This is a genomic window from Streptomyces sp. NPDC048565 (assembly GCF_040650935.1).
Lineage (GTDB): Bacteria > Actinomycetota > Actinomycetes > Streptomycetales > Streptomycetaceae > Streptomyces.
On record NZ_JBEZIH010000040.1, the window covers coordinates 1 to 53,322 of the forward strand.

The window sequence follows — 53,322 nt, forward strand, 5'->3', positions numbered from 1 at the left end:
AGGGAACGACGCCCCCGGTTGATCGAACGGTCCCGGACCTCGAAGTCCATCGCACTCCCCGAGCTGGGGTGTTGCGACGACCACTAGAACCCAAGAGGAAAGGCCGCAGGGCCGGCGCCGGCGGCTCAGGCCTGGACGGCGCGGGGGCGGTCGGGCGCGAGGAGATAGGCGAGCGCCATGTCGCCGAGTTCGTCCGCGTACCGGATTCGGGCCACCTCGCCGGTGACGGGGTCGGGCCGCAGGGAGTTGTGGAAGCAGGCACCGAGGATGGCACGGGCCACGGTGTCCAGCGCCGCTGCGGGATCGGAGCGCCTTACCTGGTGGGCGTAGGGGGCCGCGGCTTCGAGCAGGAGCCGGTGGATCTCGGTGATGGTGCGGGCCCCACGGCCCAACGCACTGGTTCCTCGTGCGCGCAGCAGCTCGGGGAAGAGGTTGTCGCCGTCGGCGAAGGACTGCAGCAACGCATACGCATAGGCGTCAATGACTCCGGAGAGTGACGAATCAGCTGCGCTCAGCTGCTCGGCGACGTACTCCTCACGACGTTCCAGCATTCGCTCGGTCAGGGCGGCGACGAGCTGTTCCTTGCCTTCGAAGCGGCGATAGATCGAGCCGACCGAGACGCCGGCGCGCTTCGCGACACCGGCGATCGTCATCTCCTCCAGGCCCGCCGAGGAGGCGATCTCCTCGGCCGCCCCCAGCACCCGAGCCAAGGTCTCAGCACTGCGCGCCTGCCGGGGTTCCCGATAGTGCGCGCGACGGTTCGGCTCATCGATCATGCCCCGCATCGTATCGGCGGCGGTCTCGGCAGAGGCCCTTGACAAGGAATGCACCTCGCTGGGTAATCTCGTTACGCGAATGTGAATTCACGTTCGCATTATACGGAGGTTCGAGAATGACCGACAACCAGACTTCGCCGCCCGTCGCCGTCACCCTCGCCTCGGGACCCACCGGCCCCGGGAGTATCGACGACTTCGAGCTGTTCTACGCACGCCGCGTCCTGCACCGCTTCAGGACACGGCTGGGACGCCAGGGCCTGCTCGATCTCCTGGCCGCGGACATCGAAGAGGGCAATGCCTTCCTGCGGGAGAGCGCGCGCACCTCCGGCGGCAGCTTCACGGGTGGTACGACGGTGCTGACGGCACAGGGGCTGACATCCGGTGAGTTCCTGGCCTGGATGGACAAGGCATTCGCTGCCGACGAGAGCGAGCTCCTCGCGGCGCACCCCGAGCACTACGTGATGGCCCCCGAGGCCGACGGATCGTTCAACGTGGTGGAGAACATCGGCCCCCACGTCTGTTCCTTCTTCATGGGCGGCTGGGGCACGGACGCGATGGCCTGGGCCTCGGAGGCGGAGGAACTCCTGCCGGAGTCCGACTTTCCGCACAAGATGTCCTCGAACCTCTTCCTCGCCGACGGCACGGTCGTCGGGCGGGCGCTGACCCAGTTCGGTGACACCGCTGACGGCTTCACAGCGAGCCTCACGGTCTATGTGCCCACCTCCTGCCCGGAGGATGTCCTGGAGCACCATCTCCGGCACTACGCCGTCGAGTTCCGGAACTGGATCCTCGCCGCCGCCGCGGCTCGCGCCTGAGGATCCGGGGACTCCGGTGGCCCGGGTAGCGCGGGCGATGCTACCCGGGGCGCCGGCCGATGACTACGCCGCCGGGTGACGCGGCACGATCGGTAGCTGCACGTAGGAGACATGGCTCGGTCCGGTGTGAACAGTATTGGTGGCGCCTGCGTGGTAGGTCACGTCATAGGCATGGTGCATCCCGTGCGCGACGCCGTCGTACGGCTGGATGTCGATGCGGAGACGCTGGCCCTTCCGGATCAGTCCCGTGCTGGGGATGAGCTCGATCTCCACCGGCACCACCTCACCTCCGCGAAGAGGTGCGTGGTCGTCCTTGAGGTGAGTGTGCTTGGGCGTACAGGCGGTGGAGCGTTCGGTGTCGAGCTTGCGGTGCGACGCCTTGAGCCATCCCTTGACGAACGGCGCGATGCGGTCCGGGTAGTTCATCGTGGTGATGCCGGTGAAGTCGACCTCGCGATCCTGCTCGTCGATGACGCGCACCGAGACATAGATGTCCATGTCCTCGCTCGTGGACGACACCCACAGCGCGGCTCTGCCGTATCCGGCGACGACGGAGTCCTCCGCCAGGCGCTCGCTGATGAACGAGACACCGGTCGTGCGGGGGTCCGCCGACTCGACGTCGGCGGAGTAGCCCGCGTCCTGCTCAGCCGTCGGCTCCGACGTCAGGAGTCGCAGGAAGCCGGGGCGCGTGGCGTCCCCGGCCCAGCCCGCCGGGCTCGCGTCGAGGAACCACTTGGTGTAGTTCGTCCTGGCGATCGGCCACTCGTTCTCCTCCTGGATGTAGGAGGCCCCGTTGCCGGTGCGGATCTCCAGACGCACCGGCGGGGTGTCCATGATCCCGTTGTCGATGCCCTTGAGCCAGTGGTCGAAGAACGCCTTGTGCCGGACGACGGTATCGGCGGCGTACGACTTCTGGAACCAGTCCTCCCAGAAGTCGAGCTTCTTGTCGGCGGTCGGAGTGCCGAGGTATGCCTCGCTGCTGCCGAGCTGGTGGAAGTGGGCGACGTGAGTCGTGGCGGCGACCGACCACAGCGGCACCGTGACCTGGCTCAGGTCCGGACTCATGAACATTTCGGCGCGCGGCCCGAATATGAGATCCGGATTGGAGTCCTTGAAGGGGCTGTCCTTCATGATGCGGGTGAAGTCGGCGATGTCAGGTTCACCGCAGATGGCCGGCACGAACCCGGCTTGCTTCCAGATCGGAAAGAACTGCTCGTTGAGGATGCCGCCGTTGTAGGCGACCTCCTCGTACAGGTCGACGTCCGTTCCGATGGCGATCATCGCCTTGAGGTGCGAGGGGCGGAGGCTCGCGGCGGCGTGCTGGCTGACCGCGAGATACGACATGCCCCAGAGCCCGACCGCGCCGTTCGACCAGGGCTGGACCCCGGCCCACTCGATCGCGTCGTGGAACGCCTCGGCCCCGGCGATACCCCAGGGGGCCAGCTGGCCAGGACTCCTGCCGGAGCCCGGCATGTCCACGCGCACGACCGCGTAGCCATCGGGTACCCACGTCGCGGTGTTGACGGTCTCGTGGTTCTCGAATTGCAGGCCATCCGCGTTGCCGGAGAAGTAGTCCTCCTCCATCTGTTCGTGGTGCTCGAGTTCGGCATCGCTGGAGATGGAATGGTGGTTGAAGGCTTTTCCGTAGGGACCGCAGCTGACGATGACCGGGTAGGTCCCGGGCTCCGCCGGACGGAACACGTCGGCGAACACATGGCCGCCGTTCTGCAGCGGGATCATCACGTCGCGGAAACGAAGGATGCCCATGGCGTTGCGGCGGAGCTCGTTGCGGGCGTTCGCGGGGGTGCACAACTCCCGTGGCGTCGTGTCGGTGAAGACGCCGGACCGGTTGAGGTCGTCGAGGAGCCCGACGATGACCTGGTCGTCGGTGAATGCCTGGATCTTGTCGGTCACGCTGGTGCCCGCGTAGTCGGCGTCGTGGCGGAAGTCGATTTTCCGGTCGCCGATGATGTCGTGCACCTCAGGAGCGATGACGGTTCCGCTGTCCCGGACGCCGCTGCGGCCGAGGGTGAAGACCAGGCGGGCGATGTTGGTCACGCCCGGATCCTTGAGCTTGCTGATGTCGCCGTCGACGCGCGCGACGATCTGCGCGAGATGAAGCCGAGGCGCTGCGGAGGCGTGCCCGATCGCGGTGTTCCCGACGAGGAACGCGATACGTTCCCCGTCCTCGTACCGGAACGCGCCGCTCTCGTCGGTGAGGCCGCGGCAGGTGGGGGTCTCATACTTCAGACCGGCGATGGGCCCGGCCAGTACGCCTGTGAGAGTCATCGTTTCCTTCTTGCCTTCAGTCGACGGGGCCGGCGTGCTTCGCAGTCGGTGGTACGGCGAGCCGCATCAACCAACGCTGATATCAACGAGACGCCCCGTGTGCACTGTACGGAAACTCGATTACACACTACATTCACTAGCGTGTCATGCCTCGCGTCGTCGCGAAGCTGGGCAGGGCGTGGTCCCTGCGTCACACAGGGAGACCCGAGCACTTGAGGGAGAACGAGTAGACATGCCTGCATCACAGGACGGTCGAGCATCCGGTGAAGGGCCGTCGATCGCCGGCCTCGCGAAGGAGGAGCGGCGCTTCGCTCCCCCGGCCGGCATCACTCGGGTGCCAACGTCACAGCCGAGGCATACGTGCAGGCCAAGGGCGACCGGCCGGGCCTTCTGGGCGGAGCAGCCCCGGCGGCCGAGCTGGGCCACCGAGCCCTCCCAGACCCTGGACCGGTCGAACCCGCCCTTCGCGAAGCGGTTCGCGGACGGCGAGCTGAATGTGGTGTACAACTGCGTCGACCGGCACGTCGAAGCCGGTCATCGGCGGCTTCTCCGCCGACGCCGTGACCTCCCCCATCGACGACGCGGACGCCAAAATCGTGATCACCGCGGACGGCGGCTACCGACGCGGCAAGCCGTCCGCGCTCAAGCCCACCGTCGACGAAGCGGTGAGCCGCACCCGGCGGATCGAGCACTACTGGTGGTGCGCCGCAAGGCAGATAGTTGACGGGCTGCTCGGGGCTGCGGGGAATCAGTCCTGGACCGGCGTGCCCGGACTGATGTCGTACGCCTTCTGCACGAGGGCGGGGCGGCTGCCGTCGTTGAGCTGCCGGTCCCACAGGGCGTCAACCTGTTGGCGGGCCTGCGGCTCCATCTCTTCGGGCAGCAGGTTGCGGTAGCGCCGTTCCTCGCCGAGCAGGACCCGTACCGTGCGCTCGTAGACCGGTTCGGGGTCGTACTGCTCGTGTGGGAAGGCCAGTTCAGCGTAGTCGTAGAGGCGGTCGGCGGGGTCGTCGCGCCATTCCTTCCACGTCTCGAACATCGTGTCGTTGAAGCCGGTGAGGAAGGGCCCGGGGTTGATCGTGGCGACCGTGACGCCGAACTCGGCCAGCTCCTGGTCCAGCGCGTCGGCGAACGCCTCCACCGCGTGCTTCGATCCGGCGTAGGCACCGGTGAACGGGTCGACTGTGAGTCCGGCGACCGAGGACATGAAGACGATGCGCCCACCGTGGCGGGCGGCCATCTGACGGGCGATGCCCTGGGTGAGCAGGACGGGCCCGAAGACATTGACCTCGAACTGGCGGCGTAGCCGTTCCTCGGTGATGTCGGCGGTGGCGCCGCCTTCGGAAACACCGGCGTTGTTGAGGAGGACCTCGACGTCCCAGGTCCAGGCATTCTCGCGGTCGCCGGGGTCGGTGACGTCGAGTTTCTCGACTCGCAGTTCGACGCCCCGCTCCCGCGCCTCGGCACGGACCGCGGTTACCTGCGCGATGATCTCCACGCCCGCAATCACCTGGTGCCCGGCCGCCGCGAGCCGCAGCGCGACCTCCTTGCCGAAGCCGCTGCCCGCTCCAGTGATGAGAATCGGTCCCGCCATGGTGGTTGAGCCTTCCTCTGCTGGTGTCCGGCCTGTTCCAGACACCGATCCTCGGACGCCCCTGCCCCCGCCGCCGTATCCGCGGTTCGGCTTGTCTACAAGGCTGCGGCTGCGGCCTCTGCCACGGTGGTGTCCTGTTCCCGCGAGCCGCCACTGACCCCGACCGCGCCCGCCACTTCCCCGTCGGCCCTGAGCGGCACTCCGCCCGCGAAGACCAGCACCCGGCCCAGCCCGGACAGGGCCATGCCCCAGAACTGCCCGCCGGGCTCGGAGTCCCGGGTCAGATCGCCGGTGGCCGACCGGAACAGAACGCTGGTGTGCGCCTTGTCGATGGAGTGCTCGATGCTGCCGAGCTGGGCTCCGTCCATGCGCACGTGAGCGACCAGACTGCCACCCGCGTCCGCGACGGCGATGTTGCTGGGAGAGCCGATACGGTCCGCCTCGGCGATGCCCGCGTCGATGATCCGGCGGGCATCGCTGAGACCCACAGTGTGTGTGCTGCGCATAAGAGAGACGGTAGATCCTCCAATGTCAGGACGCCTTTCGACGCAACCACCCCGTTCTCTTCGACATTCGAACAGATTCGTAGGTCCGTCAGCGTCTTCTTGTCCGGCACAGCGCCATCTCCGTGGACGAAGCGGCCTCCGGGCCCGGTTCGCGCGTTACGCCCGGACAGGTGACTCAGCGCCGCGCGTCGCCGGGCGCGAGCAGGCTGGTCAGTTCCGAGACCGCCTCGGGAGACGGCTTGAAGTAACGGCGGACGTTCTCCGGCTTCTTGTGCCGGGACTTCGCCATCAGCATCAGCAGTGAGGCGCCCTGCCCGCCGAGGTGGGTAAGGGCGGAATGGCGGTACTCGTGCAGGTCCCAGCCGGCCCCCGGGCCGCGGGCGCGGCCGCACATTCGACGGAGTCGTGTGCGCATTGACGCTCCACCACATCGCCGATCGGCCGCGTCTCCTCGGCGACCTCGGCGACCTACGACGGCGGACACGAAGAGCTGCTTCAGGCTTGGCCGGTTTCGAAGCGACTGATGCGCCCACCGGTGGCGGTGAAGGCCCAGCGCGTGCGCATACTGCCCCAGGTGGGGTTGGTGTACGTGGCCCTCAGGGTCCGGCTGTCGACTGAGACGTCCTCATGTCCATGCGGCTGTTCGAGGAGAAGATCTCGCGCTCCACCCACGTGGCAAGGTCACGGTCGGTGCCGTCGTCGGGCAGGGTGGCGTCATCGGTCAGCGTGGCGAAGAGGGCGTCCCTTGTCGTCGGCGGTGACGGCGGTGACGGCGGCTGCCACCGCAGGGTCACTCGGATGTGCGGTCATCAGTATCTCCTGGTGCTGCGCGCCGGGCGCCGACGCCGGCGGGGCCTGGCCGCGCCGGGAGCCGACCGGGAAGCCCCGCCGGGAGGGCGCGGGGTCAGCGTGTGGTGTAGCCACCGTTGGGGAACATCGTCTGACCGGTGAACCACCATCCTTCGGTGGCCAGGAACCTGATGATCGGGACGATGTCCTCAATGCGGGTGAGGTGGTTGCCCATCGCCTGCGACTTGTGGAACTCCACCCGCTCCGGGGTCTCCTGCGGGTAGAAGAACGGCGTGTCCATCGGCCCCGGAGCCACCGTGTTCACGGAGATCCCGCGGTCCGCGAACTCCTTGGCCGCAGCCCGGGTGAAGTGCTCCAGCGGCGCCTTGCCACCGGCGTAGGTGGAGTAGCCATCGGTGAAGGCGGCCAGCAGCGACGTGCCCAGGCTGATGATCTTGCCGTGGTCGTTCAGCCGGCGTCCGGCCTCCTGGATGAAGAAGTACGCCGCCTTGGCGTTGATGCCGAACATGCGGTCGTAGTCTTCCTCGGTGGTCTCCAGGATCGGCTTGCGCAGCACCATCCCGGTCGTGTTGACCGCGATGTCGGCGCCGCCGTAGGTGTCCACCGCCGTGTCGAAGAGCCGCCGTACGTCGGCGACCTTCGTCAGGTCCCCCTGGACGGAAGCGGCCTGCCCTCCGGCCTCCTGGATCGCCTTCACCGTCTGCTCGGCGTCGCTCTCGGAGCTGTGATAGTGCACGACCACCTTCGCCCCGGCCTCCGCGAATGTCCTGCTGATCAGACCGCCCAGGTTCTTCTCGCCACCGCCGACGACGGCTACCTTGTCACGCAGCGTGTTCTCAGTCATGCCCCGCACTCCTTCACGTCCTTGCTGGCGATCGACGTGATCACCTATTACGGACGAGACTATGCGGACATTTCCGGCATTGGGTGACAGAAGTTTCGGGTCACTCCACAAACATCATCGCCACCCCAGCCAGCGGACTGGTGCGCCGAAGAGCGGCTGCCTCCCGCCTTCCTCGTAGGCCGATCCCGGCCCGCCTCGCCGCTGGGTCGTTGAGAGGGCGCTGGCCTGGATGATGCACGCCCGCCGCCACGCGAGGGACTACGAACGCCTCATCCAGCACTCCGAAACCCTGATCACCTGGGCCGCCATCACCCTCATGACCAGGCGCCTGACCACGAACGCGGAGCGACGCCTCGCCCCTTCACGTGCCACGGCCGCCGTCTGACACGCCGAGTGGGGCCGGCCACCGGCCGACCCCACAGGAACGAGCCGAGCTACGGGCCGCATGCGGCAGCCAGCGCTCTGCGCACGCGCACGGGCTCGTACATGGGCGAAGCCATCGAGAGCACCACGAGAGCGGTCCGGCCGAGATGGGCCGCCAGCGCGTGGGCGGCAGCGCTCGCGTCACGCGCCTTCACCGCCTCCGCGATCGTGCGGTGCTGCTCGCTCGTACCCGCTTGCCACTCGAGCGGGTTCCATGACACGAAGGCCATGCGGTAGCGCGTGGCGTGGTCGGACAGCAGGGCGAGTTCCCGCTCGAGGCGTGGGCCCGACGGGTGGACCAGGGCACGGTGGAACTTCTCGTGGGGGCACTCCCACTGCTCCACGTCGCCGGTGCTCGCGGTGTCGTCCATCTCCTGGAGATACCGGTCGAGGCCTTGCAGGTGCTCCTCGCTCATCCGCGGGACGGCGATCCCGATCGCGAGCGACTCCAGGCTGATGCGCATCGCGTAGAGCTCGTCGAGGTCTTCGTCACTGAATGCCGCTACACGGGCGCGGTGCTAGATGCGCTTCCAGGTACCGTCCCGCTGCCAGCGCCTGAACAGGTCGTAGACCCGGTCCCACGGTCCGTACCATTCGGGCACATCGCGCCACGGCGCCCCGGCCCGGGTCCGCCACCGTATCCCGTTGACCAGCTGCCGCCGCGTCCATATCGGCGGCCGCCCAGACTTCTTCCCTCTGGGCAAGAGCAACTCCAGCCGGTCCCACTGCTCGTCCGTCAGATCTCCGCGTCCCACGATCCGTGATCATTTCGCAGTCAAGATCCACATATGCAACAGGCTCGGTGCGCATCGCAAATCGATGGCCGAGTGTGGGCGAGCGTCAGAATAACCGCCTATGGAACCCATCTCGCTGACGACACAGCGTCTGCTTCTACGCCCGCATGATCCCAGCGACGAGGACACGGTCTTCGCCGCCTGCCAAGATGTCGAAATCCAGCGGTGGACGGACTTTCCCGAACCGTACGAACGTCAGCACGCCGCCTTCTACTTACGCGAACTGGTGCCGCACGGCTGGAACGACGAAAAGATGTACCACTTTGCGGTGGAGGACCAGGAAAGCGGAGGGCTGGTGGCATCCGTCAATGTGCACCGTCACGCCGACACATGGGGAATCGGGTACTGGACTGTGGCGGAGCACCGAGGCCGAGGCTATGCGACGGAGGCGGTGCTCGCCCTGGCCAAGTGGTCCTTCACCGAACGAGGAGTCCAGCGCCTGGAGTGGAGAGCGGAGGCGGGGAACAGGGCATCCTGGGCCGTGGCGGAGAAGGTCGGCTTCATCAGGGAAGGCACCCTTCGTGCGGCGTAGACCAACAGGAATAGCCTGAAGGACACCTGGGTCGGCGCTCTCCTGCCCGCCGACCTCGGTCTGCCCTTCGCTCTCCCCTACTGCCCCGCACAGAGCGATCCCGGGTGACGCACAGACGCGCCCGCAAACGAGAGCCGCCAGGGCCCAGTGGCCCGGCCACGTGGCCCTGGACGGCGGGCGGGTGCGGCGATCCGGGCAACTCGCGCACTCTCACCAGGGGGTGGTGTGGTGTCGGTTTGTCGCGGCGGGGCCCGCGGCCAACAGCATGGGAACAGACAGGGCGGCTGGGTACACAAAGACCCTCAGCGGGCCAGGCTCGGGCAGGAGCGTGATGGCCAGCAGGGAAAGGTGCGGACGCGCATGGCTGGCGGCGTACCGATAGCAGTGACGGGGAGTTTCAGGCGGAGTGCTCCGGCAGAGCCGGGTCTGCGGCAGGGGTGGCCAGCACCTTGCGGGTGATGCGCTCGGCGACAGCGGCGACCAGGGACCGGGGGCGGCGGGGTGCGAGATGGGCAACCAGGGCGTTGCCGAGGCCGGGGGCGACGTAGCCGCGATCACGCTCCAGCGCGCGCAGCGCGGCGCGCACGACGGGCTCCGGGGTGGTCATGGCGCCGGTGACGGCCGCCCGGCGGGTGCCGATGGTGTCGAAGAAGGCGGTCTCCACCGGGCCGGGGCACAGGGTGAGCACGCGGATGCCGCGCCGCCGGTACTCCTGACGCAGGGCGAGGCCGAAACTCAGCACGAAAGCCTTGGCCGCACCGTAGACGGCGAAGTAAGGGGAAGGCTGGAAGGCGGCGTTGGAGGCGACGTTGACGACCGAGCCGCGGCCGCGCTCCAGCATCCCGGGCAGCAGCGCATGGGTGAGGTCGACGAGTGCGACGACATTGACCATCAGCTGATCGTGGTCGCGGGCCCCCGATATCTCTTCGAAGCGACCGCAGGTACCGAAGCCCGCGTTGTTGACCAGCAGGTCGACGGTCAGACCGCGGGCGGCCAGCCGGTCGGCGATGCGGCGGGCCGCATCCGGCTCGGCGAGGTCCTGGACCAGCACTTCGGCACGGACACCGTGCTCGGCGGTCAGACGCTCCGCGAGGGCGGCCAGCCGATCACCGGAGCGCGCCACCAGGACCAGATCGTGTCCCTGGGCGGCGAGTTGCGCGGCGAACTCCGCGCCGAGGCCTGACGACGCTCCGGTGACAAGGGCAGTGCTGTGCACGGGTTACTCCTCCAGTCGGTAACAACTGGGAGTGAAGGTAGCAGTACTTCACTTATCCGCAACAGACCTGTCGCAGTTGTAGGGTTGGCCACCTCACCCTTGTGCCGTATTCCTGTGTAAGTGGTCTGATGGAGACGTGATGAACAAGTCGACGGAGCGGACGTTGCGAGCGGACGCGGAGCGCAGCGTACGTGCGATCCTGGGGGCAGCCGAGCAGGTGCTCGCCCAGGAGCCCGGCGCGTCCATGGAGCAGATCGCCGTAGCCGCGGGAGTGGCCCGTACGACGGTCCACCGGCGGTTCGCCAGTCGCCAGGCACTGCTCGAGGCGCTGGCCACATCAGCGGCCCGCCAGCTCGCCCAGGCGGTGGACGACGGCAGACCGGACACCGCGCCGCCTCTGGTGGCGATGCACCGGATCACGGCCAACGTCCTCCAGGTCAAGAGCGCCTGGGCGTTCGCCCTCGAGTTGCCTGCCGACCCGGACAGCGAGGCCGCCATCCTGCAGCAGGACATCGCTCGCCGCTGTACCACCGTGCTGGAACGCGCCCGAGCGGACAAGCTCATCGACGCGACAGCCGACCTCGACTGGGTGCGTCGGGTCTACTACGCGCTCCTCGGGGCAGCCCTCCACGGCAACGACGACCCCGCCGACCCGGACACCGTCGCCGCCCGCATCGTCGACACCCTGCTGCACGGCGCCGGCCCGCGCACCTGAGCCGACAGCTGCCGGTGCGGGTGACGGCGAGCGGACGGCCCTGGCCGTCGCACCCCAAGTGGATCTTGCTGGTCAGTCCGCGTGCGGTGGGTGCCCGTCCCCGTCGCCTGACGGGGGCAGAGCCACGGCTCGGAGGAAGGCTTGGCTGAATGTCTCGATGGCCTCTTCCTTGCTCGGCATGTCTGCCGCGATGACCTGGCTCGCGACCGGGCGCAGCAAGAAATGCAGGAAGATCGGGCCGGTCATCATCTGCGTGAGCAGCAGTGGCGGCAGATCACGGACACGTCCGGCGGCTGCCTCTTCAGCGAGCCACGCCCCGAGGCCCGCCAGCATACGAGGCGTCAGGCTCTGGAAGGCCAGCCGGACGTTCTCGTCACCGGGGCGGGCGAAGACCTCTGCCAGGAGGGCCGGCAGGACACGCGGCTCGCGTTCAAGAGCGTCGATCATCAGCCGGTGGAGGTGACGTACGGCGTCCTCCAGGCTGCCGCGCGGCCCGGCCAGGAACGCCTCGACATCGACCATGGGGGTGTAGCGGTCGAAGACGGCACGTAGCAGTTCGTCACGCCCTCCGAAAGTCGCGTAGAGGCTGGGCACGGAACATCCGGCCGCGGCTGCCACGCGTTCAAAGGTCACCGACCCCAGCCCCTGCGTGCTGATCTGGGCGCCGGTGGCCTCGATGGCGCGTTCTCTGACCGGCTTCCGTCCTCCTGGTTCGATGCCGGCCGCGCGAAGCGCCTCGTCCAGGGTGTGCCGGGTGCCGCCCAGCCGGCGGACCAACGTACTGCGCGAGATACCGGCCTCCAGGGCGATGTCCCGCAAGGTCACCTCGGCCACGGGGACGCGCAGCTTCTCCGCTGCCCGCAAGGTTGCCTCGATGATCTCCTGGGAGATCTGGACATCCGCCGGAGGCCTGGTACTCGACATGTGTGTCAATTTACTATTGATGCGAGGTCCAAGCCACCGTGCGTCAGGTCCGCGGTCAGTGAGCGCCCGGATGTGTGGCGACGCGCTCCAGGACGGCGTCGAGTTCGGCGCGGGACCACCAGGAACCGTCCCTCATCACTCCCGCGATCGCGCGGAGACCGGTGTGGCTCGCCAGTGGATCCTCGTCCAGGAGGACCAGGTCGGCGGGCATTCCGGGGGCGATACGGCCGAAAGCACCCTCCTCGCCCAGGAACCGGGCCGGCTCGGTGGTCGACATCCGGAGGATCGTCAGTGGGTCGAGCCCTGCCTCGGCGAGGTGGTCGAACTCGTCGTGAAGGGCAAACCCCGGGATGATCCCGGCAGCCCCGCATGCGTCGGTTCCCGCGACCATCGGGACCCCGGCGTCTGCGAAGGTCCTGGTCATCCTCAGCTGGGCCGCCCAGTGGTTGTGCAGCGCGTCGCGGGTGGCCCCGGGGAGCTTGGAGAACTTCTTCGACGACTTGTCCCAGGCGCGCAGTTCCCCGGGGGCCATGTAGCGGCGCCTCGGGTCCTCGGTGTGTACGGCTGAGTCGCCGAACTGCTGGGTGTGGACCCGGATCAGGGTCGGGCACTGCCAGGTGGAGTGTTCGACGAACAGGGCGGCCAGTTCCTCCGCCTTCCGCTGGTCGTAGGAGCCGTCGGCGAGTTCGTAGGCGTGGGCTTCCTCCTCGGAGGTCCCGGTCGCCGGGTTCGTGACCATGCCCTTGATCAGTTTCATGGCCAGCTTGTCGGCGCCGGGAACCTTGATCTTGGGGATGGGCGGGAGCTTGCGGGTGGCGTGGGCGGCACGGACCTCACCCTCCTTGGAGGAGGCCGCGGCGAACACGGTGACACCAGGGCCGAGGTGCTCGATCGACCACACCCCAGCACGTGCGGCCTCCCGGGGGTCCAGGTCGGCGGGCAGATGACCGCCCAGCCGGATGCCGAGTCGATTCGCCTCCCCGAGGGCTGCCAGGAACGTCTCCCGGGTCGTCATACCCGCCTTGACGAAGTCGGCACCGTCACGGTGCTGTTCCTGCACAGCCCGCACCGCGCCGTCGACGGTGCTCGCGTTCAGCGGGGTGAGCAGGTCACCAGCGGTCGCTTTGAGAGCCGGCGCTCCGGTCGGTTGCGGCAGCGTTCCCTTGCTCCGGGACTCCAGCAGCGCCCTGTTTCCCGACATCTGACGGAAGCCGACGACACCGTTGGCGAGCATCAGCGCATAGGAGCCGTCCACGTCCTCCGGGGTGTTCAAGGCGTGCAGGTGCATGTCCATGAACGCCGGGACGACGAACCGGCCCCGCCCCTCCACCACGTGTGCGTGCGTGGCGGGTGAGCCGGTCGCCGTCACCGAGGTGATCCGGCCGCCCTCGACCACCACGTCCTGGCCGGGGGTGCGCCGGCCGTCCAGCGGGTCGACCACGATGACGTCCCGTAGCAGGACATGCCCCTTGACCGAGGGCTGCTCCACATACCTGCTCATATCTCTCCTTGATGACCTTTTGGCGCCCCTCCAGGGGGCCTGGCGGCCTGTTTCCTGTCAGCGTCAGTCGGGGGACGTCAGGTGGTGAACAGTCGGCGCGCGTTCCGGGTCGTGAGGTCCCGCCAGGTGTCGGTGGCGGACGGTTGCGCCGCCGAGTCGACGGACGTGACCTGGGCGCGCGCCGCGGCGGCTGGTGTCCAGCAGTAGTCGCTGCCGTACAGGAGGCGGTCGGTGCCGAACGCGGCGCCGAGCGCGGGGATCTGACGCGGGAAGGGCGTCCCGGCCATGTCGTACCAGAGCCGGCCGAGCTGCTCCACCGCGCTGGGCGCGTCCTTCGCTCCGCCGCCCACCACGGCGCTGAACATGTCCATGCGGTCGGCGAGCAGCGGCAGCGCTCCCCCGCCGTGGGTCAGCACCCAACGGATCCGCGGGTGGCGGGTGAGGACGCCACGCAGGAGCAGGTCGCTCGCGGTGCGGGCGGTGTCGAAGAGGAACTCCAGCATCGGTCGCGGACGCCCCAGGGACAGTTCGTCGGCGTGCGGCGGTGACGTGGGATGGACGAAGACGAGGGCACCGCGGCGGTCGAGGTCATCCCACAGCGGTTCGAACTTGGGGTCGCCGAGGTAGAGGCCGTGATGGTTGGTCTCCACGGTGACTCCGTCCGCACCGAGTACGTCCAGGGCATGGGCGGTTTCGGCAAGCGAGCCCTCGACGTCCGGCAGGGGCAGGGAGGCGAAGTGACCGAACCGTCGCGGACAGTCGCTCCGGACCTGGGCGCCGGACTCGTTGACGTCCCGGGCGAGGACCCGTGCGGCGCCGTCGTTCCCGAAGTGCACGCCCGGAGAGGAGATCGACACGTACGACTTCTCGATCCCTGAGCGTTCCATCAGGTCGAGATGGCGTTCGACGCTCCATGCCGGCCAGCCGGGCATCCCGTCGGGTTGTTCGATACCCGCGGATCGAGCCGCGGCGACATAGCTGTCGGTGACGAAATGGGCATGGACGTCGATGAGGCCTGTCGGGGTCATGTCGGCTCCCGTCGGATGTAGGTGCGTACCTGAACGAGCGTAGGAACGAAGCCGTAAGGTGGCATGGGTGATGCCGATGAATGAAACAGGGATCTCCGCCGGTGGCGGCCGGCCACGACGCGGAGGGAGGCCCGCCGAAGGGCAACCTGTCATCGATCGGGCGTTCACCCTGCTCAACGCCTTCGACAGCGACCATCGTGCGCAGACTCTCGGCGAGCTCGCGCAGCGAAGCGGTATCCCCCGCAGCAGTGCGCTGCGGATCGCCAGGTCGCTGGTCGACGTGGGTGCGCTGGAGCGTCTCGACGACGGCCGCTACGTCGTGGGCCTCCGATTGCTGGAGACCGCGTCCCTGGCACCGCGCGGTCACGGACTGCGGTCCGTGGCCATGCCCTACATGGAAGACCTCTTCCATGTCACGCGGCAGCACGTGCTGCTCGCCGTACGCGAGCAGGACGAGGCCCTGCTCGTCGAACGGCTTTCGGCACTGGACTCCAGCCCCGTGCGCTACCGCGTGGGAGGCCGCCTCCCGCTCACCTCCACCGGCGCCGGACTGGTGCTGCTCGCCTTCTCGCCCCCGGCCGTCCAGGAGCACGCTATCGCCACCTACGAGCGCGTGGAGGGGCATGACGACATCTGCACCCCGACTGACCTGCGCCGCGTGCTGGCGGAAGTAAGACGTGGTGACCATGCCTTCGGCCGGCAGAGTCATCCCTGGCAGCTCACCACCGTCGCCGCGCCGGTGCGGGACGGCAAAGAGGTGGTGGCGGCGCTGTCCGTCGTGGCACCCAGTACAGGCTTCGCCGATGCGGGCTACGGACCGGCCGTGCGGGCGACGGCACGTGCGATCTCCCGTCGGCTCGAGGAGGACGGACAGCGAGCGGCTCCGCGCATGTCAGCCTCGACGGGGGCGCGTTGACCTTCGCCGTGTCCCGTCAGGGTCGGCCGTGCTGAGCCCGGCCCCCATCGGCATCGAGACCAGCGCCGCCGACCTGACCAAGGACCTGGCCTTCACCGGGCGTCTGGACCGGACGGTCACCGAGTCGTACCCGATGACGACCGGAAAGAAGCGCTCCCAGCAGACCGATTACACCGAGACCGCCCTGTCCTGCACCGGTGCCGCGCCGTCGCGCTGAAGACCTGCGCCACGCCCGTCTGCCCGCGCATCTCGGTGACGAACGGGAGCGGCCAGGCTGCCATGTCGAGGCCGGTCGTGACACCCCACCGCGCCAGGTTCTCCAGGTCCTGCCGGCCGAGCATGTGCATGTGCGTGTCGATCAGGCCCGGCAGAAGTGTCCTGCGGCTTCCGTCGACCACCGCGCCGGGGGTCCCGGCGGCGGCGATAGCCACCACCGCTCAGGCCGCCACGGCCTCGGCGACGACCGCGCTCCAGCGCGCACTGGCCCCAGTGCCGGCCGCGACACTGCGGGACGCCCTGGACCAGTTGCGATCGGTACTGAGCGCCGTCGACGACGCGTGATCCCGGTGCTCACCCGGCCGGCTGGGGCGAGGGCTCAGGCTCGGGTACAGGTTCAGGGTTCGGGTTGGGCGGCTGCGGAATCGGGTCGGGCGCGGGTCCGGGCGGCATGGGGCCCGGCGGTGCGGGTGGCGGGGTGGGCACCGGCGTCGGCGGCCCCGGCACGGGCGGGGGCGTCGGCGTGGGCACGGGGTCGGGACTGGGGTGCGTCATCACGGTCCTCCAGGTCGACGAACGGGACGCGATGGATCTCCTCTCCACCGTCTCCCGGTGCGGCTTCCCTCGCCTGCCGAGTCCATACGTACGCACCGTGACTCCCGGCCAGGGTCCCCCGACCGGGCTCAGAACAGCTCGGGATGGGACCCGAGCTGCCGCTCCGCCCGGCGCACCAGGTCCTCGGGCGCACCGGGCGCCAGATCGGGGTGCCGCAGCGCCCACGCGGCGACGTACGGGCAGAGGGGGACGACGGGTACGCCCTGGCGGGCCGCCAGGGCGTAGAGCTCCCGCGCGAGCGCGCCTGCGATGCCCTTGCCCTCGTGCTCGGGCTGGACGACGGTGTGCACGGCCACGAGCGCACCCGGCTCGGGGTACATCGCGAAGTACCCGATGATCCCCGCGGCCGAGCCGTCCGCGTAGGCCACGAGCTTGCCGCTCTCGCGGTCGTCCCTGATCTCCGTTGCGGTGTTCTTCTCTGCCATGGCGGGTGCTCCCTCGCACGGTGGACGCGTGGGACGGATCAGCCTCGTGCGGGGACGGCCTGCGGGCTGCGCTCGGTGCGCGTACCCGGCACGGGGGCGGACGCGTCGGCGCCCAGGGCCACGATGCGGTTCCCCGCGTCGACATGCACGACGCTCGGCACGAGGGCACGTGCCTCGGCGTCGTCGACCTGGGCGTAGCTGATGAGAATGACCAGGTCGCCGGGGTGCACGAGGTGGGCGGCGGCGCCGTTGATCCCGATGACGCCGGAGCCTCGCTCCCCCTCGATGACGTACGTCTCCAGCCGGGCGCCGTTGTCGATGTCCACGATGTGCACGAGCTCGCCGGGCAGCAGGTCCGCGGCGTCCATGAGGTCGGCGTCGACCGTCACGGAACCCACATAGTGCAGGTCGGCCTGGGTCACGGTGGCCCTGTGGATCTTGGACTTGAACATGGTGCGCATCATCGAGGTACTCCTGGCCCTAGGCTCCCTGCCTGCGTTTTTGCAGGTCAAGTGCTGTTTCCCTACCTTACTACGAGTCGTGTGCCGGGTCAGCTCCCACCAGGTCACGGGCAGTGCTGCTCCGGGCGGGCCACGAGAACCTCGACGCCGTCGGCCTGGAGGGCGTCGAGGTCGAAGGCCGGGATCCCCGAGTCGACGATGACAAGGTCGAAGGCGGTCACGGGGGCCAGCTGGTAGAGGCCTCGGCGGCGGAACTTCGTGTGGTCGACCAGAAGGATCTTGCGCGCGCAGGCATCCATCAGGGCACGCTTCACCGCCACCGTCTCCTGCGACTGGTGGTAGCAGTGGCCACGGGTGATGGCGGTCGTGGAGGCGAAGAGCGTGTCGGCACTGAGACTGGCCACGGCGTCCACGGTGCGCAGGCCGAGGAAGGCGTCGTAGGCGGGGTAGTAGGTGCCGCCCAGCGAGATGAGTTCGATGCCCGGGCTGCCGGCCAGCGACTGGGTGACGGGGCCGAAGTTGGTGATCACGGTCAGCGGGGCGTGCTGGTCCAGGAGCCGGGTGAGCGCCAGGGCCGTCGTGCTGTCGTCGATGACGACCGCCTGCCCGGGCTTGACCAGAGGGAGGGCGGCGCGGGCGATGGCCTCCTTGGCCGCCGTCATGGCGCCGGCACGGTGGCGGACGTCGCCGTGGAAGGCGGTCGAAGGCTGAGCGGTCGCGCCTCCTCGGACCTTCCTCAGCCAGCCTCTGTCCTGCAGGTGGTCGAGATCGCGTCGGATGGTCATGGCGGTCACGCCCAGCTCGTCCGCCAGTTGCTCGATCCGGACGAAGCCCGTGTCCACGACACGGGCTTTGATGCGCTCCCGCCGTTCGCGGGGCTTCCTGCCGCTCACATCGGCCGGCTGTCGGTCCTCTGCTCCCACAAGCGCTCCTGTTCGTTTTCTGTGAAGTGAACATTCCTTGCAGATGCTGTCGCCGCGCTCCGGAACGAGGACCGACGGCCGGGCTCCGCATCCCGAATGCCGGACCCGGAAGCCGAGCGAACATCGAATACGGGGGAAACGGCACTGCAATTGTTCAATTACTGCGGCCCGTTGACACAAATGAAACATCTGAGTTTCCTGAGCGTTGCCTTCAGCGTCCACGCGCAGGGAGTGGAACATGAGAAGACCGGCACATCTTGTTCTCACCGGCATCCTCGCCATGGGCGCCCTCGTGTCATGTGCGGAGGAACCCGGCACGACCGGCTCCGGCGGAAACGGAAGCGGCAGTGGAAGCGGCGTGGGCAAGGTCGCGTTCCTGATGCCCGACCTGGCCTCCACCAGGTACGAGCAGTACGACGCCCCGCTCTTCAAGAAGCGCATGGGAACGCTCTGCCGGGAGTGCAAGGTCATCTATCAGAATGCCGACAGCGACGCGGCGTTGCAGCAGCAACAGGCCAACTCAGCGATGGCGCAAGGCGCCAAGGTCATCGTGCTGGACCCGGTCGACTCCGACTCGGCGTCCACCATCGTGCAGATGGCGCATTCCCAGGACGTCAAGGTGATCGCCTACGACCGCCCTGTGTCGAAGAAGCCTGCGGACTTCTACGTCTCGTTCGACAACGAGGCGATCGGCGAAGCCATCGGCCGCTCACTGGTCGGCCATCTCGACAAGACAGGAGCGAAGGGCGGCCTGCTCCAGGTCAACGGCTCTCCGACCGACGCCGCTGCCGGGCTGATCAGGAAGGGCATCCACAAGGCCGTGGACGACAGCGGGTTCGATCTGCTCGCCGAGTACGACACCCCGGACTGGTCGCCGGAGAAGGCGCAGCAGTGGGTGAGCGGGCAGATCGCCCAGCACCCCGGCCGGATCGCCGGTGTGGTGGCCGCCAACGACGGTACAGGGGGCGGCGCGATCGCGGCCTTCAAGGGCGCCGAGGTGAAGGTCCCTCCGGTCACCGGCAACGACGCCGAGCTCGCGGCGGTCCAGCGCGTCGTCTCGGGCGACCAGTACAACACCATCTCCAAGCCCATCAGGACGGTCGCCGAGGCGGCGGCGGTGGCCGCCCATCAGCTGATGGAGGGGAAGACGCCCGAGGCGGACACGACGCTCTTCGACACGCCTTCGCAGCTGTTCGAACCGACGGTGGTGACGCGGGACAACATCGGGAAGGTCGTCCTCGGCCCCGGCGGGGTACTCAAGGCAGCGGATGTCTGCACCCGGGTGTACGCCGACGACTGCCGGCGTCTGGGCATCGAGTAGCGGCGTGCTGTACCGGAGCGGGAGAGGGTACGTATGACGAGCTCCATGATCACGAGTGCCGCTGGCCGGGGCCCGCTGGACGGACCTCCACCGGCGCGGCACGGTTTCCGCGACAGCGTCCGCGACACGGTCCGCCGGGCCAGGGCAGGCGATCCGGGCATGCTGCCGGTCGTCGCCGGGGTCGTGGTGATCTGGACGATCTTCCAGTCCCTGAACCGGACGTTCCTCTCCAGCACCAACCTGGTGAACCTCGCCTTCGACATGGTGTCCCTGGGGGTGATCGCGCTCGGCGTGGTGTGCGTCCTGCTGGTCGGCCAGATCGACCTGTCGGTCGGCTCCGTGAGTGGTGTCGCCGCCGCCACCACGGGCGTGGTGATGGTCCGTCATGAACAGTCGGTGTGGCTGGCGGTCCTGCTGGCAGCCGGTGTCGGTGCGGTGATCGGCTGGGTATACGGGCAGATGCTCAACCGCTTCGGCGTGCCCAGCTTCGTCGTGACCCTCGGCGGCCTGCTGGCCTTCCTCGGCACCCAGCTCTGGCTCCTGCGCGGCCAGAACGCCATCAACCTGCCGTACAACTCCGGCCTGGTGCGGTTCGCCCAGGTGTGGTTCGTCCCCGAGGCGCTGGCCTACGCCCTCACGCTCCTGGCGGCCGGGGGGTTCCTCGCCGTCGGTCTGGCGCGTGCCCGCGGTCGCCATCGCGCCGGACTGCCGTCCGACTCACCTCGGTGGCTGCTCGTGCGCTCCCTCGTGCTGACGGCGGCCCTGCTGTTCGCGGTGTACTACCTGAACCGCACCCGCGGTGTGCCATGGATGTTCGTGCTCTTCGTCGCCCTGGTCCTGATCCTGCACCACGTCCTCACCCGGACGGGGTTCGGCCGGTCCCTGTACGCGGTGGGCGGTAACGCGGAGGCCGCGCGCAGGGCGGGTATCGACGTACGCGCCGTGTACACCGCGGCGTTCGTCATGTGTTCCACGCTCGCCGCGACCGGTGGGGTCCTGGCCGCGGCCCGTCTCGCGGCGGCGAACCAGAGCACGGGCACTTCGGACGTGAACCTCAACGCCATCGCCGCCGCGGTGATCGGTGGCACGAGCCTCTTCGGCGGCCGTGGTTCGGCCTTCGCCGCCCTGCTCGGCGTCCTCGTCATCCAGTCGATCTCCAGCGGGCTCACCCTGCTCAATCTCGACTCCTCGTACCGCTTCATCATCACGGGCTGCGTGCTGCTGGTCGCCGTCGCCCTGGACTCCGCCGCCCGCCGCTCGCGGCAGGCACACGGAAGGGGCTGAGAGCATGACGTCGCTGGCCATCGACGCCGGCACCACCACGGTCAAGGTCGTCGGATACGGCTCCGACGGGAGCGAACTGACGGTCAGTCATCGCTCGACCCAGGTGCTGAGGCCCGAGCCCGGCCGGGCCGAGCAGGACATGGACCAGGTCTGGGAGGCAGTCACCTCCGCGACCCGCGAAGTCGTGGCCGCGCTGCCGGAGCCGCCCGAACTGGTCGCCGTCACCGGGCAGGGCGACGGGGCGTGGCTCGTCGACGACCGGGGGCGCCCCACCGGGCCCGCCGTGCTGTGGAACGACGGCCGGGCCGCCGGTCTCGTCGCGGGGTGGGAGCGCGACGGCACCCTGGAGCAGGCCTTCAGGATCTGCGGTTCCCGGCTGTCCACGGGTATGCCCAACGCGGTACTGGCCTGGATGCGGGAGCACGACCCTGACCGGACACGCCACGCACGCCACCTGCTGACCTGCGGCGGCTGGCTCTTCCTGAAGCTCACCGGGGAGGCGGCCGTGGACGAGTCCGAGGCGTCCGCGCCCTTCCTGGACATCGGGCGCCGCACCTGGTCCGACCGGCTGTTCGAGCTGTACGGCCTGGAGTGGGCCCGAGAGCTGCTGCCCGGGCTCCGTGACGACGACCACCGTGTGACGGCGCTCAGCACCACGGCCACCGAGGCGACCGGGCTGCCCGCGGGCATTCCGGTGGTGCTGGCGCCCTACGACATCTGCGCCACCGCCATCGGCTCCGGGGCCGTCAGCACCGGCCGGGCCTGCACCGTGCTCGGCACCACGCTGTCGACCGAGATCGTCAGCGACTCGGCCGGCGGTGTGCTCACCGACGAGCCGGTGGGCATCACCGTCACCCTGGGCGTCCCCGGGCACTATCTCCGCGCCTTCCCGACCATGAGCGGCGGCGACATGCTGCTCTGGGGCGCACGGCTTCTCGGGCTCGACTCCGTCAGCGGCCTGATGACCCTGGCCGAGCACGGCTCCGACGGCACGGCCGGAGTGCGCTTCCTGCCCTATGTCTCATCGGCCGGCGAACGCGCCCCGTTCTTCGACCCGGGAGCCCGTGGTTCCCTTTCCGGCCTGTCCCTCGACAGCGGCCGGGAGGATGTGGCCCGCGCGGTGGTGGAGGGCGCCACCATGGCCATCCGTGACTGCCTCGCCGCCTCCGTGGCCACCCCGGAGCTGTTGACCCTCAGCGGCGGCGGTGCCCGCAGCGTGTACTGGACGCGGCTGATCGCGGATGTCGTCGGCCTGCCGGTGGCGATTCCCGCCGACGCCGAGACCGGGGCCCGCGGCGCCTGGCTGACCGGCATGGTCGCGACGGGCCGCGAGCCGGACTTCGCCACGGCTGCGGCACGGCACGTACGGATCTCCGCGACCTGTGAGCCGGACCCGGCCAAGGGCCAGGCCGTGAGCGCTCGTTACGCGGAGTTCCTCCGGTTGCGGGAGCTGCACCGGCCCATCTGGGCGCTCGGGCGCGAGGGCTCGGGGCTCTCCGGCGGAGCGCGCACATGACCGACGACGCCGGCCCTGACGTGTGGCTGGGCATCGACCTGGGTACGCAGGGGGTCCGCGCGGTCGCCGTGACCTCGGACGGCCGGCTGCTCGGCACGGGGTCGTCGCCGCTGACCAGTGACCGGCGGGGCGAACGCCATGAGCAGGACCCGCAGCAGTGGTGGCGTGCGGTCTGCTCGGCCGTAGGACAGGCCTGCGCCGCGGACGCCGACCCGCGTCGTGTCGGGGCGGTGGCCGTCGACGCGACGTCCGGAACCATCGCGCTGACCGACCGGCACGGCAGGTGCGTCACGCCCGGGCTCATGTACGACGACGGCCGTGCCGGTGTGGAGACCGAGCAGGTCAACGCGGTCGGCGAACAGCAGTGGGCCAAGGCCGGCTACCGGCGGATGCAGCGCTCCTGGGGGCTGCCCAAGCTCCGCCGGCTGCTCGACCGGTATCCGCACGCGGTGACGGACGGCTGGCGTCTCGCCCACCAGAGCGATGTGATCAACCGCAGGCTCGTCGGGCACGAGGTACCCACCGACACCAGCAACGCCCTCAAGACAGGGGCCGACGCCGCGACAGTGACCTGGCCCGAACAGGTACTGGCCGAGCTGGGCATCCCCACCACGGCCCTTCCGGACCTGGTGCTGCCGGGCACCGTCATCGGAGAGGTCTGCGCCGGTGCCGCGGCCGAGTGCGGGCTCGTCCCGGGAATCCCCGTGGTCGCCGGGATGACCGACGGCTGTGCGGCCCATCTGGGCTCCGGGGCGACCGCCGTCGGCAGCTGGAACTCGGTCCTGGGCACCACGCTCGTCCTCAAGGGTGTCTCGAAGGACCTGCTGCACGACCCGAACGGTGTCGTCTACTCCCACCGCTCCCCCTCAGGCCACTGGCTGCCCGGCGGCGCTTCCAGCACCGGTGCGGGCCTGGTCGCCCGGGAATTCCCCGGTGCGGACCTGGACCGGCTGAGCGACGACGCCGCGCCACTGCTGCCCACCGGGCTGCTGCGCTATCCGCTGGTCTCCCCCGGGGAGCGGTTCCCCTTCGTCGCCCCGGACGCCGTGGCGTTCCGCAGCCGGGAACCGGCGGGCCGCGCCGAGGACTTCGCCGCGCTGATGCAGGGCGTCGCATACCTCGAACGCCTCTGCTTCGCCTCCGTGGAACTGCTCGGCGCCCCGACCGACGGGGCCGTCGTCCTCACCGGCGGCGCGACCCGCAACCCGGTGTGGAACCAGCTCCGCGCCGATGTGCTGGGCCGGCCCGTGTCGCTGCCCCGCCAGGCCTCTCCCGCGCTCGGCATGGCCGTACTCGCCGCCTCCGCCTTCGGGGGTCCGGGCGGTCTGGACCGTGCCGCAGCCTCGATGGTGCGGCCAGGCCGGACGCTGGAGCCACGGGCCTCGCAACGATCCACGCATGACGAGGGCTACGTCCGGCTGCTCGATCTGCTGGTCCAGCGCGGCTGGCTGCCCGAGAGCGTCGCGGCCCACGCACGGAAAGGGACCGCACCATGAGCCTTCATGTCTTCTTCGTCCGCCACGGGGAGAGCGTCTGGCATGACGAGAACCGCTACGCCGGGGTCAGCGACATCGACCTGTCCGAGCGCGGACGCGCCCAGGCCGCCCGGCTCGCTTCCTGGGCGGGGCGGGCGGAACTCACGGCGGTCTGGTCATCCCCGATGCGACGCTGCCGGCGGACCGCGGAGGGAAGCGCGGCCCGCGCCGGTCTGCCGCTGCATCTCGAACCACGGCTGCGTGAAGTCGATTTCGGCGTCGCCGAGGGGATGACCCGCGCCGAGATGCGGGAGAGCCTTCCGGGCACGCTCAAGGCCTTCGACGCCGACCCGGTCGGCAGCCACTTCCCGGAGGGAGAGGATCCCGTCGCCGCCGGCGAACGCTACGCCGGCTTCCTCGCCGCTCTGCGGGCCGGCCACCCGGAGGGTCGCGTCCTCGTCGTGGCCCACTCCACCGCGATCCGGCTCGCCCTGTGCCGGCTGCTCGGGGTCCCGCTGCGTGACTACCGCCGTGTCTTCCCCTACCTGGCCAACTGCGCGTTGAACGAAATCGTCCTCGGCGACGGCACACCCTCGCTGCTGTCGCTGAACCAGCACGTGACCCCAGGAGTACCCGAGTGACCACGATCCTCGCGGCCGGCGACCACTTCGTCCGTAACTCCCTGCTCACCGACCGCATCCGGCCGGTGGCGCCCGGGGCCACCTTCCGCGAACTGACCCTGCCCTGGCCCGTCGAGCCCTTCGGCGCTGTGGCCGAGGTCGACGAGGCATCCGGTACCGAGGACCAGCTCATCGAGGCGTTGGACGGTGTGGACATCTGCGTCACCCAGATGGCACCGCTGACGGAACGGGTCCTCGACGCCAGCCCGGGGCTCCGCCTGTTCTGCGTCGGCCGGGGCGGCCCGGTCAACGCCAACCTCGCGGCCGCCACCCGGCACGGCGTCGCGGTCACCTTCGCTCCCGGCCGCAACGCCATTGCCACCGCCGAGCACACCGTCGCCCTGATGCTGGCCGCCACCCGCCGCGTCCCCGCCACGCACCAGGACCTCAGCGCGGGCGTCTGGCGGGGCGACTACTACGACTACGACAGCGTCGGCCCCGAGCTGGCGGGCAGCACGGTCGGCATCGTGGGATACGGCGCCATCGGCTCCCGGGTGGCCCGCATCGTCCACGGCTTCGGTGCCCGTGTCCTGGTCGCCGACCCGTACGTCGGCGAGGCCGGCCTGGCGCAGGCGGGCCCGGTGGAGCTGGTGGGCCTCCCCGAACTGATGCGCCGCTCGTCCTTCGTCACCCTGCACGCCCGGGCCACCCCCGGGACCGAGCGGCTACTCTCCCGTGAGCTGATCGGGCTCATGCCTCCCGGCGGCGTACTCGTCAACTGTGCCCGCGGCTCCCTGCTCGACTACGACGCCGTCTGCGACGCCCTGGACGAGGGCCGGCTCTTCGGCGCGGCCTTCGACGTCTATCCCGAGGAGCCGCTGCCGTCCGGCTCCCGGCTCCGGCGCACCCCCCATGTGGTGATGACCCCGCATCTGGCCGGCGCCAGCAAGCAGACCGCCCACAACGCGTGCGCCCTCGTGGCCGGTGAGGTCGCCCGGTTCCTGGCCGGCCGCGCCCCTGCCCACTGCGCCAACCCGGAGGTGCTGCGGACCCGGTCCTGACCGTGGGCCCACTTGGCCGGGCGGAACCGTCGGCTGTAGTTTGTCATCCGTTGATGACATCAGTGGATGACATACCGCGCCCGGAGAGCCTCGAATGAACGGAATTCCCGTACGCTTCCGCCCCCGTAAGGGCCCGGGGAGCGGTGCCCGCAGCCGAATACTGCTGCCCTCGCTGATGTTCACGGCTCTGTCGGTGTCCGTGATCAGCACGCTGGGGGCCCCGATGGTGCCGACCATCGCGCGCGAACAGCATGTGAGCCTGAGCGCGGCGCAGTGGGTCCTCACCGTGACCCTGCTGGCCGGAGCGGTGTCCGGCCCGGTTCTCGGCAGGCTCGGGGACGGACCCGGCCGGCGCGGGGCCATCCAGGGTGCGCTGGGCGGGGTGCTGGTGGGCAGTGTCCTGGCGGCGACCGCTCCCTTCTTCGGTCTGCTCATCGCCGGGCGAGCCCTGCAAGGTCTCGGAATGGGCCTGATGCCACTGGCCATCTCCGTCGCCCGTGAACACCTGCCGGCGCAGCGCATGCGCACCGGGATCGCCTCGCTCTCCATCACCACATCGGTGGGAGCCGGCCTCGGCTATCCGGTCACCGGGATCATCGCCCAGCACCTCGACTACCGGGCGGGGTTCTGGTTCGCCGCGTGCCTGAGCGCCGTCGCCCTCGTGGTGGTCTCCCTGGTCGTCCCCGCCGGCTCCGCGGTCCCGCGACGTCCCCTCGACGTGACGGGTGCCGTGCTGCTCTGTTCCGGTCTTGCGCTGCTCCTGCTGGCCCTGAGCCAGGGGGTGGCCTGGGGCCCGGCCTCGCCCGCCACCCTCGGATGCCTCGGCGCGGGCGTCCTGGTGCTCGCCCTGTGGATGGTGCAGGCTTCGCGCGCCAGGCACCCGCTGGTCGACATCCGGCTGGTCCGCAACCGCGCCGTGCTGGCCGCCAACACCACGGCCTTGCTGATGGGCATCGGCATGTACGGGGTGCTGTCCCTGGTCAACCTCTTCACCCAGGTACCCGACGGGGCCGGCTACGGCTTCCACCTGTCCCTGTCCGCCACCGGTCTCGTCCTGATGCCCCTGTCCCTGGGCAGCATCACGGCCAACCGTCTCGCTTCGGCCCTGGTGCTGCGGATCGGGCTCTACCGGGTGCTCCCCCTGGGCGCGCTGCTGGTCTGTGTGGACCTGATCATGCTCGCCCTCTGGCGGGACCACCTGAGTGTCCTCGTCCTGGGCACGTTCCTGCTCGGCAACGGCGTGGGGGCGGCGTACGCGGTCATGCCCCTGCTCATCGTGCGTCATGTCCCGCCGTCCGAGACCGGGAGCGCGACGAGCTTCAACCAGGTCCTGCGCACGGTCGGCGGTTCGGTGGGCAGCGCCGCCATCTCGGCGATCATGCTGGCCCACACACCGGCCGGCGCCGCCTTCCCGACCGGTGACGCCTACACCACGGCCCTGCTGGCGACGGCGGCCGCGTCCTTCCTCGGTGTCGTCGCCGCCGTGGCCATGCCGCCGCGCCCGGCCGACGGCTCCGCGGGGGAGACCGTGGGGGTGGCGAGCGGCGGGGGCATCGGTGCGCCGTCGGACGGAACCGGTTCGGGTATCGTCCGCCGTGGTTCCTGACCGGCGACGGAACCCACGGAAAGGACGACCGATGGGCTCGGAGACGGACCGCCCGCGCGGCAGGAAGCGGGACTCCGACGCCACCAGGGCCGCCCTGCTCGCCGCCGCCCGGGACCTGTTCGGCCGGCATGGGTACGAGGCGGTGACGCTGCGGGACATCGGCGAACGCGCCGGGGTCGACGCCTCCCTGATCGCGCGGTACTTCGGCGGCAAGGTCGCGGTCTACCGGTCGGCGGTGGCCGAGGACACCCGCGAGGTGAGCGCGTCGGCACAGACCTTGGACCTCGGCTCCTTCACCGCGTACGCCCTGCACCGGGCCGACCGCAGAGGAGCGCCGGGTCCGCTCGTGCAGGCCCTGCTGTCGCAGAGCAGCGCCCCGGAGGTGCGCGCATCGGCGGCGGACGAGATGCGCACCCGGCTCATCTCACCGCTGGCCGGCCGACTGGCGGCGGAGGGCGCCGACGACCCGGAGGGGCGTGCCGAGGCCCTCATCTCGTGTCTCGTCGGTGTCATCGCGATGCGGTCGAGCGGCCTCTTCGACGGCTTGTCCGCGATGCCGCCCGAGACGATAGGCGCCATTCTGGAGGCAGCAGTGCAGGCACACACGCAAGGCGGCTCCACGCCCGGTCCCGCGCAGTGCCGCCAGGGCTCAGCTCCGCCCGTCGACGAGGCCTGATTCCCAGGCCCAGGCAGCGATCTCCACACGGTTGCGGGCCGACAGCTTGGTCTGCACATTGCCGAGGTGGGTCTTCACCGTGCCCACCGAGATCGACAGCTCGGCGGCGATCTCGGCGTTGGTCAGCCCTCTGGCCACCAGACGTACGAGGTCGTTCTCCCTGGCCGAGAGCGCGGTGTGCGGCTTCCTGGGGGCGGGCACCGAGCTGTTGAGCTGCTTCAGCAGCCGGACGGTGATGGCCGGGCTCACCAGCGCCTCGCCGGAGGCGGCCGCTCTGATGGCCTCGACCAGCAGGGCGGGGCCCGAGTCCTTGATCAGGAAACCGGAGGCGCCTTCGCTCAGGGCGCGCTGGACGTACTCGTCGTCGTCGAAGGTCGTGACCACGACGACCTTCGGCGGATTCACGGTGCCTGGGCGGGTCAGCCTGCGCAGCGCCTCAAGACCGTCCATGCGGGGCATACGGATGTCCATCAGCACCACGTCGGGCCGGTGACGCCCGGAGAGCTCCACCGCGTGCACCCCGTCCGTGGCCTCCGCCACGACCTCGATGTCGTCCTCCGCCGCGAGGATCATCGCGAAGCCCGCACGGACCATGGCCTGGTCGTCGGCGATCAGTACCCGGATGGTCATGCGACGGTCACCGCCCCGGCGGACGCCGGGAGCGACGCCTCGACTCCCCAGCCGCCCGCCGTCACCGGGCCGGCCTGCACGCTCCCGCCGATCAGGCCGACCCGCTCGGCCAGGCCCTTGAGACCGAAGCCGCCGTGGGAGACATGACGCGGCCGTCCGTCGTCGCTGACCCGTACGGTGACCCGGTCTCCCGAGCGCGCCATGCACACCCGCACCTCGGTACATCCATGAGCGTGTTTGCGTACGTTGGTGAGCGCCTCCATCACCACCCGATGCGCGGTGGTGGTCACCTCGACCGGCAGGCCGTCGAAGCTCCCCTCCAGATCGAGGTGCGCCCGTGCGCCGCCGACGGCCGAGAACTCCTCGACGAGCGAACGCACCTCACCGATGCCGGCCAGCGGCGTCAGCGCCACCTCTCCGTCGGCGTCACGCAGCATCCCCACCATGTGACGCATCGATGTCAGCGCCTCCGAACCCGCCTGTTCGATCCGCTGGAGCGCGGGCGGCACCAGTTCGGGCCGGCGGCCCGCGATCACCCGAGCCCCCTGCGCCTGTACGACGATGCCGGTCACATGGTGGGCGACGAAGTCGTGCAGGTCCCTGGCGAACTCCGTCCGCTGTTCGAGCCTGAGAGCCGCCGCCTGTCGTCTCCGGTCCACCAGGAGCAGACGCATCCCGAGGCCGGTCCCCAGGGCCATGACGGCCACCAGCGCGAAGAACAGCGCCATGATGGTGGTGGTGTCCCGCACGGAGATCGATACCGGACGCAGCACGATCGCCATGAGCAGTACGGGGACGGCCACTGTCGCCCATGATGGCTTCCCTCGTCGGGCGACGACCAGCAGGATCCATATCAGGGCCGCCGGTTCGGCGGCCCCCAGCGCCAGCGAACCGACCGACGCTCCCAGGTGCAGCGCCACCGAGAGACACAGTGACATGACCGCGAGTGCGCTGCCGGCTGCCGGCAGCGCCCGGTTGCCCAGCCGGGGCGAAGCGACGACGAGAGCTACGCACAGCAGCGCGCCCACCATCTTGGCCGGGCCCAGTACACAGGGGGCGGAGTCCAGGATCTGGTAGGAACCGCCGATCCGGTCCAGCACCAGGAGGGCGAGCAGGGACCCGACCAGCAGCAACCTCGACGCGCCGGACAGCACTCGCGCACGCCGCGCCTGTCGCACGGCTGCGGATGGAGTCGCCACGGCGGTCACCGTCTCGAGCATCTCTCTCACTGTCCTTCCGCCGACCGGCCGAAAGTCGGAGTCGGCCGCGCATGATCTGTCTTTCGCCCGATCCGCCGCGGGGCGCGGCGGAGAAGAGTGGTGTCCACCGGGCGGCGTTCGCCTTTCGTCACCCGATGAGCATGTCATGATCACCGCCGAACCCTCGCCCTCGGGCCGGGGACAGGAGTCACACAGATGAAGCACCCGGAGACGCACCACGGCAGCGGAGCGGGGTCCGCACGACCCGTCGGCGGCTCGGCGATCGAGGCCCAGGGGCTCGGCAAGAAGTACCGTCGCGGCTGGGCGCTGCAGGATGTCTCCTTCCGGCTCCCGACCGGGCGGGTGTGCGGCCTCGTCGGCCCCAACGGTGCGGGCAAGAGCACGTTGATGGGTCTGGCCACGCACATGATCCGGCCCACGACCGGCGCGCTGCGGGTGTTCGGCGCGGCACCGGGGTCGACGGAAGCGGTGCTGCGGACCGCGTTCCTGACCCAGGAGAAGCCCCTGTTCCGGCGGTTCACCGTGGCCGAGACCCTGCGGCTCGGCCACGAGTTCAATCCCCGCTGGGACCAGGAGGTGGCCGAAGGCATCGTCCACGCGGGCCGGGTGCCGCTGGAGGCGAAGGTCGGAACGCTCTCCGGCGGACAGCGCACCCGCGTCGCCTTCGCCCTGGCTTTCGGAAAGCGACCGGATCTGCTCATCCTCGATGAGCCGATGGCCGACCTCGACCCCCTGGTCCGCCGTGAGCTCATGACCACTCTCAAGACGGAGGCCGCCGAACACGGCACGACGGTGCTGGTGTCCTCACACATGCTCGCCGAGCTCGAGTACATCTGCGACTACCTCCTGGTCATCGCGAACGGCGGTCTGCGTCTCGCGGGTGAGGTGGACGAACTCCGCGCCGCACACGCCGTGCTGGACCTCGCGGGCGACGGCTCGTCTCTCGCAGGCACACCGCACAGGGTCATCGAGCCACGTGGACACGAGGGCCGGCCGGGAGCGCTGGTGCGTCTCGACGAACCGATCGCGTACGGCGGACCGGCCGAGCCTCCCACCCTGGAGGAGCTGCTGCTCGCCTATCTGCGCTCACCGGACGCACCCGGGCTCATCGCTCCCAGCGCCCGGGTCGGCGACATCCACGACATCATCGTCCACGACGGTACGAAGGCTGTGACCGCATGACCACGCTCACCCATGACCCGGCCCGTACGGCGCCCGCCGGACCCGCACGAAGCGGCCGGGGACCCCGGCTCGGCGGTCCGCTCTGGCTCGTCTGGCGCCAGCACCGCGCCGCGTTCTGGACGCTCATCGCCGTCACCCTCATCGGCGTGCTCGTCATCGCCTTCCTGCGCGGCCAGATGATGGACATCCTGGCCGCCCAGGACGCGACCTCCCGGAAGTCCGGCAGCCTGCCACCCGAGTTCGAGACGAACGCCAACCGGCTCTTCCGCGTCGGGAGTTACCTCGGCTACATCCCTGTCCTGGCCGGTGTGTTCCTCGGTGCCCCGCTCATCGCGGGCGACCTGGAGTCCGGGACGGCGAAGCTGGTGACGTCGCAGTCCGTCAGCCGGCTGCGGTGGCTCACTGTGAAGCTCGCCGTTCCCGCCGTGATGCTCACCCTGTCCACCACCGCCCTCACCGCCGCCCTGACCTGGTGGTGGAGCCCGGCCAAGGGGCTTTCCGAAGGCCTCATCTGGACCTCGTTCTTCAGCGTCACCGGCGTTGTGCCGGTGGCCTACGCCCTGCTCACGTTCGCCGTGGGTGTGGCGGCCGGCCTGCTCCTGCGCCGGACGCTGGTGTCGATGGTGGTCACGCTCGGCATCGTGGTGGCGATCGGATTCGTCTGGGACGAGACCTGGCGGAGTCTGGGGCACATCATGTCGGTCAGCACCGACAAGGGCGTCGGACCCGATGCCGTGCAGCCGGAGCTGCCCGCCCAGGCGGAGCAGCAGGGAGAGGGCACCTACTTCCTCACCAGCTCCGGAGACCGCCTGGACTGGACCACGTGCCTCGATCAGATGGACAACACCCGGGCGCACACCGCCTGCCTGAAGTCCGAGCACGTCGTCGGCTGGTCCGTCGACTACCTCCCCGTCTCCCAGATGCACACGATGCAGTGGCTCGGAGCCGGTGCCATGCTCGCCGTCACCGCCGGCATCGTCGCCTTCATCGTCCTCTGGGGCCGCAAGCGGCTCCTGTGACCCACGTCCGAGGGGCCCTCCGGTGATGTACCGGGGGCCCTTGCGGCGTTTCGTCAGTCCCCCACGACGGCCAGGCGCTCGCTGATGGTCCCGGCGGCGCGGCTGACGGCCGCCACCACCTCCCCCAGCCGGCGGTCGGAGACCCGGTGCTCCAGCGCGGCCACCACACTCCCCCGAGGATCCGCGGACCGGGGCGGCGATGCCGAGGATGTCCGTGTCGAGTTCGCCCCGGCTGATCGTGTATCCGTCGCGCCGGATCTCCGTGAGCCGCTCCATGAGGACGTCGACATCCGTGATCGTGCGCGCGGTGAACCGCTGCAGCCGCTGGGTCGCCAGGAGTTCGCGGCACCGCGCATCGGGCAGCCACGCGAGCAGCGCGAGGGCCGAGGCTCCGGTCAGATGACCCGGAAGAGATCGCCCGCCGCGTGGACGTCGGTCAGGTCCTCGATGCCGCGGAGGTTGTCGCACAGGGCGTCCAGGACCGTGCCGGGCCGGGCGGCTCCCGGGGCGCCGACGGCCACGCCGAAGCAGCGGAAGCCGAGTGCGCGCCTGGCGTCGTTCCAGCCCCGCATCCACCCTTCGGTGACGTCGCACTCCCCGTCCGTGATCATCACGATGTCCCCGCGCCGGCGTCCGTCGGTGTTGAACTCCTCCTCCAGCAGGCCGACGGCCGCCGAGAGCGGCGCCCGGTAGTTGGTGCCGCCCCCGTAGAAGTGCTCGGCGAAGTCGATGACGTCCGCGATGCCGACGGGCCCGGAGGCCGGGAAGCGGCACACCTTCACGGACTCGGCCGAGGAGAACAGGATGCCGACGAAATCGCGCTTCGCCCGGCGAGCCTGGTCCAGCAGCGCGAGAGCGCACGCCTTCGACCACGCCTCTCCGGTGATCCCGCCGGGTCCTGGCCGGCTCATGGAGTTCGAGCAGTCGACGCACGCGATGACGGCGCCCTTCCCTGTGGTCTCCTCCCCTCGGCTGTCGTACAGCATCAGCCTCGACTCGGCGTACCTCGCGGCGAACACGCTCCTCATGGCAGGTACTCCGAGATTGGCCAGCTCGGAGGGGATGACCCGGGAGAGGTCGTCGCCCAGGGTGATGCCGACGAGCTCGCCCCTGGCGTGCTCGACCTTGCGGGCGCGTTCCCCGGCGGCCATCTGCCGGAACCTGCCGATGAGGTCGGCGAACCGCCCCAGCCGGCCCGAGCGCAGCCGCTCGGCGAGCTCGGCCCGTCGGCCGAACGGCATCCGCTCCAGCTCGCCCGGGCCCAGGCCCCACGCGCGCATCAACTCGCGCTCCTCCCGGGACTGCTCGACGGCCCCGGCCGTGGCGCTCCGTGCGGCCGCACGGATCCCGGGGGCCGCTGCGGCGAGTGCCTGCCGCGCTTCCTCGTCGGCCTGCCGAGCGGCGGCGTCAGCGGCCTCGGCCGCCTCGATCGCCCGTACCAGGGCCTCGGCCGCGTCCTCGGGCACCGAGCCGTCCTCTTCCGCCTCCGCGGCAGCCTGCTGGAGCGCCCCGGCGACGTCACCCGCCGCCCGCCCGGCGTCCTGCCTGGCCTCCTTCGCCCGGCGGGTCCGCTCCGCCGCTCGGCCGGCCTGCTCCAGCATCGCGCGCAGGGCGTCGGCCCCCGCGAGCACACTCATCGCCGCGGCGTAGGGGTCACCGGACGTCTCGCGACGCAGCTCGGCGAACTCCGGGCTGCCCGTCATCGCGGTGACGACCTCGTGGTTGACCAGCCGCGATGTGTCCATGTCGGCGTGCTCCCGCATCCGGGGGCTCACCTTGTAGGCGGCCAGGAACACATCCGCGAGCAGGTCATCGGTGTGGTCATGGCGCTCGTTCAGGTCATGGGCGAGCCGGCGCAGCCCGGCGGCCTGGGCGTAGGTGTCGCGCCAGGCCATCGTGTCGAACCTGTCGGCGACCACCACCGCGGTCGCCTTCGGCTGCTCGGGGCCGGCGGAAGGACCGAGCCACTTCCCGGCGCGGCCGGTCAGTTCCGCGAGTGCCGTCAGGGCCTTGTCCATGATCGTGTCCCCCGCCGCTCAGAGCTGGGCCTGCACGATGCTCGCGTCCACACCGAGCGCTTCGGTCAGGACGCGGGCGTGGACGGCGCGCCGGAGGATGATCACACGCTCGACGGTGGATGTGGACCGTCCGTCGGTGCCGGCCTCCCTGCGCAGCTTCTCCAGCTTCTTGGCGGCCATGTTGAGCTTGGTGATCGCCTCCCTGATCGCCCAGTCACCCAGCGCCTCGCGGGACTGACCGGCCTTCGCGTCGAGTTCGGCCTCCAGCTCCTCGATGGCGTCGGCGAGGTCGAGCGCCTCCCTGGCGTCGGGGTTGACCAGGTGCAGGACCTCACGCTCGACGGTCGGACGTTCGGCCGGCGAGTCCCACAGCACATGGGTGAGCACCGACAGGTCGTTGCGTTCCACCGTGTCGCGGCCGTCCAGGAAGGCGCTGGCCTGGAGCAGCCGGACGGACTGCCGCCAGCGGCGGTCGGAGGCGATCAGCTCCTTACGGCGCAGAGCGGCCCGCAGCGTGCACACGGCGTCCACGATCGTGTCCGGGACGCCCACGGCCGGTACCGCCTCGTTCACGGCCTGCTGCAACTCCCCCAGCCGCACCGTCGTCCGGGCGGCGACGGCCGGCGCGGCGACGGCGGAGCGCACCAGTCCCGCGAAGTTGGAGGGGTCGGCGAGATAACCCACCTCGATCCGCACCAGCAACCGGTCGTAGATCGCGGCGCTGTCCTCCCCGGAGGGCAGTTCGTTGGACGCGGTGATCGCACTGATCAAGGGGCAGTGGATCGGCTCGCCGCCGTTCTCCGGGTGGTAGATGCGCTCGTTGAGCAACCCGAGGGTCTCGTTCAGGGCGGCCGTGGAGCACTTGAAGATCTCGTCGATGAACGCGATGTGCGCGGTCGTCGCACGGCCGTCGAAGATCTGCCGGTACTCGCCCCGGCTCAGCGCGCCCACGTCGATCGGCCCGAACATCCGGGTCGGCGCGGTGAACTTGCTGAGCAGGATCTCCCAGTAGTTCGCCTGCTCGACGCGGCCCGTCAGCTCTCGCGCCAGCTCCGACTTGGCGGTTCCGGGCGGACCGAGCAGAAGCGCGTGCTGACCGGCGAGCATCGCCACCGTCAGCGTACGTATGACGTCGTCCCGCTCGTAGAACAGACCTGACAGTTCACCGGTGATCGCCCGCAGTCGCTGCGCCGTGTCCGTCGCGCCCATCGCCATCTCCCTGCTCGACAACCCTGCTCGGGATGGAGGGTTACGGGGCCGGCCGGCCCGCGCCCTCATTATGCCGACTCGATGAGTGTGGTTTTCACACGTAATTACTGACGGATAAAAGCGCTCGACGGGCATTCAGGCAGCGAATTTCGGACTCTCCACAAAGGGCTGACTCCATGAGCGCCCCGGCCTGTTAGCGTCCCGAAGGGACGGGTGAAGTCCAGCAGGAGGAGGTGCGGGGTGCGAGCAGCGGCTGTCCGGTTCGTGCTCGCGATCCTGATGGGCCTTCTCCTGGCACCCCACTCCGGCACGGCATCGGCCGATGCCCGGACCTCCGCCCCCGCGATGCGTGCGGTCACCCTCCCGAACGCGACCGTGGGTGAGGCCCACGGGGAGTACGGCACATGTGGAACGCCCGATCGCGGGGGCGAGGCCAACGGCCTTCCCCGCCACCGGCATCGCGCCGCCACCGCCCCGGACGCGCCGTCGCGTTCCGCTGTGGCGGCGGCCCTCTGCGGCATGTGCGCACCGGCGGCCGCAGCCGCGCCGGACAACGCGCGTCGCACCCCCAGGTCCTCGGCTGCGCATTCCTCCTCCCTCCAGGTGTTCCGCTGCTGAGCTGACCCGAGGCGCTCGGCGATCCACCCTCTGCCCCGGTCCCGCGGGACCGTCGGCACGGCTTCCCATGTGTCGCTCCGCCTTCCGGGACCAGTTCGTACGTATGCCGACGCGCCGCTTTTCGGCGCGCCAGGAGGAATCACCGGAATGCCGAACATCGTCGCCTCGTTTCCCCGTCTGCGGCAGGATTTCGCCGCATCACTCGTTGTCTTCCTTGTCGCTCTGCCGCTGTGCGTGGGCGTGGCCGTCGCGTCGGGGGTTCCGGCTGAACTCGGCCTGATCACCGGCATCGTGGGCGGTCTCGTCACCGGTTTCATGCGCGGCAGCAGTCTCCAGGTGTCGGGGCCGGCCGCCGGTCTCACCGTGCTCGTCCTCGAAGCGGTGCGGTCCTTCGGACTGCCCGCGCTCGGGGTGATCGTGCTGGCGGCGGGGGTGCTCCAGCTGGCCATGGGCGCGCTGCGGCTGGGCCGCTGGTTCCGGGCCATCTCGATCTCGGTCGTCGAGGGCATGCTCGCCGGCATCGGCCTCGTCCTCATCGCGGGTCAGCTCTACGCGGCCGCCGGCGCCGAGGCGCCGCTCTCCGGCACGGGCAAGCTGGCCGGCGTACCGGGGCTGGTCGCCGACAGCGTGTCCAGTCCCACGGCTCTCGCCTCGATCGCGGTCGGCGCCTCGACCGTCGCCCTGGTGGTGGGATGGAACAGGATGCCGAAGCGGGTCCGTGCCGTTCCCGGCGCACTCGCCGCGGTCGTCCTGGCCACCCTCGTCACCTCGGTGTTCGCCCTGCCGGTCAGTACGGTTCAGGTCCAGGGGCTGCTGGACGCCGTGCGGGTACCCGGGCTCTCCGACTTCGGCGGGCTCGCGAGCCCGGGCCTGCTGGGAACGGTCGCGGCCTTCACCCTGATCGCCTCCGCCGAGAGTCTCTTCAGCGCGGCCGCGGTGGACCGGCTGCACGACGGTCCTCGCACCTCGTACGACAAGGAGCTGATGGCCCAGGGCGTGGGCAACACCGTGTGCGGTCTGCTGGGTGCGCTGCCGATGACGGCGGTCATCGTGCGCAGCGCGGCCAATGTGCGCGCGGGCGCGCGGACCCGGGCCGCGCGGGTGCTGCACGGTGTGTGGCTGCTGCTGTTCGCGGCACTCCTTCCGTCCACGCTGGGGCTCATCCCGCTGCCCGCCCTCGCCGGCATCCTCATCCACGCCGGATGGAGGCTGATCCCGCTGCGCGCGCTGGTGGTGCTGTGGCGCGAGCACCGGGGCGAGGCGCTGATCCTCGTCGTCACGGCCGTGGCGATCGTCACGGTGAACATGTTCGAGGGCGTCCTGACCGGTCTGGCGCTGTCGGTGGCCAAGGCCGCGTGGGACGCCTCCCACGTCAGGCTGGAGGTGCTCGACAGCAGTCCCGGCCTGGTGCGGGCCCGGCTGTCGGGCAACGCGACCTTCCTGCGGCTGCCGAAGATACTCGACAGCCTGGAGGCCCTGCCCAAGGACCGGCCCGTCGCCCTGGATCTCTCCGGGCTGCACCACCTCGACCACGCCTGCCGCACTGCTCTGGAGAACTGGGCGGAGAGGCACAGCTCCTCGGGGACCGAGCCGGTACGGCTGACCCGGACGGACGTGGCGAAGGCCGCCCCCTGAGGCGAAGGCGGCCCCTCAGCACCGTCCCGGCGGTCAGCCGTTGGGCAGGATGACGGCGCGGCCGTTGATCTTCCCCGCGTGCAGCCGCTCGTAGGCGAGCGGGGCCTCGTCGATGGAGTACGTCTCCACATGGACGTCCACGGCCCCCGCGTGGGCGAGTTCGATGACTTCCGCGAGCTCCCTGCGCGATCCCCAGTACGGCGCGGAGACCGAGGTGGCGAACGGCAGGACACCGAATCCGACGGGCAGGAGGCCGCCGCCGATCCCGACGATGGTGACGTCGCTGTCGATGGAGGCGACCGCGCCGGCCGTCTTCACGGTCGGCTCGGCGCCGACGAAGTCGAGGACGACCTCCGCACCGGTGCCTCCGGTGAGTTCCCGGACCTTGGCGGCGGCCTTCTCGTCGGAGAGCACGGTCTCGTGGGCGCCCACGGTCCGGGCGAGTGCCAGCTTCTCCTCCGTGACGTCCAGCGCGATGACCCGTACGGCGGTCATGGCGCGCAGGAGCTGGATGGCGACGTGGCCGAGTCCGCCGGTGCCGATGACCACGGCGGTGGCCCCGGGCGTCAGCTTCGGCAGCGAGCGCTTGATCGCGTGGTAGGGGGTGAGGCCCGCGTCGGTCAGCGAGACCGTCCTGACCGGGTCCAGGTCGCCGATGGGCGTCAGATGGCGGGCGTCGTCGACGATCATGTACTCGGCCATGGCGCCCGGGTTGCCGAGACCGGGCGGGTGGATACCGAGGTCGGCCGCGCGCAGGCAGTAGTTCTCCCTGCCCTCCGCGCAGTTGACGCAGGTGCCGCAGCCCCACGGCCCGTAGACGGCGACCGCGTCCCCCACCGAGACGCCCTCGGCGCCGTCACCGAGCGCGGCGACCGTACCGACGCCCTCGTGACCGAGGGTGAGCGGCAGCTCGTAGGGGAATCCCTCGGCGGGCCAGCTCATCACGGCGATGTCCGAGTGGCAGACACCCGCGGCGCTCACCTTCAGGAGGATCTGGCCGGGCCCCGCCACGGGCTCGGGTATCTCGACGACCTCGGGAGCGGCGCCGACGGTGCGGTACTGGACGGCTTTCATGGCTCTCCTTCGTTCTCCGTACTTCCTTTGTGACCCCCGTGGTGGCGGTGCGCCACTCGGGGGATCAGGAGGCGGAGTAGCCGCCGTCCACCAGGTGGTAGCTGCCGTGGATGAAGGAGGCGCGGTCGGTGAGCAGGAAGGCGACGAGTTCGGCGACCTCCTGGGAGGTGCCGAGCCGGCCCGCCGGGTGCAGGGAGATCAGGTGGTCGCGGGCGGGACCGTCGGTGTCGCGGAGCAGCGGGGTGTCGATGAAGCCGGGGCCGACCGCGTTGACACGGATGTTCTGTGCCGCGTATTCGAGTGCGGCGGTCTTGGTGAGACCGACGACGCCGTGCTTGGCGGCGACGTACGCCGGAGAGTTCGCGAAGCCGTTGGTGCCGAGGATCGACGAGACGTTGACGACGGCGCCGCCGCCCGCGGCCAGGAGGGCCGGGATCTCGTAGCGCAGGGAGTGGAAGACTCCGCTGAGGTTGGTGGCGACGACCCTGTTCCAGTCGTCGATCCCGTACTCCCCGGTGGGCCGCGCGGGGCCGCCGATGCCCGCGTTGTTCACGGCGAGGTGCAGGGCGCCGAAGGTGTCGACGGCGAACCGCACGCCGGCCTCGACGGAGGCGGGGTCGGTGACGTCGAGGGCGACCGCGGCGGCTCGGGCGCCGGTGGCCTCCAGTTCGTCGGCGGCCTTGCGGGCGCTCTCCTCGTCGTAATCGGCGACGACGACGGCCGCGCCGCTCGCGGCGAGCCGACGGGAGACGGCGAGGCCTATGCCGGACGCTCCGCCGGTGACGAGGGCGACCTTGCCGGCGAACTCCGCCTCGGGGGCGGTGGGGAGGTTGGTGCTCATGGTGTGCTTCCTTGCGTGGTGCTGTGGGGCGCCGGCCCGTCCTGCGGGGAATCCAGCAGGTGCACGGAGAGGGCGTCGAAGGCGTGTGCGACGAGCTCGGGAAGGGCGGCCGGCCGGCCGCCCCGTACCCACGCCGTCTGGGCCGCCAGGAGCGCTCCGGCTCCCGCGGCGACGGCCACGGCGGGACGGAGGTCCCCTCGTGGGTCGACACCGAGCCGTTCCGCGAGAATCGCCACCGACTCCTCCTGGGCGTCCACCCGGATGTGGTGGAACGCCGCGTACAGGGTCGGTTCGTCCTCGGCCATGACCAGCAGGTCGAAGACGCGTGGCCGCTTGTGCCAGGGCTCGGCCTCCGGATCGTCGAGCCAGTCGATGACGGCCCGGCGGTAGGCGGTGAGCGGTGGCTCGGCCAGGGGGCGCTCGCGGAGCGCTCGGTTGATCCTTTCGCCGTCGCCCCGCACTGCGTCGAGGACGGCGGCCTCCTTGTTCGGGAAGTACCGGCTGAACGTGCGCCGGTCGACGTCGGCCGCCTGCGCGATCTCCTCGACCGTCACGCTCCGCAGACCGCGCTCGACCACCAGGTCGAACGCGCTCCGCGCCAGCGTGTCCCGGGTCCTGCGGGCCTTGCGGCCGCGCCTCTCCGGGGCCTTTCCTGTCCCGTTCATAGTTGCACCGTACACCTTTAAATGTCCCGGTGGGACACCTGTCCCTCCGGGACATCGGAGGCCTCGGACACACCCCGGCCGCCCCGGCTGAGCACGCCGGGCCACCAGGCGGTGGGCCCGATGTCCCTGACCAGAGCGGGCACCAGGAGCGAGCGCACGACGAGGGTGTCCAGCAGGACGCCGAACGCGACGATGAACGCGATCTGGACCAGGAAGGCCAGGGGGATGACCCCGAGGGCCGCGAAGGTGGCGGCCAGGACGACACCCGCCGAGGTGATGACCCCGCCCGTGGTGGTCAGTCCGCGCAGGACGCCCTGCCGGGTGCCGTGGGCCAGGGACTCCTCGCGGACCCGGGACATCAGGAAGATGTTGTAGTCCACGCCGAGGGCGACCAGGAAGACGAATCCGTACAACGGCACGGAGGAGTCCGTACCGCTGAAGCCGAAGACGTGCTGGAAGACCAGCGACGAGATGCCGAGCGTGGCGAGGAAGTTGAGCGCCACCGTGGCCACCAGGAGCAGCGGCATCAGCAGCGAGCGCAGCAGGCCGATCAGGATGACCAGGATGATGACCAGCACCACCGGCACGATGATGTTGCGGTCGTGTTCGGCGGTCTTCTGGGTGTCGTACTGCTGCGCGGTGTAGCCGCCGACGAGCGCGTGCGCGCCGGGCACCGCGTGGACCGCGTCACGCAGCCGTGCGACCGCCTCCTTGGCGGCGTCGCTGTCCGCCCCGTCCGTCAGGGTGGCGTCGATACGGACGCGGCCGTCCACGACGAGCGGTTCACCGCCGCCCGGGCGTCCCGATGCCGTCACCGCGAGGACGCTCGCGACCCCCGGGACCTTCCGGGCAGCGGCGGCCACCTGCTTCGAGCGGTCCGCGTCGGCGATGACGACGGCGGGGTTGCCCGAGCCGCCGGGGAAGTGCCGGCCCAGGGTCTGCTGCGCGGCGACGGACGGGGTGTCGTTGACGAAGATCTCCTCCAGGGGCACTCCCCTGGAGTTCAGCGTGGGCATGAAGGCCGCGCAGGCGAGGAGGCCGACCAGCGTGACGGCCCACACCTTGCGCGGGGCGCGGTCGACGAGGCCCGCGATCCTGGACCAGATTCCCGTCGAGCCCGAATCGGGCTCGGCGCCACCCTTCCTGGGTCCCGATGGCCAGTACGCGGCCCTGCCGAGCAGGACCAGTACGGCAGGCAGGAAGGTGAGCGCGCTCAGGACGGAGCAGACGATGCCGATGGCGCCCACGGGTCCGAGCGCGCGGTTGTTGGTCAGGTCGCTGAGCAGGAGGGCGAGCAGCCCCAGGGCCACGGTGGCGGCGCTGGCCGTGATGGGCCCCACGGACTGACGCAGTGCGGCGCGCATGGCGGTCCACCGGTCGGGTCGCCGCCCGAGCTCCTCGCGGAACCGCGCGGTGAGCAGCAGCGCGTAGTCGGTGGCGGCTCCGATGACCAGGATCGACAGGATGCCCTGGACCTGCCCGTCGACCCGGACGATGTCGTGGTCCGCGAGTACGTAGACGATGGCGCAGGCCACACCGAGGGCGAAGACCGCGCCGATGATGATGATCAGGGGGAGCAGGACGCTCCGGTAGACCAGCAGAAGGATGACGAGCACGGCCACCAGGGCGACACCCAGCAGCAGTCCGTCGATGCCGGAGAAGGCGTCGGACAGATCGGCCTGGGAGGCGGCGGGGCCCGCGACCCCGACGACCGTTCCCGGTACGTCCTCCGCCGCACTCCTGATGTGTGCGAGGGCGTCGGGGAGTTCGTCCCCCAGGTCCGGCCTCAACTGGACGACGCCTTCGAGCGCTTCGCGGTCCTCGGACAACACCGCGGGGCTCACCCCGCCGGTGGCTCCCGGCCCGTCCCCGGCCGCGGCGAGGGCCTCGGTCGCCGCCTTCTGCTGCTCGGCGCCGAGTTCTCCCCCGTCCTCGGCCGATGTCCAGACCACGACGGCGGGCACGGTCTCCTTGCCGCTGAACGCCTTCTGGGCGTCGATGACCTTGGTGGACTCGGCGCTCTGCGGCAGGAACGAGGCCTGGTCGTTGGTGGAGACCTCCCCGAGCTTGCCGGCGTACGAGCCGAAGGAACCGCCGACGACGAGCCAGGCGAGGAGGAGGAACAGGGGGACAAGGACCAACCGGCGGACCGGCCTCGATGCGGTGGACATGGCACTCCCGGAAACGCGCGATCTCTCAATCATGATGTATCTCAACGATTGAGATTACATGTCGCCCGGTCACCCCTTCCGCAGGCATCGCGGTTCGGCGGTTCGGCGGTTCGGCGGTTCAGCGCCGAGGAGCCTGCATACGGGCGAGTTCACCGTTCATCCGGGCGATGAAACGGCGTGCGGCCTCCAGCTCCTGCGGCGCGGCCGCGGCCCGCGCACCGGCCGCCGCCTCCGCGAGAGGCATGAAGAACGAGCGCGCCGCGGCCTTGGCCCCGGGCTCGTAGTACAGATGCACGACTCGGCGGTCGGCACTCTCCCGCGCGCGCCTGATGTGACCCGCGCGCTCCAGCCGGTCCAGGCAAGCGGTCACCGCGCCGGACGTCAGGCCGAGGTGTTCGCGCAGCCGCCCCGGGGTCAGCGGCGCCTCCGCGTCGAGGATCGCGCCCAGCGCCTGTACATCCGTCGCGTGCAGGCCCTGCGCATGTGCGAAGGCATGGACCAGCCGGTTGACCTCGCTGTTCATCCGGCGCAGCTCCACGGCGAGAGCCGTGAGCTCCGACACCCCGGCCACATCCGCGCCCGATCCGCCGCGAGGGTCGTCTGCACTGTCCACCGCCCCATACTAGGCGGGCGGCGGCCTCCCCCAGCCTTCTACAGTGCTGTAGATTTGGCGCCACCGCGAGCCCGGCACCCGGGCCGCAGTGGGAGCGCCTCAGACCCCTCAGGGAGAAGACAGCCGTCATGTTCGGAATCAGCGAGATCGCGATCTTCCTCCTCATCGTCGTCCTGATCTTCGGCGCCAGGAAGCTCCCCGAGCTCGCCCGCTCCCTGGGCAAGTCGGCCCGGATCCTGAAGAGCGAGGCGCGCGCCCTGAAGTCCGACGGCATCTCCCCCACGGTCCCGACCGTTCCGCCGGCCGACGGAGCGCACGACCCCCGCGTCATCAGGGGCACCGCCACCGAGAAGCCCGAGGCTCGCTGAATCCTGCCCGCTCCACCACTCGGTGGGGTGGGCTTCGGCGTGTCCGGACCCCGCCAACGGGCCGGATCCCCCGCCCCGGTACACCGTGGCCCCAGGGAACGAGCCGGAGCGAGGGTTGATGGAGAGCAAGGACGACAGCGGCGGGCCGCGGTGCCTGGTGACGGGCGCGACGGGATACATCGGGGGCCGCCTGGTCCCCGAACTCCTGGCGGCCGGTCACCGGGTGCGCTGCCTGGCGCGGACCCCGGAGAAACTACGGGACCACCCGTGGGCGGACGAGACCGAGGTGGTCCAGGGCGATGTGACCGACGCGGAGTCCGTGGCAGCGGCGATGCGCGGCGTGGACATCGCCTACTACCTGGTCCACGCACTGGGCTCAGGGCCCGGTTTCGAGAGGACCGACCGCGACGCGGCCCGGATCTTCGGCGAGCAGGCGGAAGCGGCCGGTGTCCGGCGCATCGTCTATCTGGGCGGGCTGACCCCCGCCGACGTCCCCGAGCGGGAGCTCTCCCCTCATCTGCGCTCGCGCGCCGAGGTCGGACGGATCCTGCTCGACTCGGGCGTGCCGGCGACCGTGCTCCGCGCCGCGGTCATCATCGGTTCGGGCTCGGCGTCCTTCGAGATGCTGCGGTATCTCACCGAGCGGCTGCCGGTCATGGTCACCCCCAGCTGGGTGTCGACGCGGGTCCAGCCGATCGCCGTACGGGACGCCCTGCGCTACCTCGTGGGCAGTGCGCGCATGCCCGCCGATGTGAACCGCGCCTTCGACATCGGCGGACCCGACGTCATGACCTACCGCGACATGATGCAGGAGTACGCGCGTGTCGCCGGGCTCCCCCGAAGGCTCCTCCTGCCGGTACCGATGCTGTCGCCGGGCCTTTCGAGCCACTGGATCGGACTGGTCACGCCCGTGCCCGCGTCGATCGCCCGCCCGCTCGCCGAGTCCCTGCGCCATGAGGTCGTGTGCCACGAACACGACATCACGGAGCATGTCCCCGACGGTCCGGGCCGGCCCTTCCCGTTCGCCACGGCGCTCTCGCTCGCGTTGCAGCGGGTGCGGGAGGCGAGGGTGACGACACGGTGGTCCTCCGCGTCCACCCCGGGCATTCCCAGCGATCCGCTTCCCACCGACCCGGACTGGGCGGGTGGGAGCCTCTACACCGATGTACGCGAACGCGACGTGGACGCCTCGCCCGACGCCCTGTGGCGGGTGGTCGAGGGCATCGGCGGTGAGAACGGCTGGTACTCGTTGCCGCCGGCCTGGGCGGTCAGGGGCTGGCTGGACCGGCTGGTGGGCGGCGTGGGCCTGCGCCGGGGCAGACGGGACGCCCAACGCCTGCGGGTCGGGGACTCGCTGGACTTCTGGCGGGTGGAGGAGATCGAGCGCGGACGGCTGCTGCGCCTGCGCGCGGAGATGCGACTCCCCGGCCTGGCGTGGCTGGAGATGTACGTGGAGGAGCGCGAGGACGGCCGGTCGCACTATCGGCAGCGGGCCCTCTTCCATCCGGCCGGTCTGCTCGGCCACGCGTACTGGTGGAGCGTGTCGCCCTTCCACGCGGTGGTCTTCGGTGGGATGGCGCGCAACATCGCGCTGGCGGCGGGCCGGGAGACGCCGGGTGACCGGGGATGACCGTGGCGATCGTCCTGTTCACCTCGGACCTACGGCTGCACGACCATCCGCCGCTGCACTCGGCGCTCGCCTCGGCCGACGAGGTGGTCCCCCTCTTCGTGCTCGACGACGGCGTACGGGACGCCGGGTTCGACGCTCCGAACCGGCGCGCGTTCCTGGCGGACTGCCTCCGTGACCTGGACTCCGCCCTCCGGGAGCGCGGCGGGCGGCTGATCGTCCGTGAGGGCGATGTGGCCGACGAGGTCGCCGGAGTGGTGGCCGCGACGGGGGCGGGCACGGTCCATGTGGCGGCGGGTGTCAGTGCGTACGCGCAGCGCCGCGAGGAACGGCTGCGCGAGGTCCTCACGTCCGTGGGCTGCCGGCTGAGCGTGCATGACGCCGTGATCACAGCGGTCGCACCGGGCGCGGTGGTTCCCGCCGGAGCGGGCAGGGACCACTTCGCCGTCTTCACCCCGTACTTCCGCCGCTGGTCGGGGGAAGGGCTCCGCTCTCCGTTCCGGGCGCCGCGCACCGTGCGCGTACCGCGGGGGGTCGACTCCGCGGCGCCGCCGTCGCGGGCCGCGGTGCGCGGGCTGTCCCCGGGGCTGCCCGAGGGCGGCGAGGCCGAAGGGCGCAGGCTGTTCGCGGCCTGGCGTCGGAACGGGCTCGCGTCGTACGAGGAGCGTCACGACGACCTCGCGGGCGACGCCACCTCACGGCTCTCGCCGCACCTGCACTTCGGCACGCTGTCCCCCACCGAGCTGGTGCACCGCGCCCGCGCGGCGGGCGGGCCGGGCGCGGACGCCTTCGTGCGGCAGGTGTGCTGGCGGGACTTCCACCACCAGGTGCTGGCCGCCCGTCCGGCCGCGGCCGGCTCCGACTACCGCACGCGCCGGGACCGTTGGCGGACCGGGCGGGCGGCGGCGGACGAGACGGCCGCCTGGAAGGAGGGCCGTACGGGCTTTCCGGTGGTCGACGCCGCCATGCGCCAGCTGCTCCACGAGGGCTGGATGCACAACCGGGGGCGGCTGCTGACGGCGAGTTTCCTCACCAAGACGCTGTACGTGGACTGGCGTACCGGGGCGCGCCACTTCGTGGAGCTGCTCGTCGACGGCGACATCGCGAACAACCAGCTCAACTGGCAGTGGGTGGCCGGGACCGGCACGGACAGCCGGCCGAACCGGGTGCTGAATCCGGTGACGCAGGCCAAGCGCTACGACCCGGACGGCGCCTATGTGCGCCGCTGGGTACCCGAACTCGCCGGGATCCCGGGGCCGGCCGTGCACGAACCGTGGAAGCTGCCGGAGCGGGAGCGCGCCCGCTACGCCTACCCGGACCCGGTCGTCGCGCTGGCGGAAGGGCTGGCCAGATTCAGGGAGGCGCGAGGGCTGGACTGACCCCGGACGGGCCGGGGCGCGCCCGGGGTCAGATCTTGCGCCAGCGGGCGTTGGCCCAGGAGAAGAGGCCGAAGGCGGCCAGGCCGATGGCGATGAGGACCAGGAGCAAGGGCCCGGCGGGGGTCTCGGTGAAGGAGCGCAGGGTGTCGTCCATGCCCTTGGCGCGGCCCGGTTCGTGCCGGACAGCGGCCGCCACGGCGAACCCGCCCGCCGTCGCGAAGACCGCGCCCCGGACGGTACCGCCGAAGACGCCGACGACATCGACGGCCTGACGGCTCCTCCGTGTCATCTCCCCTGTCTTCAGGTGCTTGTGGTACTTGCGGGTGAGGGCGCGGTAGGCCATCCAGAGGCCCGCGGCGATCACGCCGACGCCCGCGAGCCCCACGATCCACTGGCCGCCGGTCCATTCGAGGGCCCGCGCCGTGACGTCGTCGGTCCGGCGGTCGCTCGATCCGCTGCCGCTGCCCTTGTCGCCTGCCGCGTAGGCGAGCACCGAGTACGACACGAAGGCGTAGAAGACGAAGCGCGCCGCGGCCACGGCGCGCTTGCCCGCCTTGTCGCCGTCGGGGCCGGCCTGGCCGAAGAACGCCTCGGACAGCCGCCACAGCGCCATCCCCGCCAGGGCCACCCCGAGCACCCACAGCAGGACGCTCCCGAAGGGCTTCTCCGCAATCTCGGCGATGGCACCGCCCCGGTCGGCCTGCTGTCCGCCCCCGCCGGAGAAGGCGATGCGCAGGGCCAGGGTCCCCACCAGGAGGTAGATCACCCCGCGCGCCACGAAGCCCGCGCGGGCGCCCACGTCCACGGCTCGGCTGCGGGAGGCTCGTCTCGCCCCGCCGCGCGCATTCATCGACAGTGTGTTCGCATTCATGCACTGTCGGATGCCCCTGAATCGACGATCAATGCGGGGACGTCACACGCCCTCGTCCGCCTGATCGGCCTGCGCGGCCTGCCCCTTGGCGCGCCGGCTGACGACGGAGGCCGCCGCCAGGGCGCTGCCCGCGAATGCGAGGGCGACGACCCACGGCCGGTCGACGACATGCCCGGTCGCATGGTCCAGCGAGTAGCTGCCGGCCCCCGTCACCCCGATCGCAGCCGCGACGAAGCCGAGGAAGGCCGGGTACTCGTAGCCGCCGCCCATCGCGAAGAAGCCGGCGGGCGCGTGCACGGCGACGGCGCCCGCCATCGTGCCGGCCGCCGCGGCACCCGCCGCGGGGGTGCCGAGGCCGAGGGCCAGCAGGACCCCACCGCCCGCCTCGCCGAGTCCGGCCGCGAGAGCGCTGTGCTTCGGCGGGTGGAAGCCCATGGCCTCCATCGCGGTGGTGGTCTTCTCGATGCCCCCGCCACCGAAGCACCCGCCCAGTTTCTGGCTGCCGTGCACTGCCAGGACCGCTCCCGTACCGACCCTGAGTACGAGGAGTCCGATGTCACGTCGGTTGATACAGGCCATGGGAAGTCTCCTGTCGGCGAGGAGGAAGGAGGAGCAGCGGCGGTGCGCCCTACGGATCCACTCTCGTCCGGTCCGGTGGGCGGGGGCCGTTCGTGTTACGCCATCCGAGGACCGGGCCTTGCGGGGACCGGGGCGCACGCCATTGTGCAACTAGTTGCATAATGGCTTCGGGTGGTCTACAACTGGGCTCGACGACACCTGCGAGGAGCCCCGGATGAGCCCGTACCCCACCCTGCTGAGCCCCCTCGACCTCGGATTCACCACGCTCCCGAACCGGGTGCTGATGGGGTCGATGCACATCGGTCTCGAGGAGGCCGAGCGCGGCTTCGAGCGGATGGCCGCCTTCTACGCGGCCCGCGCACGCGGCGGGGTCGGCCTCATCGTCACCGGCGGGATCGCGCCCAGCGAGCGCGCGTGCGCCTTCCCCGGCGGGGCCAGGATGACCACCGAGGCCGAGGCGGCACAGCACGCCGGGATCACCGCGGCGGTGCACGCCGAGGGCGGCAGGATCGCGATGCAGATCCTGCACTCCGGGCGGTACGCCCACCACCCGGACCTGGTGGCGCCGAGCGCGCTCAAGGCCCCGATCAGCGGGTTCACCCCGCACGCGCTCACGGACGACGAGGTCGAGGAGACCATCGAGGAGTTCGTCCAGGCCGCGGAGCTGGCGCGGCACGCGGGCTACGACGGTGTCGAGATCATGGGCTCCGAGGGCTATCTGATCAACGAGTTCATCGTCGCGGCCACCAACCACCGCGAGGACCGCTGGGGCGGCTCGTACGAGAACCGCATCCGTTTCCCGGTCGAGATCGTGCGCCGCGTCCGTGAGCGGGTGGGACCCGACTTCATCCTGATCTACCGGCTGTCCATGCTGGACCTGGTGCCCGGCGGTTCCACGCTGGAGGAGGTCGTCCGTCTCGCCCGCGAGGTGGAGGCGGCAGGCGCCACCATCATCAACACCGGTATCGGCTGGCACGAGGCCCGTATCCCGACGATCGCCACCTCTGTGCCGCGCGGCGCCTTCACCTGGGTCACGGAGAGGGTGCGAGGCGCTGTCTCCGTGCCGCTGGTGACCAGCAACCGCATCAACACCCCCGAGCTGGCCGAGGAGATCCTCGCCTCGGGCCGGGCGGACATGGTGTCGATGGCACGGCCCTTCCTCGCCGACCCCGACTTCGTCGCCAAGGCGGCCGAGGGGCGCGCCGATGCGATCAACACCTGCATCGGCTGCAACCAGGCCTGTCTTGACCACGTCTTCAGCCTGCGGATCACCTCGTGCCTGGTGAATCCCCGCGCCTGCCACGAGACGGAGTTGGTGCTCTCACCGACCCGTGTCCGCAAGCGCGTCGCCGTGGTCGGTGCCGGGCCTGCGGGACTGGCGTGCGCGGTCACGGCCTCGGAGCGCGGACACGCGGTGACGCTGTTCGACGCGGCCGACGAGATCGGCGGCCAGCTGAACGTGGCGCGCCGGGTCCCGGGCAAGGAGGAGTTCGACGAGACGCTGCGCTACTTCCGTACCCGGCTCGCGGAGGAGGAGGTGGAGCTGCGGCTCGGCACCCGGGCCACGCCCGCCGCGCTCGACGGCTTCGACGAGGTCGTCCTGGCCACCGGTGTCGAGCCCCGCTCCCCCGCGATCCCCGGCGTCGGGCACCCCAGCGTCGTCAGCTATCTGGACGTCCTGCGGGACGGGGCAGAGGTGGGCGAGCGGGTGGCGGTCGTGGGCGCGGGCGGCATCGGCTTCGACGTCGCCGAATTCCTCACCGACGGGGGCGAGGAGGCGAGCCTGGACCCGGAGGTCTTCTTCCGGCAGTGGGGCGTGGACACGGGCTATGCGGACCGGGGCGGGCTGCGGGCCCCGGAGCGCCCGAAGCCACCGCGTACGGTGCACCTGATCCAGCGCAGGACGAGCAAGGTCGGCGCCGGGCTCGGGAAGACGACCGGCTGGATCCACCGCGCCGAACTGCGCCACCGCGGCGTGACGATGATCGCCGGCGCCTCCTACGACCTGATCGACGACGAGGGCCTGCACCTCACCGTCGACGGCGGGCAGCATCTGCTGCCGGTCGACACCGTGGTGCTGTGCGCGGGTCAGGAACCACGGCGTGAGCTGTACGAGGAGCTGCGCGCCGCGGGCCGTCCCGTGCATCTGATCGGCGGTGCGGATGTGGCCGCCGAGCTGGACGCCAAGCGTGCGATACGCCAGGGCACGGAGCTCGCCGCCGGGCTGTGACCTCCTGAGCCGTCGGGCTGTGACCTCCTGAGCCGTCGGGCTGTGACGCCCTGAGCTGCCCGTCCTTAGGATGCTCTCCATGTCCCTCCCGCACGCGATCCTCACAGCCCTGCTCGAGAAGCCGTCGTCGGGGCTGGAACTGACCCGTAGGTTCGACCGGTCGATCGGCTACTTCTGGCCGTCCACGCACCAGCAGATCTACCGCGAGCTGGGAAAGCTGGAACAGGCGGGTCACATCCGGGTCCTGCCATCGGCGCAGCCGGCCCGTGGGCAGAAGAAGGAGTACGAGGTGCTGCCCGCGGGGCGCGGGGAGCTGATGACCTGGGTGTCGCTCGCCGAGGATCCGCGCCCGGTGCGCGATCCGCTGCTGCTGAGGATGCGGGCGGCGGCCGTGGTGGGCGCCCCGGGGATGGCCGGGGAGCTGCGCAGGCACCTGGTGCTGCACCAGGAGCGGCTGGCGGAGTATCTGGAGATCGAGGAGCGGGACTTCCCGACGGAGCTGACCGCCGACGAGGACCGGCTGCGGCATCTGGTGCTGCGTGGCGGGATCGACCTGGAGACGTTCTGGACGGGCTGGCTGTGCAGGGCGATCGACGAACTGGACGGCTCCTGAGGACGGCGCTCCTACGGGCGGCGCTCCTGGGGACTGCCCTCAGGGGCTGCCCGAGGTCCCGACCGGTTCGGGGAGCGGCGTACGTGACTCCGCGTGGCGTGGCGCGGTGGCGCGTGGCGCGGTGAGGGACGGACCGTTGATGACGACCCTGGACGAGGATTCGACGGCGCCTGCCGGGAGGGTGGCGGCTGCCCCGGCCGCTGCCGGAACAGCGCCTGCAGCGCTCCGCGCCTGCGCACGGCTGAGCAGGATCACGCCCTGCACGGCGGCCGCGGCCCCGATGAGCGCGGGGATCAGGCCCAGCAGGCCGCCCTGCACCCGCTCGCCGAGCAGGATCAGGCCGATCGCGGCGGCGGCGACCGGGTTGGCGAGGGTGACCACGGCGAGCGGGGCACCGAGTCCGCCACGGTAGGCGGTCTGGGACAGCATCAGGCCGCCCAGGGCGAAGAAGGAGACGAGTACCGCCACGATCACCAGTCGCCAGCTCAGCAGCGGACCCGACTGGTCGGTCGCGGCGACCGTGAGGGTCTGGGTGAGGGCGGAGGCCACCCCGGACGTGATGCCGGAGGCGGCGGCGTGCCGGAGGCCGGGCCGGGTACCCGGCCGGCCGAGCGTGGCGACGAGCACCATGGTGACGGCCCCGACGCCCAGTACCTCGGGGAGGCTCAGCGTGTCGTGCGGGGCGGTGCCGCCGGCGGCCAGGAGGAGCGCGGCGAGGCCGACCAGAGTGAGGAGGGTACCGCGCCATTCCGTACGGCTGACCCTTCGGCCGGCGGCACGTGCCCCGAGCGGTACGGCGGCGACGAGCGTGAGCGCGCCGAGCGGCTGTACCAGGGTGAGCGGTCCGTACTTCAGCGCGGCGACGTGCAGCAGTGCGCCGCCGGCGTTCAGGCCGACCGCCGACCACCAGGCCCCGCGCCCCAGCAGGCGCAGCGCTCCGGCGGAAGGGTCGGTCCGGCCGGCGAGCCGCGCCTGCGCCACCGCGGCGGCCGCGTAGGCGGCGGCGGAGACGAGGGAGAGCAGGACGGCTATGACGGTGGCGTTCATCGACGCGCTCCGGACCGTGCGTACGCGGGGGTCGCGTAGTCGGGCGTGGCGTAGCCGGGGGCCGCGTGGCCGGGCGACGCATGGTTCTGGGCCGGGACCGTCGCAGGCCACGGCAGGTGCGGGGTGACCGGGGTGCCCGGCAGCCTGATTGCGGCGAGGGCCACGGCGAGCAGGGCGGTGACCACGATCACGTCGAGCCAGTAGTGGTTGGCGGTGCCCACGACGACGAGCAGGGTGAGCAGCGGGTGCAGCAGCCACAGCAGGCGCCACCGTGAGCGCGTGGCGGCGATCAGCCCGACGGCGACCACCAGGGCCCAGCCGAAGTGCAGGGAGGGCATGGCCGCGAACTGGTTGGCCATCGAGTCGGTCGCGGGAGTCCGCCCGTACACCGAGGGGCCGTAGACCTGGCCGGTGTCGACGAGTCCGGCCGCGTGCAGCATGCGCGGCGGGGCGAGCGGGAAGAGCAGGTGCAGGGCGAGCGCGGCCCCGGTGAGTGCGGCCAGGACGCGGCGTGACCAGACGTAGTGGCGCGGGCGGCGCCAGTACAGCCAGACCAGGAACGCCAGCGTGGCCGGGAAGTGCACGGTCGCGTAATAGGTGTTCGCCAGCTGCACGAGCGTGTGGCTGCGCAGCAGGACACCCTGGACGACTCCCTCGCCGGGAAGGCCGGCGGCCCGTTCGAAGCTCCAGACGTGTCCGGCGTTACGGAAGGCCTCTTCGACATGGCCGTTCGCGGCCTGCCGGCCGAGTTTGTAGACCAGGAAGAGCCCTGCTATGAGAAGCAGCTCGCGGACGAGGGGTGGTCGGGCCGAGGCGTCCGGCTCCCGCTCCGCGGACTCGCTGCGGGTGTACATCACCCCGTGCCCCTTTGCTGACGGTGCGCGTTACGACGTCGGCATGGCCAGTCCATGCCGTATCGATACGCCAGTGTACCGATACGCCGACGTATCGGTACACTGGCGTATCGATACACTGGTGTATTGAGGGCCACCCCAGCCGCAGAGTCGCAGAGAGGGAAGCAGATGCCGTCGCCCGGTTCAGTACAGGAGCCCGCACGCGCGTCACGCCGGTCGAAGATCACACCGGAGCGCGCCCAGGAGCTCTACACCGCCGTGCTGGACCTCCTGCGCGAGAGCGGTTACGACTCACTGACGATGGAGGGCGTAGCCTCACGCACCCGGTGCGGGAAGTCCACGCTCTACCGGCAGTGGGGCTCCAAGCCTGAGCTTGTCGTGGCGGCACTGCACGGCAGTCGGCGGACCCTGTTCTCGGACATCGACACCGGCAGCCTGAGCGGGGATCTGCACGCGGTGGCACAGGTGGTGGAAACGGCGTCCGGCCAGGACACCGCACTGATGCACGCACTCAGCCACGCCGCTCTGCAGAACCCCGACCTGCACCTCGCCCTGCGCACCACACTGATCGCTCCGGCCATCGCCGCGATCGACGCGATGGTCGAGCGCGCCGCCCTGCGCGGCGAGATCGAACCCCACAACCCCGCGGCCGGCTACGTGGCCGCCCAGGTGCTCGGCGCCATGCGTGCCCGGTCACTCCTGGAGGGGCGTTACCCCGAAGGCACCTTCCTCACGGGCTTCATCGACTGCGCCGTACTTCCGGCGCTCGGGATTCCCGCACCCCCGCCCGCCCCCCACAGGAGCGGGACCTGATGAACGTGGACCGCCGCCCGAGCGGATGACGGCGGTCCACCTGTGCGCCGCACCGTGGGGACGGGGTCGGTGGGTGCCCTGACCGGTCCGGCCGCGGAGCCCGGTCCAGGCCGGGTGGTGAGGGTCGTCGGCCCGTACGACCGCGTCCGCGCGTTCGGCCGGGG

At 70.7% G+C, this 53,322-nt stretch carries 51 protein-coding genes and 5 pseudogenes; 26 read left to right on the top strand and 30 right to left on the bottom strand.

Annotated elements, in window-relative coordinates; translation table 11 throughout:
- Nucleotides 1-125 precede the first annotated feature (125 nt).
- Nucleotides 126-776 (bottom strand): helix-turn-helix domain-containing protein, encoded by a 651-nt coding sequence (locus AB0C75_RS33500; protein WP_362895916.1) that lies wholly within the window; start codon nt 774-776, stop codon nt 126-128.
- Nucleotides 777-892: 116 nt separating this feature from the next.
- Here AB0C75_RS33500 and AB0C75_RS33505 point away from each other — a divergent pair, with 116 nt between their 5' ends.
- A complete protein-coding gene (locus tag AB0C75_RS33505; protein ID WP_362895918.1) occupies nt 893-1,591 on the top strand; it encodes a hypothetical protein in 699 nt (232 codons plus the stop codon).
- 63 nt (nt 1,592-1,654) lie between these two features.
- Here AB0C75_RS33505 and AB0C75_RS33510 read toward each other — a convergent pair whose 3' ends face one another.
- Complete coding sequence (locus AB0C75_RS33510) at nt 1,655-3,880, bottom strand: CocE/NonD family hydrolase (RefSeq protein ID WP_362895920.1); 2,226 nt, start codon at nt 3,878-3,880, stop codon at nt 1,655-1,657.
- A 232-nt stretch (nt 3,881-4,112) separates the two neighbouring features.
- Between AB0C75_RS33510 and AB0C75_RS33515 the strand changes: the two are divergent.
- Nucleotides 4,113-4,572 (top strand): annotated as a pseudogene (locus tag AB0C75_RS33515) (acetyl-coenzyme A synthetase N-terminal domain-containing protein); the annotation flags it as partial.
- Nucleotides 4,573-4,628: 56 nt separating this feature from the next.
- On the opposite strand, the gene AB0C75_RS33520 reads toward AB0C75_RS33515, so the two are convergent.
- From AB0C75_RS33520 to AB0C75_RS33540, 5 genes and pseudogenes are all read right to left on the bottom strand, one after another.
- Nucleotides 4,629-5,474: an SDR family oxidoreductase gene (locus AB0C75_RS33520; RefSeq protein WP_362895921.1), complete on the bottom strand. Its 846-nt coding sequence runs from the start codon at nt 5,472-5,474 to the stop codon at nt 4,629-4,631.
- A 95-nt stretch (nt 5,475-5,569) separates the two neighbouring features.
- The gene (locus AB0C75_RS33525) at nt 5,570-5,980 is read right to left on the bottom strand and encodes a heme-binding protein (protein WP_362895923.1); all 411 of its coding nucleotides are present in this window, start codon (nt 5,978-5,980) and stop codon (nt 5,570-5,572) included.
- Nucleotides 5,981-6,155: 175 nt separating this feature from the next.
- Nucleotides 6,156-6,359, bottom strand: a pseudogene (locus AB0C75_RS33530) (site-specific integrase); the annotation flags it as partial.
- Nucleotides 6,360-6,475: 116 nt separating this feature from the next.
- Nucleotides 6,476-6,790: pseudogene (locus tag AB0C75_RS33535) on the bottom strand (nuclear transport factor 2 family protein).
- 94 nt (nt 6,791-6,884) lie between these two features.
- The gene (locus tag AB0C75_RS33540; protein WP_362895925.1) at nt 6,885-7,634 is read right to left on the bottom strand and encodes an SDR family oxidoreductase; all 750 of its coding nucleotides are present in this window, start codon (nt 7,632-7,634) and stop codon (nt 6,885-6,887) included.
- A gap of 193 nt (nt 7,635-7,827) precedes the next feature.
- On the opposite strand from AB0C75_RS33540, the pseudogene AB0C75_RS33545 reads away from it, so the two are divergent.
- A pseudogene (locus AB0C75_RS33545) lies at nt 7,828-8,019 on the top strand (hypothetical protein); the annotation flags it as partial.
- 49 nt (nt 8,020-8,068) lie between these two features.
- Here AB0C75_RS33545 and AB0C75_RS33550 read toward each other — a convergent pair.
- Together AB0C75_RS33550 and AB0C75_RS33555 are read right to left on the bottom strand one after the other, a co-directional pair.
- On the bottom strand, nt 8,069-8,521 hold the full coding sequence (locus tag AB0C75_RS33550; RefSeq protein WP_362895926.1) for an FCD domain-containing protein: 453 nt from the start codon (nt 8,519-8,521) through the stop codon (nt 8,069-8,071).
- Between the two features lie 54 nt (nt 8,522-8,575).
- Nucleotides 8,576-8,812 (bottom strand): transposase, encoded by a 237-nt coding sequence (locus AB0C75_RS33555; RefSeq protein WP_362895928.1) that lies wholly within the window; start codon nt 8,810-8,812, stop codon nt 8,576-8,578.
- A gap of 100 nt (nt 8,813-8,912) precedes the next feature.
- On the opposite strand from AB0C75_RS33555, the gene AB0C75_RS33560 reads away from it, so the two are divergent.
- Nucleotides 8,913-9,383, top strand: a complete 471-nt coding sequence (locus tag AB0C75_RS33560) for a GNAT family N-acetyltransferase (protein WP_362895930.1) — start codon at nt 8,913-8,915, stop codon at nt 9,381-9,383.
- Nucleotides 9,384-9,780: 397 nt separating this feature from the next.
- Here the strand turns inward: AB0C75_RS33560 and AB0C75_RS33565 are convergent, their stop codons facing one another.
- Nucleotides 9,781-10,599 carry an SDR family oxidoreductase gene (locus tag AB0C75_RS33565; RefSeq protein ID WP_362895932.1) on the bottom strand — a complete coding sequence of 273 codons (819 nt, stop codon included), beginning with the start codon at nt 10,597-10,599 and terminating at the stop codon, nt 9,781-9,783.
- 139 nt (nt 10,600-10,738) lie between these two features.
- Between AB0C75_RS33565 and AB0C75_RS33570 the strand changes: the two genes are divergently transcribed.
- Nucleotides 10,739-11,314, top strand: a complete 576-nt coding sequence (locus AB0C75_RS33570; protein ID WP_362895934.1) for a helix-turn-helix domain-containing protein — start codon at nt 10,739-10,741, stop codon at nt 11,312-11,314.
- A gap of 72 nt (nt 11,315-11,386) precedes the next feature.
- Here AB0C75_RS33570 and AB0C75_RS33575 read toward each other — a convergent pair whose 3' ends face one another.
- The 3 genes from AB0C75_RS33575 to AB0C75_RS33585 form a co-directional block, all read right to left on the bottom strand.
- A complete protein-coding gene (locus tag AB0C75_RS33575) occupies nt 11,387-12,238 on the bottom strand; it encodes a TetR/AcrR family transcriptional regulator (RefSeq protein WP_362895936.1) in 852 nt (283 codons plus the stop codon).
- Between the two features lie 55 nt (nt 12,239-12,293).
- Nucleotides 12,294-13,739, bottom strand: coding sequence for an amidohydrolase family protein (locus tag AB0C75_RS33580; protein WP_362895938.1), 1,446 nt, complete (start codon nt 13,737-13,739; stop codon nt 12,294-12,296).
- A gap of 77 nt (nt 13,740-13,816) precedes the next feature.
- Nucleotides 13,817-14,767, bottom strand: a complete 951-nt coding sequence (locus AB0C75_RS33585; protein ID WP_362895940.1) for an amidohydrolase family protein — start codon at nt 14,765-14,767, stop codon at nt 13,817-13,819.
- A gap of 70 nt (nt 14,768-14,837) precedes the next feature.
- On the opposite strand from AB0C75_RS33585, the gene AB0C75_RS33590 reads away from it, so the two are divergent.
- From AB0C75_RS33590 to AB0C75_RS33600, 3 genes are all read left to right on the top strand, one after another.
- Nucleotides 14,838-15,683, top strand: coding sequence for an IclR family transcriptional regulator (locus tag AB0C75_RS33590; protein WP_362895942.1), 846 nt, complete (start codon nt 14,838-14,840; stop codon nt 15,681-15,683).
- Between the two features lie 28 nt (nt 15,684-15,711).
- Entirely contained in the window at nt 15,712-15,900 is a 189-nt protein-coding gene (locus AB0C75_RS33595) for a hypothetical protein (RefSeq protein ID WP_362895944.1), read from the top strand.
- Nucleotides 15,901-16,034: 134 nt separating this feature from the next.
- Entirely contained in the window at nt 16,035-16,244 is a 210-nt protein-coding gene (locus AB0C75_RS33600; protein ID WP_362895946.1) for a hypothetical protein, read from the top strand.
- Nucleotides 16,245-16,582: 338 nt separating this feature from the next.
- On the opposite strand, the gene AB0C75_RS33605 is transcribed toward AB0C75_RS33600, so the two are convergent.
- The 3 genes from AB0C75_RS33605 to AB0C75_RS33615 form a co-directional block, all read right to left on the bottom strand.
- Entirely contained in the window at nt 16,583-16,939 is a 357-nt protein-coding gene (locus AB0C75_RS33605; RefSeq protein WP_362895948.1) for a GNAT family N-acetyltransferase, read from the bottom strand.
- A gap of 38 nt (nt 16,940-16,977) precedes the next feature.
- Entirely contained in the window at nt 16,978-17,403 is a 426-nt protein-coding gene (panD, locus tag AB0C75_RS33610; RefSeq protein ID WP_362895950.1) for an aspartate 1-decarboxylase, read from the bottom strand.
- Between the two features lie 101 nt (nt 17,404-17,504).
- Nucleotides 17,505-18,293 carry a DeoR/GlpR family DNA-binding transcription regulator gene (locus tag AB0C75_RS33615; protein WP_362896002.1) on the bottom strand — a complete coding sequence of 263 codons (789 nt, stop codon included), beginning with the start codon at nt 18,291-18,293 and terminating at the stop codon, nt 17,505-17,507.
- A gap of 268 nt (nt 18,294-18,561) precedes the next feature.
- Here AB0C75_RS33615 and AB0C75_RS33620 point away from each other — a divergent pair, with 268 nt between their 5' ends.
- The 8 genes from AB0C75_RS33620 to AB0C75_RS33655 all read left to right on the top strand — a co-directional run bounded on the left by AB0C75_RS33620 (nt 18,562) and on the right by AB0C75_RS33655 (nt 27,882).
- The gene (locus AB0C75_RS33620) at nt 18,562-19,644 is read left to right on the top strand and encodes a sugar ABC transporter substrate-binding protein (RefSeq protein WP_362895951.1); all 1,083 of its coding nucleotides are present in this window, start codon (nt 18,562-18,564) and stop codon (nt 19,642-19,644) included.
- 159 nt (nt 19,645-19,803) lie between these two features.
- Nucleotides 19,804-20,928 carry a sugar ABC transporter permease gene (locus AB0C75_RS33625; protein ID WP_362896004.1) on the top strand — a complete coding sequence of 375 codons (1,125 nt, stop codon included), beginning with the start codon at nt 19,804-19,806 and terminating at the stop codon, nt 20,926-20,928.
- Between the two features lie 4 nt (nt 20,929-20,932).
- Nucleotides 20,933-22,444 carry an FGGY-family carbohydrate kinase gene (locus tag AB0C75_RS33630; RefSeq protein WP_362895953.1) on the top strand — a complete coding sequence of 504 codons (1,512 nt, stop codon included), beginning with the start codon at nt 20,933-20,935 and terminating at the stop codon, nt 22,442-22,444.
- Nucleotides 22,441-23,940, top strand: coding sequence for an FGGY family carbohydrate kinase (locus AB0C75_RS33635; protein ID WP_362895955.1), 1,500 nt, complete (start codon nt 22,441-22,443; stop codon nt 23,938-23,940). Before AB0C75_RS33630 ends, AB0C75_RS33635 begins: the two co-directional genes overlap by 4 nt.
- Complete coding sequence (locus tag AB0C75_RS33640) at nt 23,937-24,560, top strand: histidine phosphatase family protein (protein WP_362895957.1); 624 nt, start codon at nt 23,937-23,939, stop codon at nt 24,558-24,560. The genes AB0C75_RS33635 and AB0C75_RS33640 overlap by 4 nt, the downstream gene beginning before the upstream one ends.
- Nucleotides 24,557-25,600, top strand: coding sequence for a 2-hydroxyacid dehydrogenase (locus tag AB0C75_RS33645; protein WP_362895959.1), 1,044 nt, complete (start codon nt 24,557-24,559; stop codon nt 25,598-25,600). Before AB0C75_RS33640 ends, AB0C75_RS33645 begins: the two co-directional genes overlap by 4 nt.
- 94 nt (nt 25,601-25,694) lie before the next feature.
- A complete protein-coding gene (locus tag AB0C75_RS33650) occupies nt 25,695-27,206 on the top strand; it encodes an MFS transporter (protein ID WP_362895961.1) in 1,512 nt (503 codons plus the stop codon).
- A 31-nt stretch (nt 27,207-27,237) separates the two neighbouring features.
- Nucleotides 27,238-27,882 (top strand): TetR family transcriptional regulator, encoded by a 645-nt coding sequence (locus tag AB0C75_RS33655; RefSeq protein WP_362895962.1) that lies wholly within the window; start codon nt 27,238-27,240, stop codon nt 27,880-27,882.
- Here the strand turns inward: AB0C75_RS33655 and AB0C75_RS33660 are convergent.
- Both AB0C75_RS33660 and AB0C75_RS33665 read right to left on the bottom strand, forming a co-directional pair.
- The gene (locus AB0C75_RS33660; RefSeq protein ID WP_362895964.1) at nt 27,856-28,512 is read right to left on the bottom strand and encodes a response regulator transcription factor; all 657 of its coding nucleotides are present in this window, start codon (nt 28,510-28,512) and stop codon (nt 27,856-27,858) included. The genes AB0C75_RS33655 and AB0C75_RS33660 overlap by 27 nt on opposite strands.
- Nucleotides 28,509-29,732 (bottom strand): histidine kinase, encoded by a 1,224-nt coding sequence (locus AB0C75_RS33665; RefSeq protein ID WP_362895966.1) that lies wholly within the window; start codon nt 29,730-29,732, stop codon nt 28,509-28,511. Before AB0C75_RS33665 ends, AB0C75_RS33660 begins: the two co-directional genes overlap by 4 nt.
- 195 nt (nt 29,733-29,927) lie before the next feature.
- Between AB0C75_RS33665 and AB0C75_RS33670 the strand changes: the two genes are divergently transcribed.
- Entirely contained in the window at nt 29,928-30,914 is a 987-nt protein-coding gene (locus AB0C75_RS33670) for an ABC transporter ATP-binding protein (protein ID WP_362895968.1), read from the top strand.
- Nucleotides 30,911-31,933 (top strand): ABC transporter permease subunit, encoded by a 1,023-nt coding sequence (locus AB0C75_RS33675; protein WP_362895969.1) that lies wholly within the window; start codon nt 30,911-30,913, stop codon nt 31,931-31,933. The genes AB0C75_RS33670 and AB0C75_RS33675 overlap by 4 nt, the downstream gene beginning before the upstream one ends.
- Nucleotides 31,934-32,161: 228 nt before the next feature.
- On the opposite strand, the pseudogene AB0C75_RS33680 reads toward AB0C75_RS33675, so the two are convergent.
- The 3 genes and pseudogenes from AB0C75_RS33680 to AB0C75_RS33690 all read right to left on the bottom strand — a co-directional run.
- A pseudogene (locus AB0C75_RS33680) lies at nt 32,162-32,401 on the bottom strand (IclR family transcriptional regulator C-terminal domain-containing protein); the annotation flags it as partial.
- On the bottom strand, nt 32,329-33,951 hold the full coding sequence (locus AB0C75_RS33685) for a VWA domain-containing protein (RefSeq protein WP_362895971.1): 1,623 nt from the start codon (nt 33,949-33,951) through the stop codon (nt 32,329-32,331). The pseudogene AB0C75_RS33680 and the gene AB0C75_RS33685, both read right to left, overlap by 73 nt.
- Before the next feature lie 18 nt (nt 33,952-33,969).
- Nucleotides 33,970-35,160, bottom strand: a complete 1,191-nt coding sequence (locus tag AB0C75_RS33690) for an AAA family ATPase (protein ID WP_362895973.1) — start codon at nt 35,158-35,160, stop codon at nt 33,970-33,972.
- 240 nt (nt 35,161-35,400) lie between these two features.
- On the opposite strand from AB0C75_RS33690, the gene AB0C75_RS33695 reads away from it, so the two are divergent.
- Complete coding sequence (locus tag AB0C75_RS33695) at nt 35,401-35,778, top strand: hypothetical protein (protein WP_362895975.1); 378 nt, start codon at nt 35,401-35,403, stop codon at nt 35,776-35,778.
- Between the two features lie 147 nt (nt 35,779-35,925).
- Nucleotides 35,926-37,413: a SulP family inorganic anion transporter gene (locus AB0C75_RS33700; RefSeq protein WP_362895976.1), complete on the top strand. Its 1,488-nt coding sequence runs from the start codon at nt 35,926-35,928 to the stop codon at nt 37,411-37,413.
- A gap of 33 nt (nt 37,414-37,446) precedes the next feature.
- Here the strand turns inward: AB0C75_RS33700 and AB0C75_RS33705 are convergent, their stop codons facing one another.
- From AB0C75_RS33705 to AB0C75_RS33725, 5 genes are all read right to left on the bottom strand, one after another.
- Nucleotides 37,447-38,487 (bottom strand): NAD(P)-dependent alcohol dehydrogenase, encoded by a 1,041-nt coding sequence (locus AB0C75_RS33705; RefSeq protein WP_362895978.1) that lies wholly within the window; start codon nt 38,485-38,487, stop codon nt 37,447-37,449.
- 64 nt (nt 38,488-38,551) lie between these two features.
- On the bottom strand, nt 38,552-39,328 hold the full coding sequence (locus tag AB0C75_RS33710; protein ID WP_362895979.1) for an SDR family NAD(P)-dependent oxidoreductase: 777 nt from the start codon (nt 39,326-39,328) through the stop codon (nt 38,552-38,554).
- Nucleotides 39,325-39,993 (bottom strand): TetR family transcriptional regulator, encoded by a 669-nt coding sequence (locus tag AB0C75_RS33715; protein WP_362895980.1) that lies wholly within the window; start codon nt 39,991-39,993, stop codon nt 39,325-39,327. The genes AB0C75_RS33710 and AB0C75_RS33715 overlap by 4 nt, the downstream gene beginning before the upstream one ends.
- Before the next feature lie 17 nt (nt 39,994-40,010).
- Nucleotides 40,011-42,164, bottom strand: a complete 2,154-nt coding sequence (locus AB0C75_RS33720; RefSeq protein ID WP_362895981.1) for an MMPL family transporter — start codon at nt 42,162-42,164, stop codon at nt 40,011-40,013.
- A gap of 118 nt (nt 42,165-42,282) precedes the next feature.
- Complete coding sequence (locus AB0C75_RS33725) at nt 42,283-42,777, bottom strand: helix-turn-helix domain-containing protein (protein ID WP_362895983.1); 495 nt, start codon at nt 42,775-42,777, stop codon at nt 42,283-42,285.
- A gap of 128 nt (nt 42,778-42,905) precedes the next feature.
- Between AB0C75_RS33725 and AB0C75_RS33730 the strand changes: the two genes are divergently transcribed.
- The 3 genes from AB0C75_RS33730 (at nt 42,906) to AB0C75_RS33740 (ending at nt 46,151) form a co-directional block, all read left to right on the top strand.
- Nucleotides 42,906-43,145 carry a twin-arginine translocase TatA/TatE family subunit gene (locus AB0C75_RS33730; RefSeq protein ID WP_362895985.1) on the top strand — a complete coding sequence of 80 codons (240 nt, stop codon included), beginning with the start codon at nt 42,906-42,908 and terminating at the stop codon, nt 43,143-43,145.
- Between the two features lie 118 nt (nt 43,146-43,263).
- Nucleotides 43,264-44,775 (top strand): SDR family oxidoreductase, encoded by a 1,512-nt coding sequence (locus AB0C75_RS33735; protein WP_362895986.1) that lies wholly within the window; start codon nt 43,264-43,266, stop codon nt 44,773-44,775.
- Nucleotides 44,772-46,151, top strand: coding sequence for a deoxyribodipyrimidine photo-lyase (locus tag AB0C75_RS33740; protein ID WP_362895988.1), 1,380 nt, complete (start codon nt 44,772-44,774; stop codon nt 46,149-46,151). Before AB0C75_RS33735 ends, AB0C75_RS33740 begins: the two co-directional genes overlap by 4 nt.
- Before the next feature lie 28 nt (nt 46,152-46,179).
- Here the strand turns inward: AB0C75_RS33740 and AB0C75_RS33745 are convergent, their stop codons facing one another.
- Together AB0C75_RS33745 and AB0C75_RS33750 are read right to left on the bottom strand one after the other, a co-directional pair.
- Entirely contained in the window at nt 46,180-47,022 is an 843-nt protein-coding gene (locus AB0C75_RS33745) for a DUF1206 domain-containing protein (protein WP_362895990.1), read from the bottom strand.
- Nucleotides 47,023-47,064: 42 nt separating this feature from the next.
- Nucleotides 47,065-47,601, bottom strand: a complete 537-nt coding sequence (locus AB0C75_RS33750; protein ID WP_362895992.1) for a DoxX family protein — start codon at nt 47,599-47,601, stop codon at nt 47,065-47,067.
- Between the two features lie 214 nt (nt 47,602-47,815).
- Between AB0C75_RS33750 and AB0C75_RS33755 the strand changes: the two genes are divergently transcribed.
- Both AB0C75_RS33755 and AB0C75_RS33760 read left to right on the top strand, forming a co-directional pair.
- Entirely contained in the window at nt 47,816-49,831 is a 2,016-nt protein-coding gene (locus tag AB0C75_RS33755; RefSeq protein ID WP_362895994.1) for an NADPH-dependent 2,4-dienoyl-CoA reductase, read from the top strand.
- A 79-nt stretch (nt 49,832-49,910) separates the two neighbouring features.
- Nucleotides 49,911-50,444, top strand: a complete 534-nt coding sequence (locus AB0C75_RS33760; protein WP_362895996.1) for a helix-turn-helix transcriptional regulator — start codon at nt 49,911-49,913, stop codon at nt 50,442-50,444.
- A gap of 39 nt (nt 50,445-50,483) precedes the next feature.
- Here the strand turns inward: AB0C75_RS33760 and AB0C75_RS33765 are convergent, their stop codons facing one another.
- Nucleotides 50,484-51,491, bottom strand: a complete 1,008-nt coding sequence (locus AB0C75_RS33765) for a DMT family transporter (RefSeq protein WP_362895998.1) — start codon at nt 51,489-51,491, stop codon at nt 50,484-50,486.
- Entirely contained in the window at nt 51,488-52,348 is an 861-nt protein-coding gene (locus AB0C75_RS33770) for a phosphatase PAP2 family protein (RefSeq protein ID WP_362896000.1), read from the bottom strand. The genes AB0C75_RS33765 and AB0C75_RS33770 overlap by 4 nt, the downstream gene beginning before the upstream one ends.
- A gap of 165 nt (nt 52,349-52,513) precedes the next feature.
- Here AB0C75_RS33770 and AB0C75_RS33775 point away from each other — a divergent pair, with 165 nt between their 5' ends.
- Nucleotides 52,514-53,158 (top strand): TetR/AcrR family transcriptional regulator, encoded by a 645-nt coding sequence (locus AB0C75_RS33775; protein WP_362896005.1) that lies wholly within the window; start codon nt 52,514-52,516, stop codon nt 53,156-53,158.
- Nucleotides 53,159-53,322 lie beyond the last annotated feature (164 nt).

What these genes read in the sequence shown, in the direction of transcription:
- AB0C75_RS33500 (WP_362895916.1), bottom strand. Translation starts at nt 776, where the DNA reads ATGATCGATGAGCCGAACCGTCGCGCGCACTATCGGGAACCCCGGCAG.
- AB0C75_RS33505 (WP_362895918.1), top strand. Translation starts at nt 893, where the DNA reads ATGACCGACAACCAGACTTCGCCGCCCGTCGCCGTCACCCTCGCCTCG.
- AB0C75_RS33510 (WP_362895920.1), bottom strand. Translation starts at nt 3,880, where the DNA reads ATGACTCTCACAGGCGTACTGGCCGGGCCCATCGCCGGTCTGAAGTAT.
- AB0C75_RS33520 (WP_362895921.1), bottom strand. Translation starts at nt 5,474, where the DNA reads ATGGCGGGACCGATTCTCATCACTGGAGCGGGCAGCGGCTTCGGCAAG.
- AB0C75_RS33525 (WP_362895923.1), bottom strand. Translation starts at nt 5,980, where the DNA reads ATGCGCAGCACACACACTGTGGGTCTCAGCGATGCCCGCCGGATCATC.
- AB0C75_RS33540 (WP_362895925.1), bottom strand. Translation starts at nt 7,634, where the DNA reads ATGACTGAGAACACGCTGCGTGACAAGGTAGCCGTCGTCGGCGGTGGC.
- AB0C75_RS33550 (WP_362895926.1), bottom strand. Translation starts at nt 8,521, where the DNA reads ATGCGCATCAGCCTGGAGTCGCTCGCGATCGGGATCGCCGTCCCGCGG.
- AB0C75_RS33560 (WP_362895930.1), top strand. Translation starts at nt 8,913, where the DNA reads ATGGAACCCATCTCGCTGACGACACAGCGTCTGCTTCTACGCCCGCAT.
- AB0C75_RS33570 (WP_362895934.1), top strand. Translation starts at nt 10,739, where the DNA reads ATGAACAAGTCGACGGAGCGGACGTTGCGAGCGGACGCGGAGCGCAGC.
- AB0C75_RS33575 (WP_362895936.1), bottom strand. Translation starts at nt 12,238, where the DNA reads ATGTCGAGTACCAGGCCTCCGGCGGATGTCCAGATCTCCCAGGAGATC.
- AB0C75_RS33580 (WP_362895938.1), bottom strand. Translation starts at nt 13,739, where the DNA reads ATGAGCAGGTATGTGGAGCAGCCCTCGGTCAAGGGGCATGTCCTGCTA.
- AB0C75_RS33585 (WP_362895940.1), bottom strand. Translation starts at nt 14,767, where the DNA reads ATGACCCCGACAGGCCTCATCGACGTCCATGCCCATTTCGTCACCGAC.
- AB0C75_RS33590 (WP_362895942.1), top strand. Translation starts at nt 14,838, where the DNA reads ATGCCGATGAATGAAACAGGGATCTCCGCCGGTGGCGGCCGGCCACGA.
- AB0C75_RS33605 (WP_362895948.1), bottom strand. Translation starts at nt 16,939, where the DNA reads ATGGCAGAGAAGAACACCGCAACGGAGATCAGGGACGACCGCGAGAGC.
- panD (WP_362895950.1), bottom strand. Translation starts at nt 17,403, where the DNA reads ATGATGCGCACCATGTTCAAGTCCAAGATCCACAGGGCCACCGTGACC.
- AB0C75_RS33620 (WP_362895951.1), top strand. Translation starts at nt 18,562, where the DNA reads ATGAGAAGACCGGCACATCTTGTTCTCACCGGCATCCTCGCCATGGGC.
- AB0C75_RS33625 (WP_362896004.1), top strand. Translation starts at nt 19,804, where the DNA reads ATGCTGCCGGTCGTCGCCGGGGTCGTGGTGATCTGGACGATCTTCCAG.
- AB0C75_RS33630 (WP_362895953.1), top strand. Translation starts at nt 20,933, where the DNA reads ATGACGTCGCTGGCCATCGACGCCGGCACCACCACGGTCAAGGTCGTC.
- AB0C75_RS33635 (WP_362895955.1), top strand. Translation starts at nt 22,441, where the DNA reads ATGACCGACGACGCCGGCCCTGACGTGTGGCTGGGCATCGACCTGGGT.
- AB0C75_RS33640 (WP_362895957.1), top strand. Translation starts at nt 23,937, where the DNA reads ATGAGCCTTCATGTCTTCTTCGTCCGCCACGGGGAGAGCGTCTGGCAT.
- AB0C75_RS33650 (WP_362895961.1), top strand. Translation starts at nt 25,695, where the DNA reads ATGAACGGAATTCCCGTACGCTTCCGCCCCCGTAAGGGCCCGGGGAGC.
- AB0C75_RS33655 (WP_362895962.1), top strand. Translation starts at nt 27,238, where the DNA reads ATGGGCTCGGAGACGGACCGCCCGCGCGGCAGGAAGCGGGACTCCGAC.
- AB0C75_RS33660 (WP_362895964.1), bottom strand. Translation starts at nt 28,512, where the DNA reads ATGACCATCCGGGTACTGATCGCCGACGACCAGGCCATGGTCCGTGCG.
- AB0C75_RS33665 (WP_362895966.1), bottom strand. Translation starts at nt 29,732, where the DNA reads ATGCTCGAGACGGTGACCGCCGTGGCGACTCCATCCGCAGCCGTGCGA.
- AB0C75_RS33670 (WP_362895968.1), top strand. Translation starts at nt 29,928, where the DNA reads ATGAAGCACCCGGAGACGCACCACGGCAGCGGAGCGGGGTCCGCACGA.
- AB0C75_RS33675 (WP_362895969.1), top strand. Translation starts at nt 30,911, where the DNA reads ATGACCACGCTCACCCATGACCCGGCCCGTACGGCGCCCGCCGGACCC.
- AB0C75_RS33685 (WP_362895971.1), bottom strand. Translation starts at nt 33,951, where the DNA reads ATGGACAAGGCCCTGACGGCACTCGCGGAACTGACCGGCCGCGCCGGG.
- AB0C75_RS33690 (WP_362895973.1), bottom strand. Translation starts at nt 35,160, where the DNA reads ATGGGCGCGACGGACACGGCGCAGCGACTGCGGGCGATCACCGGTGAA.
- AB0C75_RS33700 (WP_362895976.1), top strand. Translation starts at nt 35,926, where the DNA reads ATGCCGAACATCGTCGCCTCGTTTCCCCGTCTGCGGCAGGATTTCGCC.
- AB0C75_RS33705 (WP_362895978.1), bottom strand. Translation starts at nt 38,487, where the DNA reads ATGAAAGCCGTCCAGTACCGCACCGTCGGCGCCGCTCCCGAGGTCGTC.
- AB0C75_RS33710 (WP_362895979.1), bottom strand. Translation starts at nt 39,328, where the DNA reads ATGAGCACCAACCTCCCCACCGCCCCCGAGGCGGAGTTCGCCGGCAAG.
- AB0C75_RS33715 (WP_362895980.1), bottom strand. Translation starts at nt 39,993, where the DNA reads ATGAACGGGACAGGAAAGGCCCCGGAGAGGCGCGGCCGCAAGGCCCGC.
- AB0C75_RS33720 (WP_362895981.1), bottom strand. Translation starts at nt 42,164, where the DNA reads ATGTCCACCGCATCGAGGCCGGTCCGCCGGTTGGTCCTTGTCCCCCTG.
- AB0C75_RS33730 (WP_362895985.1), top strand. Translation starts at nt 42,906, where the DNA reads ATGTTCGGAATCAGCGAGATCGCGATCTTCCTCCTCATCGTCGTCCTG.
- AB0C75_RS33735 (WP_362895986.1), top strand. Translation starts at nt 43,264, where the DNA reads ATGGAGAGCAAGGACGACAGCGGCGGGCCGCGGTGCCTGGTGACGGGC.
- AB0C75_RS33740 (WP_362895988.1), top strand. Translation starts at nt 44,772, where the DNA reads ATGACCGTGGCGATCGTCCTGTTCACCTCGGACCTACGGCTGCACGAC.
- AB0C75_RS33745 (WP_362895990.1), bottom strand. Translation starts at nt 47,022, where the DNA reads ATGAATGCGAACACACTGTCGATGAATGCGCGCGGCGGGGCGAGACGA.
- AB0C75_RS33750 (WP_362895992.1), bottom strand. Translation starts at nt 47,601, where the DNA reads ATGGCCTGTATCAACCGACGTGACATCGGACTCCTCGTACTCAGGGTC.
- AB0C75_RS33755 (WP_362895994.1), top strand. Translation starts at nt 47,816, where the DNA reads ATGAGCCCGTACCCCACCCTGCTGAGCCCCCTCGACCTCGGATTCACC.
- AB0C75_RS33760 (WP_362895996.1), top strand. Translation starts at nt 49,911, where the DNA reads ATGTCCCTCCCGCACGCGATCCTCACAGCCCTGCTCGAGAAGCCGTCG.
- AB0C75_RS33765 (WP_362895998.1), bottom strand. Translation starts at nt 51,491, where the DNA reads ATGAACGCCACCGTCATAGCCGTCCTGCTCTCCCTCGTCTCCGCCGCC.
- AB0C75_RS33775 (WP_362896005.1), top strand. Translation starts at nt 52,514, where the DNA reads ATGCCGTCGCCCGGTTCAGTACAGGAGCCCGCACGCGCGTCACGCCGG.